Genomic DNA, 57671 nt, shown 5'->3' with positions numbered 1-57671 from the left:
TTTCGACTGCGCCGGAAGTGGGGCGAATTATAGGCCTCCAGAATCTGCCGTCAACCCCTAATTTCAACCTTACTCGGATTTCAGCGTAATCCGTGCAAAAGCCTTCTTGCCGGCCTGGCAAACATGAGTCGCACCCAGCACACATATAAAGGAACGATCGACAACCTCACCATCTACACGCACACCGCCAGAAGCCAGCAGGTCACGAGCAGCCGCCGAGTTCTTCACCAGGCCCGCCTTATTAAGGACGGCAGCAATCGGCATATCTTCGGCAGCAGTCAGTTCGACTTCCGGCAAGTCATCCGGCAACTCGCCATCCTTCATACGATTACCCGCACCACGGTGAGCATTGGCAGCAGCCTCTTCACCATGGAAACGCGCAACAATTTCTTCAGCCAGCTTGATCTTGATGTCGCGAGGATTGGCACCCGCCTCTACATCAGCATGGAAAGCATTGATCTCATCCATCGAACGGAAGCTGAGCAGTTCGAAGTAACGCCACATCAACGCATCCGGGATCGAAACCAGCTTGCTATACATGACGCCCGGCGCTTCCTGGATACCGACATAGTTGCCCAACGACTTGGACATCTTCTTAACGCCATCCAACCCCTCAAGCAGAGGCATCGTCAGAATGCACTGAGCTTCCTGACCATAACCACGCTGCAGCTCGCGCCCCATCAACAGGTTGAACTTCTGATCGGTACCGCCCAGCTCCACGTCCGCGCGCAATGCAACCGAGTCATACCCCTGTACCAGCGGATAGAGGAACTCATGAATGGCGATTGGCTGATTGGTGGTGTAGCGCTTGTCGAAGTCATCACGCTCAAGCATACGAGCCACGGTGTACTGCGAAGTCAGGCGAATAAAGTCCGCCGGCCCCATCTGATCCATCCAGGTGGAGTTGAACGCGACTTCGGTTTTCGCCGGATCGAGAATCTTGAAGACCTGAGTCTTGTAGGTCTCGGCATTTTCCAGAACCTGCTCACGGGTCAGCGGAGGACGAGTTGCACTCTTGCCACTCGGATCCCCGATCATTCCGGTGAAGTCACCTATAAGGAAGATCACCTGATGCCCCAGCTCCTGGAACTGGCGCAGCTTATTAATAAGCACGGTGTGACCAAGGTGCAGATCCGGCGCCGTTGGATCGAAGCCGGCCTTGATTCGCAGCGGCTGGCCACGCTTGAGCTTTTCGATCAGCTCGGACTCGACCAACAATTCTTCCGCACCACGTTTAATCAGCGCTAGCTGCTCTTCAACCGACTTCATAACAGACCCGCAAGGCTCAGATTCAAAGGGAACCAACCATACAAGATCGCGCACCAATTACAAGTTTTGCCCGGCGCACGGACACCAATCCACGGGCGAGATGCCTGCGGACTTGCCTCAGAGATGATTTGGTTATATTTTATACAGTTATTTCATCTTCATCATGTCATTCATCTTTTCCAATTCATCTTTTCAAAGTCAAAACTACTTATGACCACTGAACCGTCTAAAGCGCCACCGCTTTACCCGAAGACCCACCTGCTTGCCGCAAGTGGGATCGCCGCCCTTCTCAGCCTGGCGCTCCTGGTATTTCCTTCCAGTGATGTTGAAGCCAAAAAGACGACCCTGAGCCTTGAACTGGAAAGTCCTGCTGAACAACTGACACAAGATCAAGACGCTGCTGACGCGGTTCAAGCCACAAATGAGCCAGTAGCTTCGCCCTTCGCGCAGATCGAAAACAGCGCAGAAGACGCACCTCAAACCGCCCAGGCCGCGCCAGCGCCTGCTCCGGTCGCTCCTGAAAAGAAGGCTCCAGGCCACAGGGAAGTGATCGTTTCCAAGGGTGATACCCTTTCGACACTGTTCGAGAAGGTCGGCCTTCCCGCTGCAGCCGTGCATGACGTGCTGGCCAGCGACAAACAGGCCAAGCAGTTCAGCCAGCTCAAACACGGCCAGAAACTCGAATTCGAGCTCAACCCGCAAGGCCAATTGACCAACCTGCACAGCAAGGTCAGCGACGTCGAAACCATCACCCTGACCAAGAACGACAAGGGTTATGTATTCAACCGCGTAACCGCCAAACCTACCGTTCGTACTGCTTATGTCCACGGCGTGATCAACAGCTCGCTGTCCCAGTCCGCCGCCCGCGCCGGCCTGTCCCACAGCCTGACCATGGATATGGCCAGCGTTTTCGGCTACGACGTCGACTTCGCCCAGGATATCCGCCAGGGTGACGAGTTCGACGTGATCTACGAGCAGAAAGTGGTCAATGGCAAAGCCGTCGGCAACGGCCCGATCCTGTCCGCCCGCTTCACCAACCGCGGCAAGACCTACACCGCCGTGCGTTACACCAACAAGCAGGGCAACAGCAGCTACTACACCGCCGATGGCAACAGCATGCGCAAGGCGTTCATCCGCACGCCGGTGGACTTCGCCCGCATCAGCTCCAAGTTTTCCATGGGCCGCAAACACCCGATCCTCAACAAGATCCGCGCCCACAAAGGTGTCGATTACGCCGCCCCGCGCGGTACGCCAATCAAGGCTGCCGGTGACGGCAAAGTATTGCTGGCCGGTCGTCGTGGCGGTTACGGCAACACCGTGATCATTCAGCACGGCAATACCTACCGCACGCTGTACGGCCATATGCAGGGTTTCGCCAAAGGTGTGAAAACCGGCGGTACCGTCAAGCAGGGCCAGGTGATCGGCTACATCGGCACCACCGGCCTGTCCACCGGTCCGCACCTGCACTATGAGTTCCAGGTCAACGGTGTTCACGTCGATCCACTGGGCCAGAAGCTGCCAATGGCCGACCCGATTGCCAAAGCCGAACGCGCCCGCTTCCTGGCACAGAGCCAGCCGTTGATGGCTCGCATGGACCAAGAGAAGGCCACCATGCTGGCCTCGAGCAAGCGTTAAGCAATGGCTCTCTATATCGGCGTGATGTCCGGAACCAGCCTCGACGGTCTGGACTTCGCCCTGATCGAGCAGACCTCGGCGATCAACCTGATCGCCACGCACTACATTCCCATGCCTGACTCCCTGCGCGCCGAGCTGCTTGGCTTGTGCGCCAGCGGCCCCGACGAGATCGCCCGCTCGGCCATTGCCCAGCAGAACTGGGTGAGGCTTGCGGCCCAAGGGATCCACGCCCTGCTCGAGCAGCAACAGCTCAAACCCGAAGCCATTCGCGCGATCGGCAGCCACGGCCAGACCATTCGCCATGAGCCGGCACGCGGCTTCACTGTACAGATCGGCAACCCTTCCCTACTGACCGAGCTGACCGGCATTACGGTCGTCAGTGACTTCCGCAGCCGTGATGTGGCCGCAGGCGGTCAAGGCGCCCCTCTGGTTCCTGCCTTCCACGAAGCGTTGTTCGAAGAGCGTACCGGTAACCGCGCGGTCCTGAATGTCGGCGGTTTCAGCAATCTCAGCCTGATCGAGCCGAACAAGCCTGTAGCCGGATTCGACTGCGGCCCCGGGAATGTTCTGATGGATGCGTGGATTCACCAGCAACGCGGGGAAAACTATGATCGCAACGGTCAATGGGCAGCCAGCGGCAAGGTTGAGCCAGTCCTGCTCAAGGCATTGCTGAGCGATCCCTTCTTCTCGACCCAAGGCCCGAAGAGTACCGGCCGGGAAGTGTTCAACCTGCCTTGGCTGGAACAGCATCTGTCCCACCTTCCAGGTTTCGCACCCGAAAACGTACAGGCAACGCTGCTCGAGCTGACGGCGCTGACCATCGTCGAATCGCTGCAAAGCGCTCAAACAGATACCGAAGAACTCCTGGTCTGCGGCGGCGGCGCCCACAACGCCACGCTGATGAAGCGCCTCGCCGAACTATTGCCCAACGCGAAAGTCGCCAGCACTGCAACTCACGGTGTCGATCCAGACTGGGTTGAAGCCATGGCCTTCGCCTGGCTGGCCCATTGCTGCCTGGAGGGTATCACCGCCAATCGCCCCAGTGTCACCGGCGCAAAGGGCTTGCGCGTTCTCGGCGCCATCTACCCCAACTAAGATAAAACGCAGATAACAAAACGCCGCAGAACCGTGAAGTTCTGCGGCGTTTTATTGTGTACGTTGAAGCGAAATCAGATCGAGAACGAAGAGCCGCAACCACAAGTCGTGGTGGCGTTCGGGTTCTTGATCACGAACCGCGAACCTTCCAGACCTTCCTGGTAGTCCACCTCGGCACCTGCCAGGTATTGGAAGCTCATCGGATCAACCACCAGACTCACGCCTTCGCGCTCGACGATGGTGTCGTCCTCGGCCACATCCTCATCGAAGGTGAAGCCGTACTGAAACCCTGAACAACCGCCGCCCGTAACGAATACGCGCAGCTTCAAGCGATCATTCCCCTCTTCATCGACCAGGCTCTTCACCTTGTGCGCGGCACCCTGGGTGAATTGCAAAGCCGTGGGGGTGAAGGATTCGACGCTCATGCTGACTATCTCCCGGCGTTACGCCGCCATAATGCGTGATGACGCGCATTATCCGCTTGTCCTAGAAAATCGGTCAACTATTGTTACGGTATATCAATAAAGCTGATCAACCGACCAGAATGCAAAAAGGCCCGCTCAACGGGCCTTTTTACGAGTCCAACAAGCCGTTACGGCAGCATGCCCGCGTGGGACAGACCAAAGCGCTCATCCAGACCGAACAGGATGTTCATGTTCTGCACCGCCTGACCCGACGCGCCCTTGACCAGATTGTCGATCACCGACAGCACCACCACCAGATCACCATCCTGTGGACGGTGAACCGCAATTCGGCAGACGTTGGCACCGCGCACGCTACGGGTTTCCGGATGGCTGCCGGCCGGCATCACGTCGACGAACGGTTCATTGGCATAACGCTTTTCGAACAGTGCCTGCAGATCCACCGAGCGATCAACCACGGTCGCATAGAGCGTGGAATGAATGCCGCGAATCATCGGTGTCAGGTGTGGCACGAAGGTCAGACCGACATCCTTGCCCGCCGCACGACGCAGCCCCTGACGAATTTCCGGCAAATGACGGTGACCTTTCACCGCATAGGCCTTCATGCTTTCCGACGTCTCGGAATACAGCGAGCCCACGGAAGCACCACGGCCGGCACCGCTGACACCGGATTTGCAGTCGGCGATCAGCAGCGAAGTATCGGCCAGACCTGCCTCAAGCAACGGCAGGAAACCCAGCTGCGTTGCGGTCGGATAGCAACCCGGCACCGCGATCAGGCGTGCTTTCTTGATTTGCTCGCGGTTGACTTCCGGCAAGCCATAAACCGCTTCGTCCAGCAACTCCGGCGCACCGTGCGGCTGGCCGTACCACTTGGCCCATTCATCCGCGTCCTGCAGACGGAAATCCGCCGACAGGTCGATGACCTTGGTGCCCGCAGCCAGCAATTCGCCGGCCAGTGCGTGGGCAACCCCGTGTGGAGTGGCGAAAAACACCACGTCGCAGGCGCCCAGGGTCTTGATGTCCGGCACGCTGAATGCCAGACCGTCGTAGTGACCGCGCAGGTTCGGGTACATATCTGCCACGGCCAGACCGGCCTCGGATCGGGAAGTGATCACCACCACTTCTGCCTGCGGATGCTGTGCCAACAGACGCAGCAGTTCGACACCGGTGTAACCCGTGCCGCCGACGATACCGACCTTGACCATAAACCTGCCCTCAACGAACCCACTGGAAAGCCGTCGATAATAGGGGCCGCGCGCCCCTGCGACAACCGTCAAGGTGACGTGCGGACGCTCAAGCCTCTACTATCCGGCCTACCGTGAATGAGGGAATAAACAAAAATGCTCTATCTGTGGATCAAAGCGCTTCATATCGTCAGCATCGTGTGCTGGTTTGCCGGGCTGTTCTACCTGCCACGACTGTTCGTTTATCACGCACAAAGTGAAGACACGATCAGCAAGGAACGCTTCAGCGTCATGGAGCGCAAGCTGTATCGCGGCATCATGGGCCCGGCGATGATCGCCGCGTTGATCTTCGGCGGCTGGCTCATTTACCTGAACCCGAGCATCTTCAGCAGCGGTGGCTGGATCCACGCCAAACTGACCCTGGTCGTGTTGTTGATCGGTTATCACCACATGTGCGGCGCGCAGGTAAAACGTTTTGCCCGTGGCGAGAACACCCGCAGCCATGTCTTTTATCGCTGGTTCAATGAAGTGCCGGTTCTGATATTGCTGGCTATCGTAATTCTGGTCGTGGTCAAGCCGTTCTAACTTCAACTGGTTCAACTTTCCGGGGTACTTCCGATGTCGCTGCCCGCTCTGCTCGAACAACGTCTGCGCCTGCCCGTCGTGGCTGCGCCGATGTTCCTGATTTCCAATCCCGAACTGGTGCTCGCGTGCTGCCGCAATGGCGTGGTGGGCAGCTTTCCGGCGCTCAACCAACGCGAAAGCAGCGGATTCAAGGCCTGGCTGGAACAGATCGAAGCGGGACTGGCGACACTGGATAACCCGGCGCCTTATGCCGTGAATCTGATTGTTCACAAGAGCAATCCGCGTCTGCAGGCGGATCTGAACATCTGCGTCGAACACAAAGTACCCATCGTCATCACCAGCCTCGGTGCGGTGAAGGAGTTGGTGGACGCCGTGCACAGCTATGGTGGCCTGGTGTTCCACGACGTGACGACTCGCCGCCATGCGGAAAAAGCCGCTGAAGCCGGCGTCGATGGCTTGATCGCCGTTGCCGCCGGCGCCGGTGGCCATGCCGGCACCTGGAGCCCGTTCTCGCTGATTGCCGAGATTCGTCAGTTCTTCGACAAGACGCTGCTGCTTGCAGGATGTTTGAACCACGGCCATGAGATTCTCGCCGCACAGTTGCTTGGCGCGGATTTGGCCTACTTCGGAACACGATTCATCGGTACGACTGAAAGTCATGCGCCCGACGCCTACAAGGAGATGCTCCTGACAGCCAAGGCAGCGGACATCATTCATACTCCTGCCGTGTCTGGAGTACCGGCCAGCTTCATGCGTCAAAGCCTGGAGGCTGCCGGTTTCGATACGGCTGCGCTGCAAGGCAAAGGTGAAGTGAACTTCGGCGACAAGCTCAAACCGATCAACGATGAGGCCAAGGCCTGGAAAACCGTGTGGTCGGCCGGCCAGGGGGTAGGCGAAATCGACGATCTGCCGAGCGTGGACCAACTGGTGGCACGCCTCGATGCCGAGTATCGCCAGGCGCTGAAACACGCGGCGCAACTTCCGAAACGCTGGCCACGCTGAGAAAATTCCGGCCAGTCATTGCCCGACTGGCCTTACACTTGGCGACTGCAACACGCTTCAATTCAATTTCTTTCGCGACAAGGATGCCTCGGTCATGAGCGAACCGCGTTACAAGATCGTTTTCGACGGAGCCCTTCAGCCTGGCGTCGATATCACCACGGCCAAACTCAATCTGGCCGACCTGTTCAAGAGTGACGTGGCCGGCATCGAGCGCCTGTTCAATGGACGCGCCGTTGCCCTCAAGCGCGACCTGTCACACAGCGACGCCCAGGCTTATTTGCAAGCGCTGGGCAAGACCGGGATCGACGCCCGGATCGAGACAGAAACAGCCATCGAACTGAATCTGTCCGATGTCCAGGAACACTCCGCTGCCGTGACTGAGCCCGACTCACCCTATGCACCACCTCGGGCCAGTGTCGGTGAACACCTGCCGGAGTTCGCCGCGCTCAAGCCATTGAGCGTCGAAGGACGGATCGGACGCCTGCGCTACCTGGCATGGTCGATGGTACTGAGTCTGGTGACCCTGCCAATCATCGGTGTGTTTGCGCTGATCGGTCTGGGCCTGGTGAGCGCCGATTCGACTTCAGGGCTGATCATTGGCGGTATCTTCGCCTTCTTCCTGTTCCTGGCTTTCGCGATCGTCGGCGTCCTGTTCAGCATTCAGCGTCTGCACGATATCGGCTGGTCAGGCTGGCTCTGGCTACTGACCCTGGTACCGTTCGTGGGCAGCTTCTTCCCGCTGGTGATCATGGTCATGCCGGGCAATACCGGCGCCAATCGCTATGGCCCGCCACCGCCACCGAACAGCACAGCCGTCAAAGTGCTGTGCTCTCTGTGGATCGTCTTTATCGGATTGTTCTTCGTCGGCGGAATGCTGGGCGGGATCTCCGCGATCCAGCAGGAGTACGAAACCAGCCTCGAAAGCAGTTATGAGAGCGGTTCGGTGACCGCTGATGAAGTCGATGTCGAAGTCGAGCCCGCGCCGAATTCGGTGGACGATGCAGCCGAAGCCGCGCCGGCCCCTGTAGACTCTGCGAAAGAATGAACAGCGCTCCCCGCCGTGACACCTGCGTCCACGGCGCGGAGCTGTTGCGATGGAGAACTGCATGACCCGTTACGCTCTGATCACTGGCGCCTCCAGCGGCATCGGCCTGGCCATGGCCGAAGCCCTGGCCCGCCGTGGCCGCAGCCTGATTCTGGTGGCCCGACAGCGTGATCAGCTGGAAAGCATTGCGATTGAACTGACCCAGCGTTTCGGCGTGGAGGTACTGTTCCGGGCCTGCGATCTGGGCGAGCCGTTGCGACTGTCCGGGTTTCTGCTGGAGCTTGAAGAAGGTGACCGGCAGATCGATCTGCTGGTGAACTGCGCTGGCATCGGCACCTGCGGCCCTTTCCTGGCTCAGGACTGGATGACCGAGCAGGACCTGATCGAGGTGAACATCCTCGCCCTCACCCGCCTGTGCCACGCGATCGGCAACAGCATGGCCCTGCAGGGTGGCGGGCAGATTCTCAATGTGGCATCGGTCGCCGCGTTCAATCCCGGCCCGTGGATGAGCACTTACTACGCCAGCAAGGCCTACGTTCTGCACTTCTCCGAAGCGTTGCGGGTGGAATTGAAAAAGTGCGCCGTGAAAGTCTCGGTGCTCTGCCCAGGCCCGACGCGCACGGCGTTCTTTCGCACGGCGCAACTGAACAACGACAAACTCAACGCCAGCAAACTGCTGATGAGCCCCGAAGAGGTCGCGCTATACACCGTGCGCGCCCTGGAGAAAAACCGCGCGATCATCATTCCCGGGCGCAGAAACCGCTGGTTCGCCTTTCTGCCACGACTGGGTTCGCGCTGGCTCAACCGCACCATCGTCGGCATGGTCAACAAAGCTTACTGCCCGCGCTGAAGGGCCGGCAGGCAAATGGCTGGGCGCGGTGATCCCTCGTGGGTACACTCAGCCCAGCTCACACAACGGAGAAAACAGCTGTGGATACTCTGTTCACCAAGATCATCAACCGGGAAATCCCGGCGAAGATCATCTACGAGGACGACCAGGTTCTGGCGTTCCACGACATCGCCCCACAGGCACCGGTGCATTTTCTGGTGATCCCGAAGAAACCGGTGCGCACCCTCAACGACCTGACGGAAGACGACAAGGCACTGGCCGGGCATATCCTGTTCACCGCCCAGCGTCTGGCGCTGGAACTGGGTTGCGAGGAAGGCTTCCGGGTGGTGATGAACTGCAATGAAAAGGGTGGGCAAACGGTCTACCACATTCATATGCACGTACTCGGTCAACGCCAGATGAACTGGCCACCGGGCTGATCGACCTCGAAATCTGTGGGAGCGCCCTGCTCCCACATGACCCAGCGCAAACCTTCCCCGGCCGATTCGGTTAAACTGGCCGCCGAGATTCTTCCCGGAGGTCAGCATGACTACCCAACGTCACTATTCGCCAATTGACCGTCTTCTGCTGCAAGCCGATGCCGCAATGCGAACCCTGCTGCCCTTCAGCGGCCAGCCGTACCGTCCGTCGCCGGCCATCGTGCAGCCCGATGTGCAGATGAGCGACGAAGACACCCGCCACGTCGCCGGCCTGATGCGCATCAACCATACCGGTGAAGTCTGTGCCCAGGCGCTGTACCAAGGTCAGGCCCTGACCGCCAAGCTGCCGCAGGTTCGCGAAGCCATGGAGCATGCGGCCGAAGAAGAGATCGATCATCTGGTCTGGTGCGAACAGCGCATTCATCAGCTGGGCAGCCACACCAGCGTGCTCAATCCGCTGTTCTATGGCATGTCGTTCGGGATCGGCGCAGTCGCCGGGCTGATCAGCGACAAGGTCAGCCTCGGTTTTGTCGCCGCGACCGAGCATCAGGTGTGCAAGCACCTGAACGAGCATCTGGAACAATTGCCGGCCGAGGATGAGAAATCCCGGGCAATTCTGGAGCAGATGCGTATCGATGAAGAACATCACGCAGAAAGTGCGCTGGAGGCCGGCGGTTTTCGCTTCCCGGCGCCGGTGAAGTTCGGCATGAGCCTGTTGGCCAAAGTGATGACCAAAAGCACTTACCGAATCTGAAAAACACCCATAAAAAAGGCGACTGCCGCAAAGCAGTCGCCTTTTTTGTGCCTGGACGTCTTAGCTCGGCATATTGCGCGCGTAGAAGATTTCCAGCATTTCGTGCTTCACACGCTCGGTCACCTGGGCGCGTTGCTCAGACGACAGATTGCTGGTGGCATCGCCGAACAGGTAGTTATCCAGTTCGAAGTTCTTCAGCAGCATTTTGGTGTGGAACAGGTTTTCCTGGTACACGTTCACGTCGGTCATCTGGTACGCGTCGCGGGTGTCTTCGGAAAGGTAGTTCTGGATCGAGTTGATCTCGTGGTCGATGAAGTGCTTGTTGCCTTCAACGTCACGGGTGAAGCCGCGCACACGGTAATCCACGGTCACGATGTCCGAATCGAACTGGTGAATGAGGAAGTTGAGCGCTTTGAGCGGTGAAATGACTCCACAGGTCGACACGTCGATGTCCACACGGAACGTCGCAATACCGGCGTCCGGATGGATTTCCGGGTAGGTATGCACCGTGATATGACTCTTGTCGAGGTGGGCCAGGATGATTTCCGGCAGCGGACCCGGGGACTCTTCGATCTGGCTTTCGGTCGGGGTGACCGGTTCTTCCGAGATCAGAATCGTGACGCTGGCACCCTGAGGCTCATAGTTCTGACTGGCAATGTTCAGAATGTTGGCACCAATGATTTCGACAACTTCCGTGAGGATCTGCGTCAGGCGTTCCGCGTTGTACTCTTGATTGATGTACTCGACGTAAGCCTGCTGGTCTTGCGGGGTTTCCGCGTAGCAGATGTCATAGATGTTGAAGCTCAAGGTCTTTGTCAGGTTATTGAACCCGTGGAGCTTGAGTTTGCTTTTCACCGTTAAAAACTCTCTATGTATGCGGCCCGGCCGCGTGATCAAGCATGCCCGTCAAGTGCGAACGACGCACCTGCGTAGGACGGTTAACACCTCTTCGCGATGGCGATTTTGGTTATCTGTTCAGGCGGAAGACCCGTCGGCTGACCGATCACTGCCCTGAAAAAAGTGGCGCATTATGCAGACGTCAGCGGGGGATCGCCAGAGTCTGCACTGCTTTTATGATAGTTGAATGTCGGCTCAGCCGAGTTCGACGATTTCATAGTCGTGGGTGATTGCCACGCCGGCTGCGCCGAGCATGATCGAGGCCGAGCAATACTTCTCCGCCGACAACTCGATGGCGCGTTTGACCTGGGCTTCTTTCAGGCCACGACCCTTGACCACGAAGTGCATGTGGATCTTGGTGAACACTTTCGGATCTTCGGTCGCGCGTTCGGCTTCCAGGAAAGCTTCGCAGCTTTCAACCGCCTGACGGGACTTCTTCAGGATGCTGACCACGTCGAAATTGCTGCAACCGCCAACGCCCAGCAGGAGCATTTCCATCGGGCGAACACCCAGATTGCGACCACCGGCGTCCGGCGGACCGTCCATGACCACGACATGACCGCTGCCGGATTCGCCGAGGAACATGGCTTCGCCAGCCCATTGGATGCGTGCCTTCATCGCCAAGACTCCACTGTAGAAAAAAGGGTCGCCAGCTTAGCACAGGGTCCCGGTTTGACTGCGAGCGGTGATCCTAGGACGGATGCCTTTACCGCGTAGGTAATTTCTCGAATTTTCGACGAAGTGTCTGGTAAGCTGGCGCCAATTCACTGGCGCCTAGCCAGTATTTGTAGCGACCGCCTCAGCGCCTCATATAAAAACCAAATATAACCGTGCAGTCTTTTCGGGATACAACCATGGTTGGTATTACCCCCACACCTAAAATCAAGAACCTCGACAAACTGCTGATGCATTGCCAGCGCCGGCGCCATGCGGCCAAGAGCAACATCATCTGCGCCGGGGATCGCTCGGACACGCTGTACTTCATCATCCGCGGCTCGGTCACGATCCTGATCGAGGACGACGACGGCCGCGAGATGATCATCGCTTACCTGAATGCCGGGGATTTCTTCGGTGAGCTGGGCCTGTTCGAACAGGCCGGCCAGGAACAGGAGCGCAGTGCCTGGGTGCGGGCGAAGGTCGAGTGCGAGGTTGCGGAAATCAGCTACGCCAAATTCCGTGAGTTGTCGCAACAGGATCCAGACATTCTTTACGTGCTCAGCGGACAAATCGCACAACGCCTGCGCAACACCACGCGCAAGGTCGGCGATCTGGCGTTCTTCGATGTCACCGGCCGTGTGGCCCGCTGCCTGCTGGAGCTGTGCAAGCAACCCGATGCGATGACCCACCCGGACGGCATGCAGATCAAGGTGACCCGTCAGGAAATCGGGCGGATTGTCGGTTGTTCGCGGGAGATGGTCGGTCGCGTGCTCAAAGATCTTGAGGAACGCAACCTGGTGGATGTGAAAGGCAAGACCATGGTGGTCTTCGGCACTCGCTGAGCTCGAACGCTCAGGCGGCGTAGATCTGCGCCAGCATTAAACGAAAGAGTTCATCGAGTCGCGCCAACGCATGGGGCGCCGGGAATTTCTCATGCAACGCGATGTGGCTGGCGGCACGTACCCGTTGCTCCAGGCCACACGCTTCGTTGAAGCGATTGACCGCCGCGACCATCGATTCGCGCTCGTCATCCAGCAGCATTGCACCGTGCACCAATCCCACCGGGCGCTGACCACCCTGACTCTGGCGCCAGCGCTGAGCGGTGCCGACCATCTTACGGCCGTCTAGGTTGACGTTAAAACGACCGTCGCAGAACGCACCGTCAATTTCACCCAGCGAAGACGTGCCACCCAACTCATCCAGCAACTCACAGATCGGATCACACAGACGCCGGTAACCGGTTTCGATGCGGTTCAGATCGCCTTCGCTGCGAGGCGGCGCGTAGACCAGTGCAATGTTGATCGTCGAAGCGGATTGCGGAACAGGTTCACCGCCGGTTTCACGCAACAACACCGGCCAGCCGGCAGCGGCGGAGACTTCACAGGCGTGATCGAATCCAGGAAGGCGATTCAAGCGGCGCGGCATGACCAGAGCGCGATCACTGGGCTGCCAGAACAGCAGACCGAATTCGGCATCACCGGCGCAGACCGAGGCCAGCAGATCCTGCTCGGCTTGCAGGCCGGCTTCGATGGTCAGGGAAGTGGGGATCATAAGGTTTCCATAGGACGTTGAGCCTGAGGTGAATCTTATGCTGCCTTCGCGGGCAAGCCCGCTCCCACAGGGATACGGGCGCCTGCGAAGAGTCGATCAGTCGAGGGTCGAACCGCTCACCGGAACGCCGCGCTCAGGGAAGAACAGGCGTTGCAGTTCGATGCCCGGGCTTTCGGCGCGCATGAACGCTTCGCCGACCAGGAACGCATAAACGTCGCTGATTTCCATCAGTTCGACATCGGCACGGTTGAGGATCCCGCTCTCGGTGATCACCAGACGATCGCGCGGAATGCGCGGCAGCAGGTCGAGGGTGGTTTCCAGGCTCACGTCGAAGGTGTGCAGGTTGCGGTTGTTGACCCCGACCAGCGGGGTGTCGAGGGTCTTCAATGCGCGTTCCAGCTCATCGCCGTCGTGGACTTCCACCAGCACATCGAGACCGACGCCTTTGGCCACCGAAGCCAGCTCGGCCATTTTCACGTCATCCAGCGCGGAGACGATCAGCAGCACGCAGTCGGCGCCCAGCGCACGGGCTTCGACGATCTGGTACGGATCGATCATGAAGTCCTTGCGGATCACCGGCAGCGAACACGCGGCACGGGCCTGCTGCAGATAAGCATCAGCGCCCTGGAAGTAGTCGATATCAGTCAGTACCGACAGACAGGTCGCCCCGCCCTTCTCGTAGCTTTTGGCGATATCGGCAGGAACGAAGTTCTCGCGGATCACGCCTTTGCTCGGCGAAGCCTTCTTGATTTCGGCGATCACTGCCGGTTGTTTTTTCTTGGCCTGCGCCAGCAAGGCACGGGCAAAACCACGGGGTGCATCGGCCGCCTTGGCCAGACTTTCCAGCTCGCTCAGGCTCACACGGGCGCTACGCTCGGCGACTTCCTGAACCTTGCGGGCCAGAATGTTTTCCAGAACCGTCGGTACACTCATCCCTCATTCTCCACTTTGAATACCGCGGTAAAGGCACCCAACTCCTCGAGTTTTTCCCGAGCGAGACCGGTGTGCAGAGCGTCGTGGGCAAGTGCCACGCCTTCTTTCAGACTTGTTGCCAGATCGGCGGCGTACAGCGCCGCACCGGCATTGAGCACGATCATTTCCGCAGCCTTCTGGCCGTTCTCGGTCTTGCGCTTGCCCAGCGCATCGCGGATCAGCGCCAGCGAAGCCTCCGGACCCTCGACCGACAGGCCATGCAGGCTCTGGCTCTTCATGCCCAGATCTTCCGGCTCGACCCAATATTCGGTGATTTCGTTGTTCTTCAGCTCGGCCACAAAAGTCGGCGCAGCAAGGCTGAATTCGTCCAGACCGTCCTTCGAATGCACCACCAGCACATGTTTGCTGCCCAGACGCTGCAAGACTTCGGCCAATGGCCGGCACAGTGCCTGAGTGAAGACACCGACGACCTGATGTTTGACGCCGGCCGGATTCGTAAGCGGGCCGAGCATGTTGAACAGGGTACGCAGGCCAAGGTCGCGGCGCGGGCCGGCGGCGTATTTCATGGCCTTGTGGTGAGTCTGGGCAAACATGAAACCGATGCCGACGTTGTCGATGCAACGCGCCACTTGAACCGGGGTCAGGTTGAGGTAGATCCCGGCCGCTTCCAGCAGGTCGGCGCTGCCGCTCTTGCCCGACACCGCGCGGTTGCCATGTTTGGCCACTGTGCAGCCGGCAGCGGCAACGACAAAGGATGAAGCGGTGGAAACGTTGAAAATATTCGCGCCATCACCGCCGGTGCCAACCACATCGACCACGCCGTCGAGGGTCTTGAGTTCGACCTGGTCGGCCAGCTCGCGCATTACCGATACCGCGCCGACGATTTCGTCGATGCTTTCGCTCTTCATGCGCATGGCCATCATGAACGCGCCGATCTGCGCGTCCGTGCATTGGCCGGTCATGATTTCGCGCATCACGTCGCGCATTTCATCGGTGCTGAGGTCGAGGTGATCGACGATACGGCTCAGGGCTGTCTTGATATTCATGGAGAGTCCTTAGCGCGTGCCGCCGGTTTGTTTGAGGAAGTTGGCGAACAGTTCGTGGCCCTGCTCGGTGAGGATCGATTCCGGGTGGAACTGTACGCCCTCGATGTTCAGGGTCTTGTGACGCAGGCCCATGATTTCATCGACCGAGCCGTCATCGTGCTGAGTCCACGCGGTCAGCTCCAGGCAATCGGGCAAGGTCTCGTGCTTGACGATCAGGGAATGATAGCGGGTGACGGTCAGCGGACGATTCAGGCCGGCGAATACGCCCTTGTCCTCGTGGAATACCGGGCTAGTCTTACCGTGCATCACTTGCCGGGCACGCACCACGTCACCGCCAAAGGCCTGGCCGATGGACTGGTGGCCGAGGCAGACGCCGAGGATCGGCAGTTTACCGGCAAAGTGCTTGATGGCTTCGATGGAGATGCCGGCTTCGGTCGGTGTGCACGGACCGGGGGACACCACGATTCGCTCCGGGTTGAGCGCTTCGATTTCGGCGATGGTCAGCTCGTCGTTGCGCACGACCTTGACCTCGGCACCCAGCTCGCCGAGGTATTGCACAACGTTGTAAGTAAAGGAGTCGTAGTTGTCGATCATCAGCAACATGGCGTTTCGAACCTCTTGAATTCTGACTTGGAAACAGCCTTCGGATGACTTGCCAGGACGCTGCACGATGTCGGACGCACAAGTGGCGACGGCAAAGCGGCATTTCAAACGGGCAAGGAAGGCAAAGCGATACAGATCCGGCGGGGCCGGCAGAAAAGATTCAGGCGCGCCAACGCCAGCGGGCGTGTGCCTTGATGACTTGATCCAGGAGTTTGCTGGTGATCAACACGGGGAAGGTCTCGTTCATACGTTCCCGCACAGTAACTTAGCTGGGCAGAGCGTGCAATATGGCCGGGCCTGACGGGGGGAAAACTATGGGAGGGTTGACGACCGATGGCAAAACGCCGGAAGTTTTTGGTACTGTCGTTTCGTTCCATACAACAATAAATAAACGGACTTGCTCATGATCAAACAGACGTTGTTTGTACCGCTCGCCGGATGCCTGCTCGCGATGGCCTGCGCCCAGGCGAATGCCGCGCCCAATCCTTATTCGAATTTCATCGTCTTCGGCGACAGCCTCAGTGATGCCGGGACGTTCACCGACAGCGGCGGCCCCGCCGGTTCAGTCGAGCGATTCACCAACCGCACCGGCCCGAACTACCACAACGGCAGCGGTGAGTTGTACTCGCTCAATGCCACCCAATTGATCGGCGGTCGGCTGGGCTTCACGCCGGACCAGACCGCTTCCGCGGACTCGGCAGTACGCGCCGGCCAGGGTTTGCCGGACGGCAACAACTGGGCGGTGGGCGGATACCGCACTGACCAGATTCTTGATTCGATCACCAGCACGTCCGACACCGGCGAACGCACCCGCGCCGGCTACCTGCCGTCGAACGGCTTTCGTGCTGATCCGAATGCCCTGTACTACCTGACCGGGGGCGGTAACGACTTCCTGCAAGGTCGCGTCACCAGTCTCGATCAGGCCAGCGCTGCGGCTGATCGCCTGGCCAGCAGTGTTCGGACTCTGCAAGGCGCAGGCGCCCGCTACATCATGGTCTGGTTGCTTCCTGACATCGGCTTTACCCCGGCTTTCAATGGCACCGCACTGCAGACGTTCACATCCCAGCTCAGCGCCCAGTTCAACACCGAACTGGTGAGCCAACTGCAAACCATCAACGCCAACATCATCCCGCTGAACATTCCGGTATTGCTCAAAGAGACGTTTGCCAACCCGGCACAGTTCGGCCTCGCCACCGATCAGAATCTGGTCACGACCTGCTTCAGCGGCAACAGTTGCCTCGAAAACGCCCGGTACGGGATCAACAGCGCCACGCCGGATCCGACCAAGCTGATCTACAACGACTCGGTGCACCCGACCGAAGCCGGGCAACGCTTGATTGCCGATTACGCCTATTCGTTGCTGGCTGCTCCATGGGAACTGACCCTGCTGCCGGAAATGGCGCAGGGCACGTTGCGTGCGCATCAGGACGAACTGCGCAATCAATGGCTGGCCGACTGGGAAAACTGGCAAGGCGTTGGCCAATGGCGGGCGATTGTCGCCGGCGGCGGCCAGCACCAGGACTTCGATGACCAGCACGCCGGGGCAAGTGCCGATGGCAATGGCTACAACCTGAACATCGGCGGCAGCTACCGCCTCGACGACGCCTGGCGTGTCGGTGTGGCGGCAGGTTTCTATCACCAGAAAATCGAAGCCGGCGACAACGACTCCGAGTACAAACTCAACTCCTACATGGGCACCGCGTTCGCCCAGTACCAGCAAAACCGCTGGTGGGGTGACCTGGCCGTTACCGCCGGACATCTGGACTACGACAGCCTTAAGCGCAAGTTCCAGCTGGGGGTCAACGAACGTGGCGAGAAAGGCGACACCGACGGCTACGTACTGGCCATCGGCGGCCGTGTCGGCTACGACATCGCGCCAGAGGCCAGCAGCCCATGGCACCTGTCGCCCTTCGTCAGCGCCGATTTCGGCAAGGTGGAAGTCGACGGTTACTCGGAAAAAGGCGCGGACTCTACTGCGCTGACCTTCGATGACCAATCGCGCAACTCCCGCCGCCTCGGCCTCGGCATCCAGGGTAAATACCAGATCACCGCACAGACCCAGGTATTCGGCGAATTCGCCCACGAGCGCGAATACAACGACGACGCCCAGGATCTGACGATGAACCTCAACAGCCTGCCGAACAATCGCTACACCCTGGAAGGCTACACACCGCAAACCAACCTGAACCGCCTGAATCTGGGCGTCAGCCACAACCTCACCAAGGACGTGGCCCTTCGCGCCAGCTACAACATTCGCAAGGATGACGACTTTACCCAGCAAGGGGTCAATGTTGGCGTAAGTCTCGACTTCTGATCAGAAGGCCATAAAAAACGCGGCGCCCTCACAGGCGCCGCGTTTTTTTATGGCTGAATCACCCGTCACTCAGTCCGGGGTTTGCTCGGCCAACGCAACAGCTCGGAACATTGCCCGACGCTTGTTGATGGTTTCTTCCCATTCCAGCGCCGGCACCGAGTCGGCAACGATGCCGCCACCGGCCTGCACGTGCAGCTCGCCGTTCTTGATCACCGCGGTGCGAATTGCAATCGCGGTGTCCATGTTGCCGTTCCAGGCGAAGTAACCGACCGCCCCGCCATACACGCCACGCTTGACCGGCTCCAGTTCGTCGATGATTTCCATCGCGCGGATCTTCGGCGCGCCGGACAAGGTGCCCGCCGGCAGGATCGCCCGCAGTGCGTCCATCGCCGTCAACCCGGCCTTCAACTGGCCGGTGACGTTGGACACGATGTGCATCACGTTGGAATAGCGCTCGATGACCATCTTCTCGGTGAGCTTCACCGAGCCGATTTCCGATACACGTCCGGTGTCGTTGCGACCAAGGTCGATCAGCATCAGATGCTCGGCGATTTCCTTGTCGTCGGACAGCAGGTCCTCTTCCAGCGCCACGTCAGCCTCTTCGGTGGCCCCGCGAGGACGGGTGCCGGCAATCGGGCGCACGGTGATCAGGTTGTCTTCGACCCGCACCAGTACTTCCGGCGAACTGCCGACGACATGGAAATCACCGAAGTTGAAGAAATACATGTACGGCGTCGGGTTGAAGCAACGCAGCGCGCGGTACAGATCGATCGGCGCAGCCTTGAAGTCGATCGACATGCGCTGGGACGGCACGACCTGCATGCAGTCACCGGCGAGGATGTATTCCTTGATGGTGTCGACGGCTTTTTCGTAGTCGTCCTGGGTGAAGCTGGAGCGGAACACCGGCTCGGCGGCCTGCTGCTTGCTGAAATCCAGGCCTCGACGCGGGGTGATCGGCTGACGCAGTTTTTCCAGCAGTTCCTGCAATTGCGCCTGGCCCTGCTCGTAGGCATCGGCCTGCGCCGGGTCGGCCAGCACGATCGCGTGCATCTTGCCGGCGAGGTTGTCGAACACCACCACCGCATCGGAGACCATCAGCAGAATGTCCGGCACGCCGAGCGGATCCGGGTTCGGGCATTTGCCGAGGCGTTTCTCTACGTAGCGCACACAGTCGTAACCGAAGTAACCCACCAGGCCGCCGTTGAAGCGCGGCAGACCGGCGATGGTCGGCACGTTGTAGCGGGCCTTGAAGGTTTCGACGAAGGCCAGCGGGTCTTCGACGTCGTGACTTTCGGTCTCGACGCCATCGACGGTGATGCTGACGTGATGGTCATGAACCCGCAGCACGGTGCGGCACGGAAGGCCGATGATCGAGTAACGGCCCCATTTCTCGCCGCCCTGCACCGATTCGAGCAGGTAGGAGTTGGGCTGGTCGGCCAGTTTCAGGTAGATCGACAGCGGGGTGTCGAAGTCGGCCAGGGTTTCGCAGGCCAGCGGGATGCGGTTGTAGCCTTCAGCGGCCAGACGCAGGAATTCTTCGCGGATCATAGGGTGCCTCGTGGTGTGAGGTGCAAATCAGTCAGGTGTGCAAACGCGCCGGCAGGCCGGCCAGGAACAAGTCAGGCGCGCCAACGCCAGCGGGCCAGGGCCTTGATGACTTTCATCCAGAGTTTGCGGGTGACCACCACGATGGCGTTTCCAGAAGGGGATTGAGAAGCGTCGGGCAACGTTATCTCAGCGGCCGTATCCAGGCAACCGGGAATTAACTTGCGCAGATCGTCGATCACCAGCGCCGGGGATTCCTCGGCAATCGGCCGACCATGGTTGTAGCCATAACTGAGCGCGACACATTTGACCCCCGCCGCTTTCGCCGCCAGCACGTCGCTGCGCGAGTCGCCGACGAACAGCGATTGCGAGGCCGGAATGCCGGACATCTTCATGACAAAGAACAGCGCCGCCGGATCGGGTTTCTTCTGCGGCAGGGTATCGCCGCCGATGATCCACTTGAAGTAGCGGCCGATCTTCATCTGATCCAGCAGCGGTGCGACGAAGCGCTCCGGTTTGTTGGTGATCAGCGCCATGGCCACGCCCTGCTTGTGCAGCCATTTCAGGGTGTCGCGCACGCCGGGATAGACCACGGTCAGCTCATGGCTGGCGCCGTAGGCTTCCATGAACACCTCCAGCGCATGCTCGGCTTCGACGTCATCCACCGCGGAATGGTCGATGCCGCCGGCCAAAGCGCGGCGCACCAGCACCGGCGCGCCGTTGCCGACCCACTCGCGCACCGACTCGATACCGGCAGGCTTGCGCCCGAGGGAGAGCAGCATGTTATCCACCGCCGCCGCCAGGTCGGGTACCGAATCGATCAGCGTGCCATCCAGATCGAACATCACCAACCGCGGCAGTTGCCCCGGGAACAGCTGCTCAAATCCGCTCATGGGCGGGCCAGCGCCAGTTCGGAACGCATCTTGTCGATGACTTCCTGATAGTTCGGCGCATTGAAGATCGCCGAGCCGGCCACGAAGGTGTCGGCGCCGGCAGCGGCGATTTCACGGATGTTGTTGACGTTGACGCCGCCGTCGATTTCCAGGCGGATGTCACGGCCCGAGGCATCGATGATCGCGCGCGCTTCGCGCAGCTTGTCGAGGGTGCCAGGAATGAATTTCTGCCCGCCGAAGCCCGGGTTGACGCTCATCAGCAAGACCATGTCGACCTTGTCGATCACGTACTTGAGCACGTCCAGCGGGGTCGCCGGGTTGAACACCAGGCCGGATTTGCAGCCGCCTTCACGGATCAGTTGCAGCGAACGATCGACGTGCAGCGTGGCTTCCGGGTGGAAGGTGATGTAGGTGGCGCCGGCCTCGATGAAATCACCGACGATGCGATCCACCGGGCTGACCATCAGGTGCGCGTCGATCGGCGCGGTCACGCCGTACTTGCGCAGCGCGGCGCAGACCATCGGGCCGATGGTCAGGTTCGGTACGTAGTGGTTGTCCATGACATCGAAGTGAACGAAGTCGGCACCGGCGGCCAGAACGTTGTCCACTTCCTCGCCCAGGCGGGCGAAGTCGGCGGAGAGAATCGACGGAGCAATAACGAAGGGCTGCATGACGCACCTTTTCTGAGCTAAATCACGATGGCGCGCATTGTATACCTCAAGTTTCCGCGCGCGCACCGTGACCGCGATGATTGGGTTGTGCCATGACCGATGACCGGCGGATTCTCAGTACGCCGCCCGGTAGATCTTCTCGATGTCGGCAGCGCTGAGCTTGCGCGGGTTGTTGCGCATCAGGCGCTCGATGCCTGCAGCCTCTACCGCCATGGCCGGAATCGCCTCTTCGGGCACGCCGAAACTGCGCAGACCCTGCGGAATGTCCACCGCTGCGCACAGTTCGGTCATCGCCGTGACGGCACGGTCCGCCGCTTCATTGAGGCTCAGATGAGCGGTCTTCACCCCCATGGCTTCGGCGATATCCTGCATCCGTTCGACGCAGGCCATCTTGTTCCAGGTCATCACATACGGCAGCAACAGCGCATTGCTGACGCCGTGGGCAATGTTGAAACGCCCGCCCAGCGGATACGCCAGCGCATGCACCGCGCCAACCCCGGCATTGCCGAACGCCATGCCGGCCATCAGGCTGGCGGTGGCCATGTCTTCCCGCGCCTGCAGGTTGGATGGGTTGGCGTAGGCCTTGGGCAATGACCGGGCAATCAGCTTGATCGCGCCGATCGCCAGCGAATCGGTGATCGGCGAGGCATTCAGCGACAGATAGGACTCAATGGCATGCACCAGCGCATCGACACCACTGGCGGCAGTGACGCCGCGCGGACAGGTCAGGGTCATTTGCGGGCTGACCAGCGCCACGTCCGGCAACAGATAATCGCTGACAATGCCCTTCTTCAATTGCGCGACCTTGTCCGAAAGAATGGCGACGTTGGTCACTTCAGAACCCGTGCCGGCCGTGGTCGGGATGGCGATCAGCGGCGGGCCCTTGCGCGGCACCTGATCGACGCCGAACAGATCCTCCAGCGCACCGTGATAACCGGCATACGCCGCGACACTCTTGGCGATGTCGATGGCACTGCCGCCACCGAGGCCGATCAACCCGTCATGCCCGCCCTCGCGGTAGACGCGCATGCAGTCTTCGACGATGGCGATTTCCGGATCCGGCAACACGCGGTCGAAGATTTCGTACTCGCGCTCGCCGATCTGCGCCAGTGCCAACTGCACCGTGCCGGACTTGACCAGCGCGGCATCGGTGACAATCAGCGGGTTGTCGATGTCCAGCCGTGTGAGCTCGGCCGCCAGCTGCTCGATGGCCCCGGCGCCGGTGATCAGTTTGTGAGCAATCTTGAACGAGGAAAGACTCATCGTGCGCAGCCTCTTATAGATGTGGGAGCTGAGCACAAGCGTAGCTGGGGAATTCGGGTTGTCTGTCATTCAGCGCATGAATGGCAGACAACCCGGATCGTGCAGTCGTCAGACCTGAGCGGTGCGCAGTTTCTCGCTACGCCCACGCAGCCACTCAAGAGTCAGCAGCAGGATCACCGAGAAGGCAATCAACAGAGTCGCCGCCGCCGCAATCGTCGGACTCAGGTTCTCGCGAATCCCGCTGAACATCTGCCGAGGCAGCGTCGCTTGCTCAGGGCCGGCAAGGAACAGCGTCACCACCACTTCATCGAACGAGGTGGCGAAGGCGAAAAGCGCACCGGAAATCACCCCCGGCGCAATCAGCGGCAAGGTCACCCGGCGGAACGTGGTCAGTGGCGAAGCACCGAGGCTGGCCGCCGCCCGCACCAGGTTATGGTTGAACCCCTGCAATGTTGCCGACACCGTGATGATCACGAACGGCACACCGAGCACCGCGTGCACCACGATCAGTGAGAAGAAACTGTTGCCCAGGCCCAGCGGCGCGAAGAACAGGTAACTGGCCACACCGATGATCACCACCGGCACCACCATTGGCGAAATCACCAGCGCCATCACCAGCGCCTTGCCGGGGAAGTCGCCACGGGTCAGGCCGATGGCCGCCAGCGTGCCGAAGACCATTGCCAGCACGGTCGCGGCCGGGGCGACGATGATGCTGTTCTTCAGTGAGCGCATCCATTCCGCCGAAGCGAAGAAGTCCTGATACCAGTGCAGCGAAAAACCTTGCAGCGGGTACACCAGGAAACTGCCCGAGTTGAACGACAGCGGCACGATCACCAGCACCGGCAGGATCAGGAACAACAGGATCAAGCCGCAGAGGATCCGCAAGCTGTAGAACCACACCCGCTCGACGGGCGACATATAAGGACTCAGCATTTCAAACTCCCCTTAGCTCAGGCGCAGGCGACTGGCGCCCACCAGCCAGCTGTAGATCAGATAAAGCACCACGGTCGCCAGCAGCAACAGCCCGCCGAGCGCAGTGGCCATGCCCCAGTTGATGCTGGTGTTGGTGTAGAACGCGACGAAGTAGCTGACCATCTGATCGTTCGGGCTGCCCAGCAGCGCCGGGGTGATGTAGTAGCCGATGGCGAGAATGAACACCAACAGGCAACCGGCGCCAACACCGGCATAGGTCTGCGGGAAGTACACCCGCCAGAAACTGGCGAACGGATGGCAACCCAGGGAAATCGCGGCACGCATGTAGGTCGGCGAGATGCCTTTCATCACGCTGTAGATCGGCAGGATCATGAACGGCAGCAGGATGTGCACCATCGAGATGTAAACCCCGGTACGGTTGAACACCAGCTCCAGCGGTTTATCGATCACGCCCATTGCCATCAGCGCGCTGTTGATCAATCCACCGGATTGCAGCAACACGATCCACGCGGCGACTCGTACCAGGATCGAGGTCCAGAACGGCAGCAGCACCAGAATCATCAGCAGGTTGCTTTGACGCGACGGCAGGTTGGCCAACAGGTACGCCAATGGATAGGCCAGCACCAGGCAGATCACGGTGATGATCAGGCCCATCCAGAAGGTCCGGGCGAAGATGTCGAGGTAGATCGCCTGATCCGGGGTGGCCGGGGCCAGCTCGCCGAGATCGTCGATGCGATGATCCACCGCCGCCAACAGGTAGAACGGGGTGATGCTGCTGGTGTTGCGCTTCACCGCTTGCCAATAGGCCGGATCGCCCCAACGCTCGTCGAGGCCTTCCAGCGCTTCTTTATAAGAGGTCGGCTCGCTGGCGAATGGCAGCGAACGGGCGGTTTTGGTCAGCAGGCTGCGATAGCCGGCCAACTCCATGTTCAAGCGCTTGGACAGATCGCCCAAGGTCTGGTTTTTGCGAGCTTCGGCGAGGTCTTCGCCGGCGGCCTTGTAGACCGGTTCAGCAGGCAGTCCGCGACCGTCCCAACTGGCAATGGCTGCCACGGTGCGTGGCATGCCGCCCACCACTTCCGGATTGCCGACGCTTTTGTAGAGCAGCGCCACGATCGGCACCAGGAACACCAGCAACAGAAACAGCACCAGCGGCGCGATCAGCGCCTGGGCCTTCCAGCGGTTGACCCGCTCGGCGTGCTTGAGCCGCTGCTTCAAGGTGGGGCTGTTGCCCTCGTTCAGGGGAACGGCGATAGCCATGACGTACTCCGGAAATCTTTTGAATGACGGCGTCACCCTTGGGGTGACGCCGCGTAGGCATCACGCCTTACTTCGCAGCCCAGGAATTGAAGCGCTGCTCCAGTTGCTCGCCGTTGTCAGCCCAGAAGCTGACGTCGATCTGCACCTGGTTGGCGATGTTTTCCGGAGTGGTCGGCATGTCTTTCAGGACATCCTTGGCCAGCAGCGGTACAGCCTGGGTGTTGGCCGGGCCGTAGGCGATGTTTTCCGAATAGGTCTTCTGCTGTTGCGGTTGCACCGAATAGGCGATGAATTTCTTCGCCGCTTCCGCACGCTTGGCGTCCAGACCTTTCGGGATGGCCCATGCGTCGAAGTCGTAGATGCCGCCGTTCCACACCACTTTCAGGTTGGATTCTTTCTGCACCGCCGCGATCCGGCCGTTGTAGGCCGAGCTCATGACCACGTCACCGGAGGCGAGGTACTGCGGCGGCTGGGCGCCGGCTTCCCACCACTGGATGCTTGGCTTGAGTTCGTCCAGTTTCTTGAATGCGCGATCCTGACCATCTTTGCTGGCCAACACTTTGTAGACGTCTTTCGGCGCAACACCGTCGGCCATCAGTGCGAATTCGAGGGTGTACTTGGCGCCTTTGCGCAGGCCGCGCTTGCCCGGGAATTTCTTGGTGTCCCAGAAGTCCGCCCAGCTGCTCGGTGCGGTTTTCAGCTTGTCGGCGTTGTAGGCCAGCACGGTCGACCACACGAAGAAGCCCACGCCACACGGCTGGATCGCGCCCTTGACGTAGTCTTCGGTCTTGCCGAACAGCGCAGGATCGAGTTGCTCGAACATGTCTTCGTCGCAGCCACGGGACAGTTCCGGCGATTCAACCTCTACCAGATCCCAGGACACGCTCTTGGTGTCGACCATGGCTTTGACCTTGGCCATCTCACCGTTGTACTCGCCGGCGACGATCTTGCCGTTGCCTGCTGCTTCCCACGGTGCGTAGAAGGCTTTGACTTGCGCCGCCTTGTTCGCCCCGCCAAACGACACCACGGTCAGATCCGGGCCAGCGGCCATTGCGCTTGCCGCACCCATCAGGCCCAGGGTCAGGGCTGTGAACTTCAGGGATCTCAACATTTATTGTTCTCTCCACGTGCAGGGTTGGTGTTGGTATTGCCGGGGCGATTAATGCGCCTCTAGAAGTGGGTCGAGTGCACGAACGTGCTCGACCTGCCAGCCAAGCGGAACCACGTCGCCGACTGCGAGCGCTGGATCGAGCTCGGCAATCGGTTGTTTCACGAAGAAGTCGGTCTTGCCGCAGACTTCCAGGCGCACCCGGACGTGGTCGCCCAGATAGATGAATTCGGCCACCCGCCCGGAGAAGCGGTTGACGCATTGATCGCTCGAGCCGTTGAGGCTGACGCGCTCCGGACGGATCGACAGGGTGACCGGTTCACCGGTCTGGCCGATGTTGACCGCCAGCGCCTCGACCTTTTCCCCACGCCCCAACTCGACCACGCAGCGCTCGCCGCTCTGGCTGAGCAGGCGACCGTTGAGGCGGTTGTTTTCGCCGATGAAGTTGGCGACGAAGGTGTTTTTCGGTTCTTCGTAGAGGGTGCGCGGCGGGGCGATCTGTTGGATCTCACCTTGATGGAATACAGCAACGCGGTCGGACATGGTCAGGGCTTCGCCCTGGTCGTGGGTCACGTAGACCACGGTCACGCCGAGGCGCTGGTGCAGGTGTTTGATTTCCATCTGCATGTGTTCGCGCAGCTGTTTGTCGAGGGCGCCGAGGGGTTCGTCCATCAGCACTAGTTGTGGCTCGAACACCAGCGCACGGGCCAGCGCCACACGTTGTTGCTGGCCGCCGGACAACTGCGCCGGATAGCGCGAAGCGAAGGCATCGAGCTGCACCATGCTCAGGACTTTCTTGACCTTGTCACTGACGTCGCTCTTGTTCAGACCGCGCACGGTCAGCGGGAACGCCAGGTTCTCGGCCACGGTCATGTGCGGAAACAGCGCGTAGTTCTGGAACACCATGCCGATGTCGCGTTTGTGCGGCGGCACGTTGTTGATCGCTCGCCCGGCCAGGAGGATTTCACCGGCGGTCGGTGTTTCGAAACCGGCGAGCATCATCAGGCTGGTGGTCTTGCCGGAGCCGGACGGCCCGAGCAGGGTCAGGAACTCGCCCTTGCGGATGTCCAGGTTGAGGTCTTTGACGATCAGGTTCTCGCCGTCGTAGCTCTTCTGCACTCCACGAAAGCTGACCAGCACATCACTGGCCCCTGCGTTTGATTCGACCTGGCTCATACCCACACCTTTGTTATTGATGACTGCTGTGGGATTAAGCCTAGTGGCTGCTTGCAGTCACGCAAATCGGGGCGCAGGAGAGAATCGCCTCAGCCGGATGGAAGACCGGGGGTAGGGATTGCCCTACAAGGATGGCGCGTTTGGACACGTCAGGTGCGAGCCCTGAGGTTCAAGCCGCAGGAACCGGTAAAAGCACCTGTCGCTATTGGATATGCGGGTTAAAGGAGCTTGTGTTCCATCGCATACTTCACCAGCTCGGCGAGTGATGTGATGTTGAGTTTCTGCATCAGTCGCGCCTTGTGGGTGCTGATGGTCTTGCTGCTCAGGGCCAGTTGCTGGGCGATGTCGTTGACGTTGGCGCCCTGGGCCAGGCGCTCGAATACCGAGAATTCGCGTTCGGACAACAACGAATGCAGCGGTCGTGTATCGGTCAGGCCGACTTCGAAGACCATGCGGTCGGCCAGTTCCGGATCGATGTAGCGCCCGCCCGCCGCGACCTTGCGAATCGCCGTCAGCAACAGCGCCGGATCGCTGTCCTTGGTCGCATACCCGGCGGCGCCGACCTTCAGCGCCCGGGCGGCCATCTGCGCTTCGTCGTGCATCGACAGCACCAGAATCGCCGGCGGATTGTTCAGTGCGCGGATACGCGGAATCGCTTCCAGCCCGTTGACCCCGGGCATGGAAATATCCAGCAGCACCACCTCGCACGGCACACTGCGCAGGGTTTCAAGCAACTGCTCGCCATTGCTCGCCTCCCCCACCACTTGCAGATCCTTGGCCAGGCCGATCAATTGCTTGATGCCTTCGCGAACGATGGTGTGGTCTTCGGCTACCAGTACACGGATCACTTACTTCTCCTCATCCAATGGCACCCGCACGCTCAGTGTGGTGCCCTCGCCCGGTTCGCTGTCGAGTGACAACTGCCCGCCCATGATCAACACCCGCTCACGCATGCCCACCAGTCCAAAGGACGTCGGCCTGCCCGCAGCGGCGACAAATCCTACGCCATCATCGCTGACTGTCAGACACAAATCGGAGCCTTCGAGCGCCAGCGTCAGTTCCACAGTATGCGCCTGGGCATGGCGCATGACGTTGGTCAGCGCTTCCTGAAGGATGCGGAACAGGCCAATGGCCTTGGCATCGCTCAGCGGCGGCAGATTGTCCGGCACCTGCACCAGACACGGAATCTGCGTGCGCGCCTCAAATCGCCGGGCCTGCCACTCGATCGCCGAGGCTATCCCGGCATCGAGGATCGGCGGGCGCAATGCCGTCGCCACATCGCGCACCAACTGGAACAGCTGGGCGATCAGGCGTTTCATGCTGTTCAGGCGTTCGTTCAGACCCGGATCGAGTTGCGCGTAGGCCAGTTCGCACATCGATGTCTCCAGTTTCAGCACCGTCAACATCTGCCCCAGCTCATCGTGAACCTCGCGGGCAATGCGTGCTTTTTCCTCTTCCCGCACGCTTTCGAGATGCGCCGACAGCTCGCGCAGTTGTTCGCGCGATGCCGCCAGTTCCAGTTCGATGCGCTTGCTTTCGGTGATGTCCCAGACGATGCCGTCCCAGACGTAGGCGCCGTCCTCCAGTTGCCGGGTGATGGCCTTGATCTCGGCCCAGCGCTGTTCGCCCTGCCGCGTCAGGATCCGCCCCTGCCACGACCAGTCGCTGTCGGTGTCCAGCGCCCGGTCCTGAGTCTGGTGATAACCGGCCTTGTCGTCCGGGTGCACCAGGCTGCGCAGGCCCATGTCGCGATGAGCGATGGCGGCCGGCGCGTAGCCCACCAGACTTTCGCTGCCCTCACTGATGTAGGCAAAGTCGATCTGCCCGGTCACCGGCGCCCGCTCCAGGCGGAACACCAGCCCCGGCACGTTGGCGGCGATGCCCTGCAAGCGCGCCTCGCTTTCCTGCAACGCGGCCAGGGCCCGCCGGCGTTCGGTGACGTCAGTGAGATAAACCACCAGATATTCGCTGTCGCGAAAGCGCAGAAAACTCAACGACACATCCGCCGGCAGGATGCTGCCATCCGCCCGCACACAACTCGTTTCAAAGCTGAGCGGCCCTTCTTCACTGGCCCGGGCGCGTTTCCACAGGTTAAGCCAGCGGTCCATGTGCAAGCCGGGTTCGAAGTCGATCAGCGGTCGTTCGATCAGCGCGCCCTGTGGATAACCCAGCATGTGTTCCGCCGCGCGGTTGGCGTAGCGCACGTGGCTGTCCCAGTTGACCCAGAGGATGCCGACGGTGCTCTGATCGATGGAAAACTGGGTCAGGCGCAGGGCTTCTTCGCTGGCGGCACGCAGGGCGATGTCTTCCCGGGCGGCGAGCAGGCGTTGTTCAAGGCTGTGTTGCTGGCGCCGCTGCCAGAAGACGATTGCCGCACAACTGAGCAGCAACACGGCGAACAACAGGCTCAGGTTCTGCCAGAACCCCGGCGACTCCGAAAGCCGCGGGTACTTGGGTTGCAGCCATTGGGTGTGCAGGCGCTCCAGATCTTTTGCCGGGATCGCCCGCAAGGCACTTTCGACAATCCCGGCCAGCTCCGGCCAGTCACGACGGGTGGCGACCCGCAGCAGCTGCGGTAGACCAATGTCGCCGACCACGACCAGCCCGGCAAACTCCGGTTCTGTCGACAGCCGCCCCAATTGCGCTTCGTCCACCACCGCGTAAGACGCCTGCTGACTCAACAGCAACTGCAACGCCTGACGCTCCAGCGGCACGCCTTGCAGATTCAGATGGGGATAGTTGCCGCGCAAGTAATCGGCGGTGACGCTGGGCATGCGCACGGCTACCCGGGCCTGGCTGTCGAGTTTTTCCAGTTCGACCGAACTGCTCACTTTCTGGTCGCTGACCACCAGTTGCGGCACGCGCATGTAGGGATCGGAAAACTGCCAGAGACGCAGCGAGCCGGGCGTCTGGGTCAGGCCCGGCGCAATATCGATTTCGCCGTCCCGCGCGGCGGCTTCAAGTTGTTCCAGATCGGGGAAGTTGCGCCAGCTGAGTTCGATATCGAGGGCCTTGGCCATCCATTTCATCAATTCGACATTGGCCCCGGACAGCCGCTGCAAGCGCCGGTCGTATTGCGCGTACGGTGCCTGAAGAATCAGGCCGACGCGCAATTCATTGTGCTGGGTCAGCCACTGTTGCTGGCCCGCCGACAACTGCGCAACATGGCTCGGCGGCGCAGGCGCGGCCCACCCCATCAAGGGAAACGCCAGACAGCCGATAACCCACAGGCAGCAAAAACGCATCATTGAAATCCCATACACTGACAAATTCTGACCAACCCATTAGGCTGCCGGGATACTTTCTGGCCTGGAATAACCGATGCCCCCTGTCTCTCGCCTGGCAATGCCAGCATTGTGCCTGTCGCTGATCCTGCCTTGTGCGTTTTCCGTCGAAGCCGCCGATCCGGCACCCGCCGCAGCAGCGGAAAAACCCGCCGAAGAAAAACCGGTCGAACGCCAGCCATTGCTTGAGCGTAGTCAGGAAGAAGCCTCGGCACTCGAACGCAAAGTCCCGGCCCAGGAACAGCAACAGTTGCAGGCCGGCAGCGATACATTCCTCGCGCTGTGGAAACCGGCCAACACGGCCGATCCCAAAGGCGTGGTGATCCTCATCCCCGGCGCCGGTGAAACCGCTGACTGGCCCCAGGCGATCGGCCCGCTGCGGCGCAAATTGCCGGACGTCGAGTGGAACAGCCTGAGTATCACCCTGCCCGACCTGCAAAGCGATGCCATCGCACCGCGCGTGATCGAAGCACCCGCAGCGCCGAAAACCGCCGATGCAGGCAGCAAGGATTCGACCACTGCCGAACCGATCGAGCAAGCCGCTGGCGGTGAAGCGGATGTGGCGGACAAGGTCGTCGCCGAAACCACCGAAGAACAGGCCAAGGCCGACGCCGAACGAATCATCGCCCGCATCGACGCAGCGATTGCCTACGCCGAACAGCAAGGCGCGCACAGCATCGTGGTGCTCGGGCACGGCACCGGTGCCTATTGGGCCGCGCGTTTCCTGAACGAAAAGCAGACGGCACAAGTGGAAAAACTGGTGATGGTCGCCGCGCAAGTACCACCCAAGGCCAAGCCTGAACTGGCAGAACTGACGCCACTGCTGAAGCTGCCGACCGCCGATATCTTCTATACGGACAAGCTGCTGGATCGCAACGCCGCACTGGCGCGTTTGCAGGCCAGCAAGCGCTTGAAGACGTCGGCGTTCAGCCAGGTCGCGCTCAAGGCGTTGCCCGACAACAAGGCCGAGCAGGAACAATTGTTCCGCCGGGTTCGCGGCTGGTTGAATCCGCAAACCCCGGACTGACCGACCGCACAAAAAAAGATCGCAGCCTGGGCTGCGATCTTTTTTTTCGTCTAGCGGAAATCCCGCCGCTCGCGAATCAATGTGTAGGCATTGTGCAAGTCGCGAGTTCTTTCAGTTGCCTCGAGTACCTGGGCAGCCGTCGCACCGGTCCCGGCCACCTTGTCCGGATGATGGCGGCTGAGCAGGCGACGATAGGCGCGTTTGATCTGTGCCGGTTCGCTGGTCGCCGACACGCCGAGCAGGCGCATCGCATCCTGATAACTCACCGCTGCGCTGACGATCGGGCGCTTGTTCGGCTCGTAATCCGCTGCCAGCGCCTGAATCTGGTGAGTCGTCCAGCCCAGCCACTTGCCCCATTGCGCCAGCAGTTCGCGCTCGCTGCTGCCGGCCCGGCCATCGGCCCAGACCATCCGCCAACAAGCGCGCAACACGCCTTCGGCCGCATGGGGCTGAGCGCTGAGACGCCGCAGATAACCGCGCAGGCGATCCCCGCCGGACTTGCCGCGATTGAACGCGGCAATGGCCCGGCGCTGCGCCGGCTCGCTCATGTCCAGCGCGCGCATCTCCTGACGCGCCTGCTGGATATGACCGTCGGTGACCCGCCCGTCACTCTTGGCCAGACGCCCGAGCAAGACGAACAACAACTCGTCGTTGCGCAGCATCGGCTGGCCGCCGAGTTTTTCCCGCAAATGCCCCCAGCTCTGCAAATGCAGGCGCCGATCCAGCGCCTGCCCCAACAAAGCCCCAAGCATGGCCCCCGGAATGCTGGCGATAGCAAAACCCGCTCCGGCTCCAATCAGAGTCCCTGGCCACAACATATCAGCGACTCGCTTCTATCAAGGTTTCGGCTTCAGCCAGACGCTCGTGCGTACCGACATCGACCCAGTGGCCTTTCAGTCGCTCACCGCTCACCTGCCCGTCCGCCATGGCTTTGCGCAGCAACGGTGCCAGTTTGAAGGCGCCGTCCGTGCAGCCATCGAACAATTGCGGGTGCAGCACAGCGATGCCGCTGTAGGTCAGGGTCGCCGTCTCCGGTTGCCCGTCCTGCACCTGGTCGCCGACCAGACAGAAATCGCCCGTCGGGTGATGGGCCGGATTGTCCGCCAGCACCAGATGCGCCAGCCCGGTGATCGGCTGGTGCAGCACGCTGAAGTCGTAATCGGTCCAGATGTCACCGTTGACCACCAGGAACGCTTCGTCACCGAGCAACGGCAAGGCGCGGAAGATACCGCCACCGGTCTCCAGAGGTTCGCCTTCGGGCGAGTAACGGATGCTCAGGCCGAATTGCGAACCGTCGCCCAGGTAATCTTCGATCTGCTGACCGAGCCAGGCATGGTTGATCACGATGTCGCTGAAACCCGCCGCCGCCAGGGCACGCAGGTGGTACTCGATCAACGGTACGCCAGCGGCACGCACCAGCGGTTTGGGGGTGGTCAGGGTCAGCGGGCGCATGCGCTCGCCTTTGCCGGCCGCCAGAATCATTGCCTTCATGCAGTCACTCCGCCACGCAGGCTGACCAGCAATGCCTGCAGTTGCGCCAATTCCGGACGGCGTGCGATCACCGCTTCTATATAGGAGAAGAAGCGCGGCACATCGCCGAGGTAGCGCGGCTTGCCGTCGCGGTGACAGATGCGGGCGAAGATACCGATGACTTTGAGGTGACGTTGCACGCCCATCAGGTCGCTGGCGCGCAGGAAGTCTTCGAAGTCCGGCTGCACGGGGATGTTCAACGCTGTCGCCTGCTGCCAGTAGTTTTCCAGCCAGCCACGTACGCGTTCTTCAGGCCAACTGAGGAAGGCGTCCTTGAACAGACAGGTCACGTCGTAGGTCACCGGGCCGTACACCGCGTCCTGGAAATCCAGCACGCCGGGGTTCGGCTCGCTGAGCATCAGGTTGCGCGGCATGTAGTCGCGGTGCACCAGCACTTTGGGCTGTGCCAGCGCGCTGTCGATCAGCAGATCGCTGACCTGCTGCCACTGCTGCTGTTGCGTGGCGTCGAATTCCACACCCAGTTCGCGTTTCACGTACCACTCGGGGAACAGTTCCAGCTCGCGACGCAACAGTGCGACGTCATAACTCGGCAGCGGTGCCACCATCGGCAACTGCTGAAATGCCAGCAGCGACTGCAAGGCATCGCTGAACAATGCATCGGCATTTTCGCTGTCGATCACGTCGAGATAGGTCTTGTTGCCCAGGTCATTGAGCAAAAGAAATCCGCGCTCGAGGTCCTCGGCATAAATTTTCGGCACGTTAATTCCGGATTTCGCCAGCAAAAAGGCGATATCCACGAACGGTTTGCAGTTTTCCTGGGGCGGCGGTGCGTCCATCACGACGAAACTGCGACCGGCGCCTTCCCAACGGAAATAACGGCGGAAACTCGCGTCGCTGCTGGCCGCAGTCAACGTGGCCGGGGGTACGACACCCCAGCCCTGATCGGCAAAAAGGGTTGCCAACTGCTCATCGAGCCAAACTTTCAGGTGTTGCAAGCGTACATCTTGGTCAGGCATTGCAAGGGTCTCCGACGGCGCTAGCCGTCAAGCGGGTCATGCTTTATTATCCAGCATCTTTTTCAGACCATCGAGAGGCGTGCGGCCCACACCGCGGGCAGATGGCACGCAGGAAGCCCGGACTAATAAGATGGCATTGAAATCCCCCGCGTTTCGTAAAAAATTTCCGTTGTTGGTAACCGGCAGTCTGCTGGCTATGCAACCTCTGGCCAGTTCATTCGTTGTCGCCGCCGAGCAGTATGACTGCGCCGTCTCGGCTACGGGCGGTTGGGCCTGTTCGCCAAAGACGTCGGCGGCTGCATTGCCACCGCGTCCGGTGCATGACGGCAGTGCTGTCAGCGCCACCGGCGAAACCCCGGCCGAGAACGGCAGCGTTTCGGACTCCGGTCCCAAACCCGTGCTGGTCACCGAGTCCAAGGGCCGCGGCCTGAAATCCCGTAGCGAAGACTACAGTCACCTCGACTGGGTTCCGCGCGAGAAGCTCACCGCCGCCCAACTGGCCGAGACAGGTCCTTACTGCTCTGGTTCCTATATCGAACCAATTCGTCCTGGCATGAATGACAAGACGAATAAAAGTGACGCTCCGACCTTCATCGGCGCGAAAGCCTCGCGCTATAACACCGAAGATCAGGTCGGCACGCTGGCCGGTGACGTGGTTCTGCGTCAGGGCAGCATGCAGGTCGAGTCCCAGGAAGCGAGCCTCTACCAGGCCGAAAGCCGCGCCGAACTCAAGGGCGACGTGCGCATCCGCGACAATGGCGCGCTGATCGTCGGCGACCACGCCGATGTGCAGCTCGACACCGGTGAAGCGAAAGTCGACAACGCCGAATACGTGATGCACAAGTCGCGCATCCGCGGTAACGCGCTGTACGCCAAGCGCGCCGAGAACGCGATCATCCGCTTGAAGGACGGCACGTACACCACGTGCGAACCGAACAGCAACGCCTGGCAGCTCAAGGGCAACAACATCACCCTGAACCCTGCCACCGGCTTCGGTACCGCGACCAACGTGACACTGCGGGTCAAGGACATTCCGATCCTGTACACCCCGTACATCTATTTCCCGATCGACGACCGTCGTCAGTCGGGCTTCCTGCCGCCGACCATCGGCACCGGCAGCGACACCGGCTTCACGCTGGTCACCCCGTACTACTTCAACCTGGCGCCGAACTACGATGCCACGTTGTACCCGCGCTACATGAGCAAGCGCGGCATGTTGGTGGAAGGCGAATTCCGTTACCTGACCAAATCCAGCGAAGGTCAGTTCGGCGCCGCGTACCTCAACGACGAAGACACCGATCGCAGCAAGCAGACCGATTACGAAAAAAATCGCTACATGTACAACTGGCAACACAAGGGTGGCCTGGACTCCCGCGTGTACACCCAGGTTGACTACACCAAGATCAGCGATCCGTACTACTTCCAGGACCTGACCACCGACCAGATCGGTGTGAAGAGCCAGGACTTCGTGAATCAGCAGGGTCTGGTTGCCTACCGTGGTGATAACTACACCGCCATCCTGAATGCTCAGCAATATCAGCTGGCAACCGTTTCGAACATCACACCTTACGGGCGCCTGCCGCAGATCACCTTCAATGGCAAACTGCCGTACCACCCGGAAGGCCTGAACTTCGATTACGAGACCGAACTCGTTCGCTTTGACCGCGATCTGAAAACCGGTGACTTCGTCAACGAAGACGGCACCGTCTCGCCGCGCCTGGATACCAACGTGACCGGCCTGGCTCGTGCCAACGGCGATCGCCTGAATCTGAAGCCTGGCGTCAGCCTGCCGATGAACTGGACGTATGGTTTCCTCAAGCCATCGCTCAAGTACCAGTACACCCAGTACCAACTGGACCTGGACGGCCAGGGCAAAGACGACATCATTGTCCAGAAGGCATTCGCAGCAGCGAACGGCACCCGATACGTCAACGGTAATTTTGGCAGCAACCAGAGCCGTGGCGTGCCGATCGCCAGCATCGACAGCGGCCTGTACTTCGACCGCGACACGTCGTACTTTGGCAAAAACTACCGCCAGACCCTGGAACCGCGCCTGTTCTACCTCTATGTACCGGAGAAGGATCAGGAAGACATTCCAGTGTTCGACACCAGCGAATACACCTTCAACTATGCCTCGCTGTTCCGAGACAACCGCTTCTCCGGTTCCGACCGGGTCGGCGACGAGAACAAGCTTTCGTTGGGTGTGACCAGCCGCTGGATCGAAGACGACGGTTTCGAACGTCAACGCATCAGTGTCGGCCAGGCCTTGTACTTCAAGGATCGCGAAGTCCAACTGCCAGGTATCGATCCAAAGACCCGCGACGATGCGCATTCCAACGTTTCGCCTTATGCGCTGGAATACGAATACCGCTGGAACCGCGACTGGCGCACCACTGCCGACTACAACTGGGATCCGGACAGCCGCAGCCCACGTTCCGGCAGCGCGATGTTCCACTACCAGCCTGAAGACAACCCGAACAAGGTGGTCAACCTCGGTTATCGCTATCGCAACGACCAGGTTCGTTACGACCAGAACACCGGCAAATGGTCGGTGGGTGGTGGCGACTACGGCACCCCGGGCCAGCCTGGCTACGTGAAGGACTACTACAAGATCCAGCAGCATGACTTCTCGGTCATCTGGCCGATCGTTCCACAGTGGAGCGCAATCAGCCGCTGGCAGTACGACTACAACCGCAACCGTACACTGGAAGCCTTCGGTGGTTTCGAGTACGACAACTGCTGCTGGAAACTGCGCCTGATCAACCGTTACTGGGTTTCCTACGACGAGTTCAGTCAGGAAGCTCCGCAAAACGAAAAAGGCGACCACGGCGTCTTCCTACAAATTGTTCTGAAGGGACTCGGCGGCCTTACTGGCGCCAAGGTAGAGAGCTTCCTCGACAAAGGCATCCAAGGTTATCGTCAACGTGAAGACCAAGCTTTCTGATTGTCTGCGCCCGCTGATGCTGGGCGCGCTGTTCCTGGGTACCGCGGCCAACGCCGCGGTGCAGTCCATCGATAAAGTGGTGGCCATCGTCGACAACGACGTGGTCATGCAGAGCCAGCTGGATCAACGCGTCCACGAAGTTCAGCAAACCATCGCCAAGCGCGGTGGCGGCTTGCCGCCTCCGGGCGTACTGGATCAACAGGTGCTCGAGCGCCTGATCGTCGAAAACCTGCAACTGCAGATCGGCGAACGTTCCGGTATTCGCATCACCGATGAAGAACTGAACCAGGCTGTCGGCACTATTGCCCAGCGCAACAACATGACTGTCGATCAGTTCCGCGCAGCCCTGGCTCACGACGGCCTGAGTTACGAAGGCGCCCGTGAGCAGATCCGCAAGGAAATGGTCATCAGCCGCGTGCGTCAGCGCCGTGTTGCAGAACGCATTCAGGTATCGGAGCAGGAAGTGAAGAACTTCCTCGCCTCCGACCTGGGCAAGATGCAACTGTCCGAAGAGCTGCACCTGGCCAACATCCTGATCCCGACCCCGGAAAGCGCCAACTCTGAAGCAATTCAGAGCGCCGCACGTCAGGCGATGGAGGTTTACCAGCAACTCAAGCAAGGCGCTGATTTCGGTCAACTGGCCGTTGCCAAGTCCGGCAGCGACAACGCTCTGGAAGGCGGCGACATGGGCTGGCGTAAAGCTGCTCAACTGCCACCGCCGTTCGACCGCGAACTGAGCAGCATGTCGCCGGGTGAAATCACTCAGCCAGCACGCACTCCGGGTGGTTTCATCATCCTGAAACTGCTGGAAAAACGCGGCGGCGAAAGCCAGATGCGCGACGAAGTGCATGTGCGCCATATCCTGGTCAAGCCAAGTCCGGTCCGTGACGAAGCGAAAACCAAGGAACTGGTTCAATCGCTGTATAACCGCATCTCGGCCGGCGAAGATTTTGCTGAACTGGCCAAGAAATACTCGGAAGACCCAGGCTCTGCCCTCAACGGCGGCGACCTGAACTGGATCGACCCGAACGCACTGGTACCGGAATTCCGCGCCGTGATGGCCAAGTCCCCGCAGGGTCAGCTGTCCAAGCCATTCCAGACCCAGTACGGCTGGCACGTTCTGGAAGTCCTTGGCCGTCGCGCCACTGACAGCACCGAACAGGCCCGTGAGCAGCAAGCCATGACCGTACTGCGTAACCGCAAATACGATGAAGAGCTGCAAACCTGGCTGCGTCAGATCCGTGACGAAGCGTACGTAGAGATCAAACTCCCTGGTGCAGACCAGGCAGCGCAGTGAAACCCAAGCGTTTCGCGCTGACACCCGGCGAACCAGCCGGCATCGGTCCCGACCTGTGCCTGCTGCTCGCCTCGCAAGCCCAGCCACATCCCCTGATTGCCATCACCAGCCGCGACCTGCTCCAAGAGCGGGCCGCGCAGCTGGGGCTGGCCGTCAGTCTGCTGCCTGTGTCGCCCGGTCAATGGCCGGACCTTCCGGCGCCGGCCAACAGCCTTTATGTCTGGGACACCCCGCTCAGCGCCCCCGTGGTTGCCGGGCAACTGGACAAGGCCAACGCCGCATTCGTTCTTGAAACCCTGACCCGCGCCGGCAATGGCTGTCTGAACGGTGATTTCGCCGGGATGATCACCGCCCCGGTGCACAAGGGCGTGATCAACGAATCGGGCATCGCTTTTTCCGGCCACACCGAATTCCTCGCCGACCTGACCCACACCGCCCAGGTCGTGATGATGCTCGCTACCCGCGGTTTGCGCGTGGCGCTGGTCACCACTCACCTGCCCCTGCGCGACATCGCCGATGCGATCACGCCGGAGCGACTGGAACGGGTCACGCGAATTCTGCACGCCGACCTGCAAGACAAATTCGGCATCGCCCAACCGCGCATCCTGGTCTGCGGACTCAACCCGCACGCCGGTGAAGGTGGACACCTGGGCCATGAAGAAATCGACATCATCGAACCCACATTGGAGCGCCTGCGCGGCGAGGGCATGGACCTTCGTGGCCCGCTGCCTGCCGACACTCTGTTTACCCCCAAATATCTGGAGCACTGCGACGCAGTGCTGGCGATGTACCACGACCAGGGCCTGCCCGTGCTCAAGTACAAAGGCTTCGGCGCAGCGGTCAACGTGACCCTGGGCCTGCCGATCATCCGCACCTCCGTCGACCACGGCACCGCCCTGGATCTGGCCGGTAGCGGCAAGATCGACACCGGCAGCCTGCAGGTCGCCCTGGAAACCGCCTACCAGATGGCCGAGACCCGTTTATGACCGAGCAATACCAACACAAGGCGCGCAAACGCTTTGGCCAGAACTTCCTGCACGATGCCGGCGTCATCGACCGTATCCTGCGCTCCATCAGCGCCAAGCCTGACGACCGGATGCTGGAAATCGGCCCGGGCCAGGGTGCATTGACCGCAGGCCTGCTGAACAGCGGTGCACAACTCGACGTGGTGGAACTGGACAAGGACCTGATCCCGATCCTCAACCAGCAGTTCGCCGGCAAGAGCAACTTCAACCTGCATCAGGGCGATGCGCTGAAGTTCGACTTCAATACCCTGAACGCCGCACCGAACAGCCTGCGCGTGGTCGGCAACCTGCCGTACAACATCTCCACGCCGTTGATTTTCCACCTGCTGAACAACGCCGGCATCATCCGCGACATGCACTTCATGCTGCAGAAGGAAGTGGTTGAACGTCTCGCCGCAGGTCCGGGTGGTGGTGACTGGGGCCGTCTGTCGATCATGGTTCAGTACCATTGCCGGGTCGAGCACCTGTTCAACGTCGGCCCGGGTGCTTTCAACCCGCCGCCGAAGGTCGACTCGGCCATCGTCCGCCTGGTGCCGCACGCGGTACTGCCGCACCCGGCCAAGGACCATCGCCTGCTGGAGCGCGTCGTGCGCGAAGCCTTCAACCAGCGCCGCAAGACCTTGCGCAACACCCTCAAGCAATTGCTGAGCAACGCTGAAATCGAGGCCGCCGGCGTCGATGGCAGTTTGCGTCCCGAGCAGCTTGATCTGGCGGCATTCGTACGCCTGGCCGACAAGCTCGCCGAACAGCCCGCACCAACACCCGCTGCCGACTGACAGGCAAGCATTGCGCTCGGGCAGGACACCGCTCTGGTCTCCTGCCCGATACTTGCCTAGACTCAACCCATCGGCGACACCCCGCGTTCCGCTTTGTCCTTAAGGCCTTTTGCATGTCTGATCCTCGTTATCAGGTCGATGTCAGTGTCGTAACTCACTATCTGGCAGACCAATCGCAACCCGAGCACGACCGCTTTGCCTTCGCCTACACCATCACCGTGCAGAACAATGGCGAGCAGCCAGCCCGACTGATCTCCCGGCATTGGGTGATCACCGATGGCGACGGTCATGTCGAAGAGGTGCGCGGCGCCGGTGTGGTGGGCCAACAGCCACTGATCGACGCGGGAAAAAGCCACACCTACAGCAGCGGCACGGTCATGACCACCAAGGTCGGCACCATGCAGGGCAGCTATGAAATGGTCGCCAGCGACGGCAAGCATTTCGACGCAATCATCAAACCCTTCCGCCTCGCCGTTCCCGGAGCCCTGCACTAATGGCGACGTATGCCGTCGGCGACCTGCAAGGCTGCCTCGAACCGCTCAAGTGCCTGCTCAAGCAGGTCGCGTTCGACCCGGCAGTGGATCGGTTGTGGCTGGTGGGTGACTTGGTCAACCGTGGCCCGCAATCGCTGGAAACCCTGCGTTTCCTTTATGGCATGCGTGAATCGCTGGTCTGCGTACTGGGCAACCACGACCTGCACCTGCTGGCGGCGGCGAAAAACATCGAGCGGATGAAGAAGTCCGACACGCTGCGCGAGATTCTCGCAGCGCCGGACTGCGCCGAACTGATGGAATGGCTGCGCCAGCAGAAGCTCATGCACTACGACGAGCAACGTGAAGTCGCCATGGTGCACGCCGGCATTGCACCGCAATGGTCGCTGCGCAAGGCTTTGAAGTACGCCGAAGAAGTCGAGACCGCCCTGCGCGACGACAACCTGTTCCCGGCCTTCCTTGATGGCATGTATGGCAACGAGCCGGCGAAGTGGGACAGCGAGCTCAAAGGCGTCACCCGCCTTCGGGTCATCACCAACTATTTCACGCGCATGCGTTTCTGCACCGCCGAGGGCAAGCTCGACCTCAAGAGCAAGGAAGGCCTCGACACCGCGCCACCGGGCTACAAGCCCTGGTTCCAGCACAAGGAGCGCAAGACCCGTGGCCTGCGAATCATTTTCGGCCACTGGGCGGCGCTGGAAGGCAATGTCCATGAACCCGGCATTTCAGCCCTCGACACCGGTTGCGTGTGGGGCGGCAGCCTGACCCTGATGAACGTCGACAGCTTTGAACGGCTGTCATGCAAATGCGACGAACACGGCGGCGTCCTGCCCCCGGTCGCACCATTGATCACCGAATCCTCGCCAGTCAGCGCTGCGCGTTAGACTGCGTTTTCAGCCGAGCCACAGGAACCCGCCATGAGCGAATTCAAACGTATCCCCCCGGAACAGGCCCAGGCCCTGCGCGAGCAAGGTGCCGTGGTGGTCGACGTCCGTGACCCAGCCACATTCGCGGCGCTGCACATCAGCGGCTCGAAGCATCTGGACAATCATTCCCTGCACGCCTTCATCCAGGGGGCCGACCTCGATGCTCCGACTGTTGTGGTCTGCTATCACGGCAACTCGAGCCAGGGTGCCGCGGCGTATCTCGTGAGCCAGGGCTTCTCCGACGTCTACAGCATGGACGGTGGCTTCGAGCTGTGGCGTACGACTTTTCCTTCGGAAACCGCGCAAGGCACCTCCGAATAATTTTTTTGTAACGTGCAAGCCCCGGCTCCCGTGGGCTCGCGCGGTGGCAGACGAACGGTCTGCCACAACTAATTACGTATCTCGCCTTTACCTCCTGAATTCCCAACTATCCTTAAGCCCAGGCCATCCAAAACAGGGGAGAGCCGGTACACCGGCGCACGGGTCATCGGGAGTGACTTTCGCGGTTGTCGATCGCGGAGGGGTTCTGGGGGGTAAACAACAGCTGCCTTAGCGGCTGCTTGCCAGCATCGACTGAGTGATCCGGCGTCGGCTCCACGTATCGAGCGAGGTGACGTCATGAGTATCTTTAGCCACTTCCAACAACGCTTCGAGTCCACACGCCAGGAAGAACTCTCGCTGCAAGAGTACCTGGAGCTGTGCAAGAAAGACCGTAGCGCCTACGCTTCCGCTGCCGAACGTCTGTTAATGGCCATCGGCGAACCGGAGCTGCTCGACACCTCGACCAACTCGAGGCTGTCGCGAATCTTCTCGAACAAGGTGATCCGCCGCTATCCGGCCTTTGAAGACTTCCACGGGATGGAAGAATGCATCGACCAGATCGTGTCGTATTTCCGCCATGCCGCCCAGGGCCTCGAGGAGAAGAAACAGATCCTCTACCTGCTCGGTCCCGTCGGTGGTGGTAAATCCTCCCTGGCCGAGAAGCTGAAACAGCTCATGGAAAGAGTGCCTTTCTACGCCATCAAGGGTTCACCGGTATTCGAATCTCCCCTGGGTCTGTTCAACGCCACCGAAGATGGCGCGATCCTCGAAGAAGACTTCGGCATTCCCCGGCGCTACCTGAACACCATCATGTCGCCATGGGCGACCAAACGCCTGGCCGAATTCGGCGGCGATATCAGCCAGTTCCGCGTGGTCAAGCTCTACCCGTCGATCCTCAACCAGATCGCCGTGGCCAAGACCGAACCCGGTGACGAGAACAACCAGGACATCTCGGCGCTGGTCGGCAAGGTCGACATCCGCAAACTCGAGGAATATCCGCAGAACGACGCCGATGCCTACAGCTACTCGGGCGCGCTGTGCCGGGCCAACCAGGGTCTGATGGAATTCGTCGAAATGTTCAAGGCACCGATCAAGGTGCTTCACCCGTTGCTGACCGCCACTCAGGAAGGCAACTACAACAGTACCGAAGGCCTCGGCGCGATTCCGTTCACCGGGATCCTGCTGGCCCACTCCAACGAATCGGAGTGGCACACCTTCCGCAACAACAAGAACAACGAAGCCTTCATCGACCGGATCTACATCGTCAAAGTGCCGTACTGCCTGCGGGTCAGCGACGAAGTGAAGATCTACGACAAACTGCTGTTCAACAGTTCCCTGGCCAAGGCCCATTGCGCGCCGGACACCCTCAAGATGCTGGCGCAGTTCACCGTGCTGTCACGCTTGAAGGAGCCGGAAAACTCCAACATCTACTCCAAGATGCGGGTGTACGACGGCGAAAATCTCAAGGACACCGATCCAAAGGCCAAGTCGATCCAGGAATATCGCGACTCGGCGGGCGTCGACGAAGGCATGAACGGTCTGTCGACCCGGTTCGCGTTCAAGATCCTGTCCAAGGTCTTCAACTTCGACCCGCATGAAATCGCCGCCAACCCGGTGCACCTGCTCTATGTGCTGGAACAGCAGATCGAACAGGAACAGTTCCAGGCCGAAACCCGCGAGCGCTATCTGCGCTACCTGAAGGAATACCTGGCGCCGCGTTATATCGAATTCATCGGCAAGGAAATCCAGACCGCCTACCTCGAGTCTTACAGCGAGTACGGCCAGAACATCTTCGACCGCTACGTGCTGTATGCGGACTTCTGGATTCAGGATCAGGAATACCGCGATCCGGAAACCGGCGAGATCCTCAACCGCGTCGCCCTCAACGAGGAACTGGAAAAAATCGAGAAACCGGCCGGCATCAGCAATCCGAAGGATTTCCGCAACGAAATCGTCAACTTCGTACTGCGCGCCCGGGCCAACAACAACGGCAAGAACCCGACCTGGCTCAGCTACGAAAAACTGCGGGTGGTCATCGAGAAGAAAATGTTCTCGAACACCGAGGATCTGCTGCCGGTCATCAGCTTCAATGCCAAGGCCAGCAAAGAGGATCAGCAGAAACACAACGACTTCGTTACACGAATGGTCGAACGCGGCTACACCGACAAACAGGTACGACTGCTCTCCGAGTGGTATCTGCGGGTCAGAAAATCACAGTAAACCGCGGCCGGTCAGACCGGTTGTCGTCAGCCCGAGGCTTGTGTACGCATTTTCTGCTACACAAGCCTCTGGAAGGTGTTCGAAAGGCGGTAGCGAGGTTCAGGCAGCACCCAAAGCGCTTGGGGGAGCGTGTGCGTCCCTTGGCATTCGGTTCAACGCTGCATGACCGCTCGCCCCCTTTGCAGGACAGCTTCTAAGGAGCAGTCATGAGCTATGTGATCGACCGACGTCTCAATGGCAAGAACAAGAGCACGGTGAACCGTCAGCGCTTCCTGCGGCGTTACCGTGACCACATCAAGAAGGCTGTCGAAGAGGCGGTCAGCCGGCGCTCCATCACCGACATGGAGCACGGCGAGCAAATCAGTATTCCCGGTCGCGATATCGACGAACCGGTGCTTCACCACGGCCGTGGCGGCAAGCAGACCGTGGTTCACCCCGGCAACAAGGAATTCACCGCAGGCGAACACATCGCCCGCCCACCGGGCGGCGGTGGCGGTCGCGGACCGGGCAAAGCCGGCAACTCCGGCGAAGGCATGGATGAATTCGTCTTCCAGATCACCCAGGAAGAATTCCTCGAATTCATGTTCGAGGACCTCGAACTGCCGAACCTGGTCAAACGCAACCTGAGCGGCACCGATACCTTCAAGACGGTCCGCGCCGGGATCAGCAACGAGGGCAACCCGTCCCGGATCAACATCATTCGCACACTGCGCTCGGCCCACGCCCGGCGAATCGCGCTGTCCGGCAGCAGCCGCGCCAAACTGCGCGAAGCCAAGGAAGAACTGGCCCGCCTGAAACGCGAAGAACCGGACAACTTCGGCGATATCCAGAATCTCGAAGCCGAAATCGAAAAACTCAGCGCGCGTATCCACCGTGTGCCGTTCCTCGACACCTTCGACCTCAAGTACAACCTGCTGATCAAGCAGCCGAACCCTAGCTCCAAAGCTGTAATGTTCTGCCTGATGGACGTTTCCGGCTCCATGACCCAGGCGACCAAGGACATCGCCAAACGCTTTTTCATCCTGCTGTACCTGTTCCTGAAGCGGAACTACGACAAGATCGACGTCGTGTTCATCCGCCACCACACCAGCGCCCGGGAAGTGGACGAAGAAGAGTTTTTCTACTCGCGGGAAACCGGCGGCACCATCGTTTCCAGCGCACTGAAACTGATGCAGGAGATCATGGCCGAGCGCTACCCGAGCAACGAATGGAACATCTACGCCGCACAGGCTTCCGACGGCGACAACTGGAACGACGACTCGCCGATCTGCCGCGACATCCTGATCAATCAGATCATGCCGTTTGTGCAGTACTACACTTACGTAGAGATCACCCCGCGCGAACATCAGGCCCTGTGGTACGAGTACGAACGCATCGCCGAAGCCTTTTCTGACACTTTTGCCCAGCAGCAGCTGGTCTCGGCCGGAGATATCTATCCGGTCTTCCGTGAACTCTTCCAGCGCAGGTTAGTGACATGACCGCCAAAGAGCAGAAGCGCCAACCCATTTCCACCGGCTCCGAATGGACATTCGAGCTGATCCAGACCTACGACCGCGAAATTGCCCGGATCGCGGCCGGGTACGCCCTGGACACCTATCCCAACCAGATTGAAGTGATCACCGCCGAACAGATGATGGACGCCTACGCCTCGGTCGGCATGCCGCTGGGCTATCACCACTGGTCCTACGGCAAACACTTCCTCAGCACCGAGAAATCCTACAGCCGCGGGCAGATGGGGCTGGCCTACGAGATCGTGATCAACTCCGACCCGTGCATCGCCTACCTGATGGAGGAAAACACCATCTGCATGCAGGCGCTGGTGGTGGCCCATGCCTGCTACGGCCACAACAGCTTCTTCAAGGGCAACTACCTGTTCCGCACCTGGACCGATGCCAGCTCGATCATCGATTACCTGGTGTTCGCCAAGCAGTACATCATGCAATGCGAGGAGCGCCATGGCATCGATGCGGTCGAGGACCTGCTCGACTCCTGCCATGCCTTGATGAACTACGGCGTCGACCGCTACAAACGTCCGTACCCGATTTCCGCCGAGGAAGAGCGGCGCCGGCAGAAGGATCGCGAAGAACACCTGCAGAAACAGATCAACGACCTGTGGCGCACCATTCCCAAAGGCGCAGACAAATACAGCGACAAGGACAACGCACGCTTCCCGGCCGAGCCACAGGAAAACATCCTGTATTTCATCGAGAAACACGCGCCATTGCTGGAGCCCTGGCAGCGGGAGATCGTGCGGATCGTGCGCAAGATCGCCCAGTATTTCTATCCACAACGCCAGACCCAGGTGATGAACGAAGGCTGGGCGACCTTCTGGCACTACACGTTGATGAACGACCTGTACGACGAGGGTCTGGTCACCGACGGTTTCATGATGGAGTTCCTCACGTCTCACACCAGCGTGGTGTTCCAGCCAGGTTTCGACAGTCCCTACTACAACGGCATCAACCCTTACGCACTGGGTTTTGCCATGTACCGCGACATCCGGCGCATGTGCGAAGAACCAACGGAAGAGGACCGTCGCTGGTTCCCGGAAATCGCCGGCACCGACTGGCTGTCGACCATCAAGTTCGCCATGAGCAGCTTCAAGGACGAGAGTTTCATCCTGCAGTACCTGTCACCCAAGGTGATCCGCGACCTGAAACTGTTCAGCATCCTCGATGACGACCAGAAGGACGATCTGCTGGTGCCCGCCATTCATGACGAGGGCGGCTACCGGATCATCCGAGAGACCCTGGCCGCGCAGTACAACCTCGGCAACCGTGAACCGAACGTGCAGATCTACAGCATCGACCGGCGCGGCGACCGCTCACTGACCCTGCGTCACCAGCAGCACGACCGAAAACCGCTGGGCGACTCCACCGAAGAGGTACTCAAGCATCTGCACCGGTTGTGGGGTTTCGACATTCATCTGGAAACCCTGCAGGGCGACCAGATCATGAAAACCCACCATGTACCGCCACGCAGCGAACACGGCGAGGGGGATTACGGCCGGCTCGATCTGGCCGTCATTCATCTTTGATCCCGTTCTGGCCTCCGAAAGTCCGGCGCAAGGGTTATCCTGTCGGGCCAACGGAGGTTTTTTATGCAGATTTACAAGGTCGGCGGCGCAGTACGTGATCGCCTGCTGGGCAAACCGGTCACCGAGATCGATTGGGTGGTGGTCGGTGCCACCGCAGAAGAAATGCTCGCCCAAGGGTTTCGCCCGGTAGGCGCGGATTTCCCTGTGTTTATTCACCCGAAAAGCGGCGAGGAGTACGCCCTCGCCCGCACCGAGCGCAAGAGCGGTCGCGGTTATGGCGGATTCACCTTTCACGCCAGCCCCGAGGTCACGCTCGAAGAAGACCTGATCCGTCGCGACCTCACGATCAACGCCATGGCCGAGGACGATCAGCAAAACCTGACCGATCCCTATCACGGCCAGCGCGATCTCGACGATCGAATCCTGCGTCACGTTTCCCCCGCGTTCGCCGAAGATCCCCTGCGAGTCTTGCGTGTTGCCCGCTTTGCAGCTCGTTACGCGGAACTCGGCTTCAAGGTGGCGCCCGAGACGCTGGAACTGATGCGCGAGCTCAGCGAATCCGGCGAGCTGGAGGCTCTGACCGCCGAACGCAGCTGGAAAGAGATTTCCCGCGCACTGATGGAAAATCAGCCGCAGGTGTTCATTCAGGTATTGCGCGATTGTGGCGCTCTGAAAGTGCTGATGCCGGAAGTCGATGCATTGTTCGGCGTACCGCAACCGGAAGCCCATCACCCGGAAATCGACAGCGGCATTCATACGCTGAGCGTGCTTGAGCAAGCCGCCCTGCACCAGCAACCGCTGACGGTGCGCTGGGCTTGCCTGCTGCACGACCTCGGCAAAGGTCTGACGCCTGAAGAGGAATGGCCGCGGCATATCGCCCATGAGCACAAAGGCCTGAAGCTGATCAAAGCCGTCAACGAGCGCTTCAAGGCACCGAAGGATTGTCAGGAACTGGCCTTGCTGGTCGGCCAGTACCACACCCACGGTCATCGCGCCCTGGAGCTGAAGGCGTCGACCTTGCTGGAATTGCTGCAGAGCTTTGATGTTTATCGCCGACCGCAGCGTTTCGAAGAATTTATCGTCGCGTGCGAGATGGATGCACGAGGCCGCAAAGGACTTGAGCAACGCAGTTATCCACAGGCGAATTACCTGCGCGGCGCAGCCAGCGCTGCTCGGGGCGTTGCGGCTCAGCCGCTGCTGGAGAAGGGCTTCCAGGGCCCCGAACTGGGCGAAGCGCTCAAGCGCGAACGGCTCAAGGCGTTGAAGGCTTACAAGGAATCAGCGTCTTCCTGAGAACATCTGGAGCCATCGCGAGACTGCTCGCGATGGCTCCAGTCAGTTCAACAGATCTGAAGGCGTGAGCTGAATACCGCGCCATTCAAATCCGACCGGGGCCAACACCTGATCGATCTGCGCCTCGGCCCACAACGTGGCAAAACTTTTCCCCACGCCCGGATGTACCCGATCCGGCGCAATCAGCGAAAGCGGCCACAGCACAAAGGCATTTTTCAGAATCTCGGCCCGGGGCAGGATCAGCCCGTCGAAATTGCCTGCCAGCTCGCCGTACAGCAAGACGTCGATATCCAGCGGCAGCCCCTTGCGATCCGGGGCATAACGACCGTTATCCGCCTCGATGAATTTCAGCCGACGATCCAGCTCCATCAACGGCAGATCGGTAAACGCCGAGACCACGAAGTTGTAGAAAGGCCCGCTCTTGATCCCCACCGGCTGGCTTTCGAACACCGCCGAACAGCGGATATCCACCAGAAAACCGGCCAGGGCATCCAGACCTGCGCGCAAATGGGTTTCGCGCTCGATATTGCTACCGAGCCCGAGATAGACCTGAGTCAGCGACATCCGCGCTCGATCTCCACGCCCACACCACCCTTGGCAGCCGGGACCGCGCCAGGCTTGGTCAGCTTCAGACGCACCCAGGTAATCTTGAATTCGCTCATCAGCACTTCGACCAGACGCTCGGCGAAGGTCTCGACCAGTTGATACTGGGATTGCTCGGCAAAGGCCTGGATCCGCGTGGAAACACTGGCGTAATCGAGTGCCAGGGTCAGGTCGTCACCAGCTGCAGCCGGGCGATTGTCCCAGGCGAAGCTCAGATCAAGGCGCAGGCACTGTCGGATGCCGCGCTCCCAGTCGTAGGCACCGATCACGGTGTCGACTTCCAGGCCCTCGATAAACACTCTGTCCAAGCACTTTTCTCCGCTGCACGACAAGGGCGCAATGCGCCGTTAGAATCAGGGCGTCCTCGCCCGGAATAGTTAGCATGTTTTGGTTACTGGCGATCCTCGCCTACCTGCTCGGCTCGCTGTCCTTCGCCATTTTGCTCAGCCGCCTGACCGGAAATCCGGATCCGCGAATGAGTGGCTCGGGTAATGCCGGTGCCACCAACATGCTGCGCCTGGCCGGTCGCAAACTCGCGATCCTGACCCTGCTGGGTGATCTGTGCAAAGGCCTGCTGCCGGTGCTGATCGCTTCGGCAGCGAGCCTTCCACTACAGGATCAGGCCTGGATCGGCGTCTGCGCCGTGATCGGTCACCTGTTCCCGCTGTACTTCCGTTTCCGCGGCGGCAAGGGCGTTGCCACGGCGGCCGGCATGCTGCTGGGCCTGTACCCGCCTGCCGCGCTGCTGGCCGTGTGCGCCTGGCTGCTGACGTTCTATCTGACCCGCACCAGCTCGCTGGCAGCGCTGATCGCCACGCCCCTGACCCTGCCATTACTGGCCTGGCAGGAACCGGAGGCGCTGCTGCCGATGAGCACGCTGACGCTGCTGATCGTCTGGCGTCACCGGGGCAATCTACGCGACCTGTTTGCCGGGCGCGAACGGCATTTTTAAATACCGCACGTGAGCGCCGCTCATCACAGCGCCGACAACTGCTCCATCGGCCAGCGCGCCTGCACGCTGATCGCCAGGCTTTCCTGCTGGCCAGCCTGCAAACGCTGGCAACCGGCAAACGCAATCATTGCGCCATTGTCGGTGCAGAATTCTGGACGGGCATAGAACACATCGCCCTTCATGTCGCCGAGCATTTTCTCCAGCGATACACGCAACGCCTTGTTGGCGCTGACGCCGCCAGCGATCACCAGACGCTTCATGCCGGCCTGCTTCAACGCACGCTTGCACTTGATGGTCAAAGTCTCCACCACGGCCTGCTGGAACGCCAGCGCGATGTCGCAACGGGCTTGCTCGCTGTCGTCCCCGGCGCTGACGCACTGCTGCCAGGTATTGAGGGCAAAGGTCTTCAAGCCACTGAAGCTGAAATCAAGGCCTGGGCGATCGCACATCGGACGCGGGAAAGTGAAACGTCCTGCGACGCCCTTCTCCGCCAATTTGGCGATTTCCGGGCCGCCCGGGTAGTTGAGGCCCATCATCTTCGCGGTCTTGTCGAACGCTTCGCCTGCGGCGTCATCAAGGGTTTCGCCCAGCAGGCTGTATTGGCCGATGCCATCGACCTGAACCAGCTGCGTATGACCACCGGAGACCAACAAAGCGACGAACGGAAATTCCGGCGGCTTTGGCTCCAGCATCGGCGCCAGCAAGTGGCCCTCCATGTGGTGCACACCGAGGGCCGGAATGCCCCAGGCAAACGCCAGCGCCTGAGCGCACGAAGCACCGACCAGCAAAGCGCCCACCAGGCCAGGACCCGCGGTGTAGGCGATGGCGTCGATCTCGGTCGGCACGCAGTCGGCTTCGGCCAACACCTGACGGATCAAGGGCAGCATGCGCTTGACGTGATCGCGCGAGGCCAGCTCCGGCACCACACCGCCGTAGACGCGATGCAGGTCGATCTGACTGAACAATGCGTCGGCCAGCAGACCGCGTTCACTGTCGTATAAAGCGACGCCGGTTTCGTCGCAGGAAGTTTCTAATCCCAGTACTAGCATGGGTTTGCGCCTTGTTTAGGCTGAATTCGAAGGCGCGCATAATAGTCGCCACTGGATGCCCCGACCAGCGGTTTTCGATCAGAGGCTTTGCATTCCGAGCGTTGAGGGGTTAACATCCGCAACCCTTAAAAACCGACGTCTTCAAGTGCTCTTTTGCCGCGAGGATGTTGACCCCGGTAATGAATGAAGGTAGCTCTGGATGCCAGCCGTCAAAGTTAAAGAGAACGAACCCTTCGACGTAGCTCTGCGTCGTTTCAAGCGCTCCTGCGAAAAAGCCGGTGTACTGGCTGAAGTTCGTAGCCGCGAATTTTACGAGAAGCCAACTTCTGAGCGTAAGCGCAAGGCAGCAGCCGCTGTTAAGCGTCACGCCAAGAAAGTTCAGCGCGAACAGCGCCGCGCCGTTCGTCTGTACTAATACACAGACGATCGTAGCAAGCTTCTGCCAAGCCCGGCCCTCAGCCGGGCTTATGGCATTTGCGTAAAACGCTTGATGCTTCACCGTCGAAGCCGCACACGCGACCGAGACAAATCCGCTTCACCGCGTCAGGCCTGGCTCTTTTGCCAGCGGTGCACGTCTTTTCTGACGAGCCTTTCAAGGCTACTGACGAGCACACCCACTGATTCCTCTTACGACGATCAGCCCAAGGCACCTGCTTGCGTGCCCGTTTCATGAGCTATCCGAGGCCAGCATACCGGCCGTCAGCGGATTCAGCGCAACACTTTCAAATAGTCGAAGACTGATGAGTACTAACGTCAGTGAATTTTCGGCAGATACACTTCCCGACAGCGATTACGTCAACGACACTGGTCGAGCCGCACTTTATCTTGCGCGCCTCACACCATGATCGTCCGGCCGCCCTTCGCATCGGACCCATTACAGCGCAGACGAGAACGCCATGGCCGGGCTGATTCCCCAGAGCTTCATTGACGACCTGCTGAACCGCACCGACATCGTCGACGTGGTCAGCTCGCGCGTGCAACTGAAGAAGGCCGGCAAAAACTACACCGCCTGTTGCCCGTTTCATAAAGAGAAGACCCCGTCGTTCAGCGTGAGCCCCGACAAGCAGTTCTATTACTGCTTCGGCTGCGGCGCTGGCGGCAACGCGCTTGGTTTTCTCATGGATCACGACAACCTGGACTTTCCCCAGGCCGTCGAGGATCTGGCCAAGGCGGCGGGCATGGAAATCCCGCGCGAAGAAGGTGGCCGCTCGCACAAACCGCGACAGCCGACCGATTCGCCGCTTTATCCGCTGCTGACCGCCGCCGCCGATTTTTACCGGCAGGCGCTCAAGAGCCACCCGGCACGCAAGGCTGCCGTGGACTACCTAAAAGGTCGCGGCCTGACCGGCGAGATTGCCCGAGACTTCGGCCTCGGCTTTGCCCCGCCTGGCTGGGACAACCTGTTCAAGCACCTGAGCAGCGACACCCTGCAGCAGAAAGCCATGATCGACGCTGGCCTGCTGATCGAGAACGCCGAAACCGGCAAACGCTATGATCGCTTCCGTGATCGAGTGATGTTCCCGATCCGCGATACCCGTGGGCGCATCATTGCCTTCGGTGGCCGAGTTCTCGGCGACGACAAACCAAAATACCTGAACTCGCCGGAAACCCCGGTATTCCATAAAGGCCAGGAACTCTACGGCCTTTATGAAGCACGCAAGAACAACCGCAACCTCGACGAAATCATCGTCGTCGAGGGCTACATGGACGTCATCGCCCTGGCCCAGCAAGGCCTGCGCAATGCCGTCGCGACTCTGGGCACGGCCACCAGTGAAGAACACCTGAAACGTCTTTTTCGCGTCGTGCCGAACGTATTGTTCTGCTTTGACGGCGACCAGGCCGGCCGCAACGCCGCCTGGCGCGCACTGGAAGCTACGCTGAGCAGCCTGCAGGACGGTCGCCGCGCGCGCTTCCTGTTTCTGCCTGAAGGCGAAGACCCGGACACCTTGATCCGAGCCGAAGGCACCGACGCCTTCCGGGCGCGAATCAACCAGCACGCACAACCGCTGGCGGACTACTTCTTCCAGCAACTGACCGAAGAGGCCGACCCTCGCTCGCTCGAAGGCAAGGCGCACCTGGCCACCCTTGCCGCACCGCTGATCGACAAGGTGCCGGGGGCCAATCTGCGGATCCTGATGCGTCAGCGCCTGACCGAAATCACCGGCCTGAGCAGCGAGACCGTCAGTCAGTTGGCCCAGAGCGCACCACAGGAAGCGCCGCCCGCCTACGATCCAGGCATCGATTACGACGCAATACCGGACTACAGCGACTACCATCAGCCGCAGGCACAGGACATGTATGTGCCGCAGCAGGAATGGACGCCGAAGAAATCCGGCGCCGGCGGCAAGAAATGGGACAAGAAACCCTGGGACAAAAATGGCAAACGTGGTGGTGATCGCGATCAACCGCGTGCCCCACGGATACCGGCCGCCGTCGAAACACCGATCATGGCCGCCCTGCGAACCGTGATCCACCACCCGCAGCTGGCCCTGAAAGTCGAGACCGCCGGTCACTTCGCGGACGAAGACAATACCAACACCCAGCTTCTGGTGGCCTCGCTTGAGGCCGTACAAAAGAATCCTCAGCTAAACTCTTTTCAGTTGATCTCGCGATGGCACGGCACCGAGCAGGGTCGATTGCTGACCCGCCTGGCAGAAAAGGAATGGCTGATCAACGGAGAAAACCTTGAACAACAGTTTTTCGACACCATAACTAGCTTGTCCGCCCGCCAGCGCGAGCGAAAGCTGGAACAACTTTCCAGGAAATCACGTCAAAGCGATTTGAGCGCCGAAGAAAAATCTTTGCTGCTCGAGTTGCTTAAACGGGATGTTCCTGCATCAAACCCGACCTCAACTGGCGCGTGAGGTCATAGCTCAGGTATAATCCTCGGCTTGTTTTTTGCCCGCCAAGACCTTCAGTGGATAGGGTGTTATGTCCGGAAAAGCGCAACAGCAGTCTCGTATTATTGAGTTGATCAAACTGGGTCGTGAGCAGAAGTATCTGACTTACGCCGAGGTCAACGACCACCTGCCCGAGGATATTTCAGATCCTGAGCAGGTGGAAGACATCATCCGCATGATTAATGACATGGGGATCCCCGTACACGAGAGTGCTCCGGATGCGGACGCCCTTATGTTGGCCGACGCCGATACCGACGAGGCCGCTGCGGAAGAAGCAGCCGCTGCGTTGGCAGCGGTGGAGACCGATATCGGTCGCACCACTGACCCAGTGCGCATGTACATGCGTGAAATGGGTACGGTCGAGCTTCTGACTCGTGAAGGCGAAATCGAAATCGCCAAGCGTATCGAAGAGGGCATCCGTGAGGTGATGAGCGCAATCGCGCACTTCCCGGGCACGGTTGACCACATTCTCTCCGAATACACTCGGGTCACCACCGAAGGCGGTCGCCTGTCCGACGTTCTGAGCGGTTACATCGACCCGGACGACGGCATCACGCCGCCAGCCGCCGAAGTGCCGCCGCCGATCGATGCGAAAGCCGCGAAAGCGGACGACGATTCCGAGGACGATGACGCCGAAGCTTCCGATGACGAAGAAGAAGCCGAAAGCGGTCCGGATCCGGTCATTGCTGCCCAGCGTTTCGGCGCCGTGGCTGACCAGATGGAAATCACCCGCAAGGCGCTGAAAAAGCACGGTCGTCACAACAAGGCAGCCGTTGCCGAGTTGCTGGCCCTGGCCGAGCTGTTCATGCCGATCAAACTGGTGCCGAAGCAATTCGAAGCCCTGGTCGAGCGTGTTCGCAGTGCCCTGGATCGTCTGCGTCAGCAAGAGCGCGCGATCATGCAATTGTGCGTACGTGATGCACGTATGCCGCGTGCCGATTTCCTGCGCCAGTTCCCGGGCAACGAAGTCGACGAAAGCTGGTCCGACGCCCTGGCCAAAGGCAAGAGCAAGTACGCCGAAGCCATTGGCCGCGTGCAACCGGACATCATCCGTTGCCAGCAAAAGCTGACCGCGCTGGAAACCGAGACCGGTTTGACCATCGCCGAGATCAAGGACATCAACCGTCGCATGTCGATCGGTGAGGCGAAAGCCCGCCGCGCGAAGAAAGAGATGGTTGAAGCAAACTTGCGTCTGGTGATCTCCATCGCCAAGAAGTACACCAACCGCGGTCTGCAATTCCTCGATCTGATCCAGGAAGGCAACATCGGTCTGATGAAAGCGGTGGACAAGTTCGAATACCGTCGCGGTTACAAGTTCTCGACTTATGCCACCTGGTGGATCCGTCAGGCGATCACTCGCTCGATCGCCGACCAGGCCCGCACCATCCGTATTCCGGTGCACATGATCGAGACGATCAACAAGCTCAACCGTATTTCCCGGCAGATGCTGCAGGAAATGGGTCGCGAACCGACCCCGGAAGAGCTGGGTGAGCGCATGGAGATGCCTGAGGACAAGATCCGCAAGGTATTGAAGATCGCCAAAGAGCCGATCTCCATGGAAACCCCGATCGGTGATGACGAAGACTCCCATCTGGGTGACTTCATCGAAGACTCGACCATGCAGTCGCCAATCGATGTCGCCACTGTTGAGAGCCTGAAAGAAGCGACTCGCGAAGTACTGTCCGGCCTTACTGCCCGTGAAGCCAAGGTACTGCGCATGCGTTTCGGTATCGACATGAACACCGACCACACGCTCGAAGAAGTCGGCAAACAGTTTGACGTGACCCGCGAGCGGATCCGTCAGATCGAAGCCAAGGCGCTGCGCAAGCTGCGCCACCCGACGCGAAGCGAGCATCTGCGCTCCTTCCTCGACGAGTGACACCAGAACCCCCGGCCCAGGCCGGGGGTTTTGTTTATGGGGCAGATTAAATACCTCGCTCCGCCCTTCCCTCGCGCACAGCCCGTCTACACTCGAAACATTCCCCCGAGCCATAACGAGACCGTTATGCCCAGACTGGCGTCCGTGCTTTTTTTGCTGTCACTGATGATCTGGACCGCAACGGCTGACGCGCTGACTCTGACCGATGAAGAACGTAGCTGGCTGGCGGCTCACCCGGACTTGCGCCTGGGTGTCGATGCATCGTGGCCGCCATTTGAGTTCCGGGACGATCAGAACCGTTATCAGGGCCTGGCAGCGGACTATATCGATGTGATCCGTCAGCGCCTGGCGATCAAACTGACACCGATCGAACCCGTGAGCTGGACGGTGGTGCTCGAACAGGCCAAAAACGGCACCATCGATCTGCTGCCGGGCATCATGTCCACCCCGGAACGCCAGAATTACCTGGCTTTCACCCGACCCTACCTCGACTTTCCGATCGTCATCCTCGCCCACGTCGGCGGCCCGCAACCGCGCAAGATCGAGGATCTGTACGGGCTGAAAATCGCCGTTGTCGAAAACTATGCCCCTCACGAACTGCTGCGCACCCATCACCCCGACCTGAATCTGGTCGCCATGCCGAATGTCAGCTCGGCCCTGCAGGCCTTGGCCACAGATGAAGTAGACGCGGTGGTCGGCGATCTCGCCTCCAGCGTCTGGAGCCTGCGCCAGCTCAAGCTCGACGGGCTGTATGTCAGCGGCGAAACCCCCTATCGCTATCAACTGGCCATGGGGGTACCCCGGGACAAGAAAATGCTGGTGAGCATCCTGGATAAAGTCCTGGCCGACATGTCCCCGGAAGAAATCAGCAGCATTCAGGAACATTGGGTAGGCAACGTCCTCGATCATCGGACATTCTGGTCGGATCTGCTGGTCTACGGCTTGCCTGGCCTGTTGCTGCTGGTGATCATCCTGGCCGTGGTGATCCGCATCAACCGCCGCTTGAGCTCGGAAATTGCCCGACGCATAGACCTCGAGCAGGAACTGCGCAGCAGCGAATACCACTATCGCGGACTGGTGGAGAGCCTGTCGGCCATCGCCTGGGAAGCGCGAATCAGCGATTTCACCTACAGCTACGTTTCACCCCACGCCGAGGATCTGCTCGGTTATCCACTGTCGCACTGGCTGATACCGGGCTTCTGGCGCAACATCATCCACCCGGCAGACCTGACCCGCGCGCAGAGCTTCTGCGATCACGAAGTCCTTGCCGGGCGCGATCACAGCCTCGATTATCGGGTGATCACCGCTGACGGCCGTTGCTTGTGGGTGCGCGATATCGTCAGCCTGATCGAACACGGTCACGAGCCGGTGATGCGCGGTCTGATGATCGACATCAGCGAAACCAAGCGCACCGAAGAAGCATTGCGCCTGTCGGAGCAGAAATTCGCCTCGGTGTTCCAGCAATGCCCGGACATTCTGGTGATTGCACGGCTGTCCGACGGCTGCCTGCTGGAGGTCAACGAGGCCTTTGAAGAGCAGATCGGGCTGAGAGCTGAAGAAGTCATCGGCCAGACCGCTACCGAACTCAACATCTGGGGCATTCCCGGCGTCGGGCCGGGCCTGCTGCAGCGCCTGCAGGCTGGCAGCATCCGCAACCTGGAGATGCCCTTTCGTCGCAACAATGGCCAGGTGTTCACCGGGCTGATTTCTGCCGAACCGTTCGAACTCGACACCACACCGGCGCTGGTCGTGGTGGTGCGCGACATTTCTCCACTCAAGGAAACCCAGCAACAACTGCAAACCTCCGAAGAGAAGTTCGCCAAGGCCTTCCACGCCTCGCCGGACGGGCTGCTGCTGTCGCGCCAGAGCGATGGCCTGCTGCTGGAGGTCAACGAAGGTTTCAGCCGCATCACCGGTTTCAACAGCGCCATGTCGGTGGACCGCTCGGCGCTGGATCTGGGGATCTGGGTCAACCTCAACGAACGCAAACAGATGCTTGATCTGTTGCACCGCGACGGTTTCGTTCGCGA

The 57671-nt window shown here is 60.2% G+C and carries 52 protein-coding genes (1 of these 52 cut by a window edge); 27 read left to right on the top strand and 25 right to left on the bottom strand.

Annotated elements, in window-relative coordinates:
* Window positions 1-69 precede the first annotated feature (69 nt).
* Window positions 70-1269: a tyrosine--tRNA ligase gene (gene tyrS, locus AC1RR7_RS11365; protein ID WP_493157421.1), complete on the bottom strand. Its 1200-nt coding sequence runs from the start codon at window positions 1267-1269 to the stop codon at window positions 70-72.
* 210 nt (window positions 1270-1479) lie between these two features.
* Here tyrS and AC1RR7_RS11360 point away from each other — a divergent pair, with 210 nt between their 5' ends.
* Window positions 1480-2904, top strand: coding sequence for a peptidoglycan DD-metalloendopeptidase family protein (locus AC1RR7_RS11360; RefSeq protein WP_096817945.1), 1425 nt, complete (start codon window positions 1480-1482; stop codon window positions 2902-2904).
* Between the two features lie 3 nt (window positions 2905-2907).
* Window positions 2908-3999, top strand: coding sequence for an anhydro-N-acetylmuramic acid kinase (locus AC1RR7_RS11355; protein WP_493157419.1), 1092 nt, complete (start codon window positions 2908-2910; stop codon window positions 3997-3999).
* A gap of 74 nt (window positions 4000-4073) precedes the next feature.
* Here AC1RR7_RS11355 and erpA read toward each other — a convergent pair whose 3' ends face one another.
* Window positions 4074-4424 carry an iron-sulfur cluster insertion protein ErpA gene (erpA, locus tag AC1RR7_RS11350; RefSeq protein WP_003228776.1) on the bottom strand — a complete coding sequence of 117 codons (351 nt, stop codon included), beginning with the start codon at window positions 4422-4424 and terminating at the stop codon, window positions 4074-4076.
* A gap of 167 nt (window positions 4425-4591) precedes the next feature.
* Window positions 4592-5626 (bottom strand): N-acetyl-gamma-glutamyl-phosphate reductase, encoded by a 1035-nt coding sequence (argC, locus tag AC1RR7_RS11345; protein ID WP_096817941.1) that lies wholly within the window; start codon window positions 5624-5626, stop codon window positions 4592-4594.
* Between the two features lie 135 nt (window positions 5627-5761).
* On the opposite strand from argC, the gene hemJ reads away from it, so the two are divergent.
* The 6 genes from hemJ to coq7 all read left to right on the top strand — a co-directional run bounded on the left by hemJ (window position 5762) and on the right by coq7 (window position 10260).
* Window positions 5762-6190, top strand: a complete 429-nt coding sequence (gene hemJ / locus AC1RR7_RS11340) for a protoporphyrinogen oxidase HemJ (RefSeq protein WP_085709241.1) — start codon at window positions 5762-5764, stop codon at window positions 6188-6190.
* Window positions 6191-6223: 33 nt separating this feature from the next.
* Complete coding sequence (locus tag AC1RR7_RS11335) at window positions 6224-7192, top strand: NAD(P)H-dependent flavin oxidoreductase (RefSeq protein ID WP_493157417.1); 969 nt, start codon at window positions 6224-6226, stop codon at window positions 7190-7192.
* 94 nt (window positions 7193-7286) lie between these two features.
* Window positions 7287-8237, top strand: a complete 951-nt coding sequence (locus AC1RR7_RS11330; RefSeq protein ID WP_493157415.1) for a DUF805 domain-containing protein — start codon at window positions 7287-7289, stop codon at window positions 8235-8237.
* A gap of 61 nt (window positions 8238-8298) precedes the next feature.
* Complete coding sequence (locus AC1RR7_RS11325) at window positions 8299-9087, top strand: SDR family NAD(P)-dependent oxidoreductase (RefSeq protein WP_007956321.1); 789 nt, start codon at window positions 8299-8301, stop codon at window positions 9085-9087.
* A gap of 80 nt (window positions 9088-9167) precedes the next feature.
* On the top strand, window positions 9168-9506 hold the full coding sequence (locus AC1RR7_RS11320) for a histidine triad nucleotide-binding protein (protein ID WP_003228789.1): 339 nt from the start codon (window positions 9168-9170) through the stop codon (window positions 9504-9506).
* 106 nt (window positions 9507-9612) lie between these two features.
* Window positions 9613-10260, top strand: a complete 648-nt coding sequence (gene coq7, locus AC1RR7_RS11315) for a 2-polyprenyl-3-methyl-6-methoxy-1,4-benzoquinone monooxygenase (protein WP_007956317.1) — start codon at window positions 9613-9615, stop codon at window positions 10258-10260.
* A 60-nt stretch (window positions 10261-10320) separates the two neighbouring features.
* On the opposite strand, the gene speD is transcribed toward coq7, so the two are convergent.
* Entirely contained in the window at window positions 10321-11115 is a 795-nt protein-coding gene (gene speD / locus AC1RR7_RS11310) for an adenosylmethionine decarboxylase (RefSeq protein WP_007956315.1), read from the bottom strand.
* Window positions 11116-11352: 237 nt separating this feature from the next.
* The gene (locus tag AC1RR7_RS11305; RefSeq protein ID WP_003228794.1) at window positions 11353-11775 is read right to left on the bottom strand and encodes an OsmC family protein; all 423 of its coding nucleotides are present in this window, start codon (window positions 11773-11775) and stop codon (window positions 11353-11355) included.
* A gap of 236 nt (window positions 11776-12011) precedes the next feature.
* Here AC1RR7_RS11305 and crp point away from each other — a divergent pair, with 236 nt between their 5' ends.
* Window positions 12012-12656 (top strand): cAMP-activated global transcriptional regulator CRP, encoded by a 645-nt coding sequence (gene crp / locus AC1RR7_RS11300; protein WP_085709238.1) that lies wholly within the window; start codon window positions 12012-12014, stop codon window positions 12654-12656.
* Window positions 12657-12666: 10 nt separating this feature from the next.
* Here the strand turns inward: crp and AC1RR7_RS11295 are convergent, their stop codons facing one another.
* From AC1RR7_RS11295 to AC1RR7_RS11280, 4 genes are all read right to left on the bottom strand, one after another.
* On the bottom strand, window positions 12667-13365 hold the full coding sequence (locus AC1RR7_RS11295) for a lipoate--protein ligase family protein (RefSeq protein WP_493157413.1): 699 nt from the start codon (window positions 13363-13365) through the stop codon (window positions 12667-12669).
* A 96-nt stretch (window positions 13366-13461) separates the two neighbouring features.
* Complete coding sequence (gene trpC, locus AC1RR7_RS11290) at window positions 13462-14298, bottom strand: indole-3-glycerol phosphate synthase TrpC (RefSeq protein WP_096817929.1); 837 nt, start codon at window positions 14296-14298, stop codon at window positions 13462-13464.
* Window positions 14295-15344: an anthranilate phosphoribosyltransferase gene (gene trpD, locus AC1RR7_RS11285; protein WP_096817925.1), complete on the bottom strand. Its 1050-nt coding sequence runs from the start codon at window positions 15342-15344 to the stop codon at window positions 14295-14297. Before trpD ends, trpC begins: the two co-directional genes overlap by 4 nt.
* A 9-nt stretch (window positions 15345-15353) precedes the next feature.
* Window positions 15354-15947: an aminodeoxychorismate/anthranilate synthase component II gene (locus tag AC1RR7_RS11280; protein WP_007956309.1), complete on the bottom strand. Its 594-nt coding sequence runs from the start codon at window positions 15945-15947 to the stop codon at window positions 15354-15356.
* 403 nt (window positions 15948-16350) lie between these two features.
* Here AC1RR7_RS11280 and estP point away from each other — a divergent pair, with 403 nt between their 5' ends.
* Complete coding sequence (gene estP / locus AC1RR7_RS11275; RefSeq protein ID WP_102619798.1) at window positions 16351-18261, top strand: esterase EstP; 1911 nt, start codon at window positions 16351-16353, stop codon at window positions 18259-18261.
* 69 nt (window positions 18262-18330) lie between these two features.
* Here the strand turns inward: estP and trpE are convergent, their stop codons facing one another.
* The 10 genes from trpE to AC1RR7_RS11225 form a co-directional block, all read right to left on the bottom strand.
* Window positions 18331-19809 carry an anthranilate synthase component I gene (gene trpE, locus AC1RR7_RS11270; RefSeq protein WP_102619797.1) on the bottom strand — a complete coding sequence of 493 codons (1479 nt, stop codon included), beginning with the start codon at window positions 19807-19809 and terminating at the stop codon, window positions 18331-18333.
* A gap of 71 nt (window positions 19810-19880) precedes the next feature.
* Window positions 19881-20699: a phosphoglycolate phosphatase gene (locus tag AC1RR7_RS11265; RefSeq protein WP_085688443.1), complete on the bottom strand. Its 819-nt coding sequence runs from the start codon at window positions 20697-20699 to the stop codon at window positions 19881-19883.
* On the bottom strand, window positions 20696-21370 hold the full coding sequence (rpe, locus tag AC1RR7_RS11260; protein ID WP_007918813.1) for a ribulose-phosphate 3-epimerase: 675 nt from the start codon (window positions 21368-21370) through the stop codon (window positions 20696-20698). The genes AC1RR7_RS11265 and rpe overlap by 4 nt, the downstream gene beginning before the upstream one ends.
* Before the next feature lie 114 nt (window positions 21371-21484).
* Window positions 21485-22633 (bottom strand): iron-containing alcohol dehydrogenase, encoded by a 1149-nt coding sequence (locus AC1RR7_RS11255; RefSeq protein ID WP_493157410.1) that lies wholly within the window; start codon window positions 22631-22633, stop codon window positions 21485-21487.
* A 108-nt stretch (window positions 22634-22741) separates the two neighbouring features.
* Window positions 22742-23566 carry an ABC transporter permease gene (locus AC1RR7_RS11250; RefSeq protein WP_096817915.1) on the bottom strand — a complete coding sequence of 275 codons (825 nt, stop codon included), beginning with the start codon at window positions 23564-23566 and terminating at the stop codon, window positions 22742-22744.
* A 12-nt stretch (window positions 23567-23578) separates the two neighbouring features.
* Entirely contained in the window at window positions 23579-24826 is a 1248-nt protein-coding gene (locus tag AC1RR7_RS11245) for an ABC transporter permease (protein ID WP_096817913.1), read from the bottom strand.
* 67 nt (window positions 24827-24893) lie between these two features.
* Window positions 24894-25937 carry a polyamine ABC transporter substrate-binding protein gene (locus tag AC1RR7_RS11240; protein ID WP_096817911.1) on the bottom strand — a complete coding sequence of 348 codons (1044 nt, stop codon included), beginning with the start codon at window positions 25935-25937 and terminating at the stop codon, window positions 24894-24896.
* 48 nt (window positions 25938-25985) lie between these two features.
* The gene (locus tag AC1RR7_RS11235; RefSeq protein ID WP_085667439.1) at window positions 25986-27110 is read right to left on the bottom strand and encodes an ABC transporter ATP-binding protein; all 1125 of its coding nucleotides are present in this window, start codon (window positions 27108-27110) and stop codon (window positions 25986-25988) included.
* 218 nt (window positions 27111-27328) lie between these two features.
* On the bottom strand, window positions 27329-27958 hold the full coding sequence (locus AC1RR7_RS11230; protein ID WP_003228820.1) for a response regulator: 630 nt from the start codon (window positions 27956-27958) through the stop codon (window positions 27329-27331).
* Complete coding sequence (locus AC1RR7_RS11225; protein ID WP_493157408.1) at window positions 27959-30358, bottom strand: PAS domain-containing sensor histidine kinase; 2400 nt, start codon at window positions 30356-30358, stop codon at window positions 27959-27961. It abuts the gene before it with no gap.
* 73 nt (window positions 30359-30431) lie between these two features.
* On the opposite strand from AC1RR7_RS11225, the gene AC1RR7_RS11220 reads away from it, so the two are divergent.
* The gene (locus tag AC1RR7_RS11220; RefSeq protein ID WP_493157406.1) at window positions 30432-31421 is read left to right on the top strand and encodes an alpha/beta hydrolase family protein; all 990 of its coding nucleotides are present in this window, start codon (window positions 30432-30434) and stop codon (window positions 31419-31421) included.
* Between the two features lie 50 nt (window positions 31422-31471).
* On the opposite strand, the gene AC1RR7_RS11215 is transcribed toward AC1RR7_RS11220, so the two are convergent.
* The 3 genes from AC1RR7_RS11215 to AC1RR7_RS11205 are packed head-to-tail and all read right to left on the bottom strand — an operon-like array spanning window position 31472 to window position 33928.
* The gene (locus AC1RR7_RS11215; protein ID WP_102619793.1) at window positions 31472-32239 is read right to left on the bottom strand and encodes a TerB family tellurite resistance protein; all 768 of its coding nucleotides are present in this window, start codon (window positions 32237-32239) and stop codon (window positions 31472-31474) included.
* A 1-nt stretch (window position 32240) separates the two neighbouring features.
* Window positions 32241-32912 (bottom strand): N-acetylmuramate alpha-1-phosphate uridylyltransferase MurU, encoded by a 672-nt coding sequence (murU, locus tag AC1RR7_RS11210; protein WP_102619792.1) that lies wholly within the window; start codon window positions 32910-32912, stop codon window positions 32241-32243.
* Complete coding sequence (locus AC1RR7_RS11205) at window positions 32909-33928, bottom strand: phosphotransferase (protein ID WP_273538778.1); 1020 nt, start codon at window positions 33926-33928, stop codon at window positions 32909-32911. The genes murU and AC1RR7_RS11205 overlap by 4 nt, the downstream gene beginning before the upstream one ends.
* 130 nt (window positions 33929-34058) lie before the next feature.
* On the opposite strand from AC1RR7_RS11205, the gene AC1RR7_RS11200 reads away from it, so the two are divergent.
* The 11 genes from AC1RR7_RS11200 to AC1RR7_RS11150 all read left to right on the top strand — a co-directional run bounded on the left by AC1RR7_RS11200 (window position 34059) and on the right by AC1RR7_RS11150 (window position 48258).
* Complete coding sequence (locus AC1RR7_RS11200; protein WP_102619790.1) at window positions 34059-36872, top strand: LPS-assembly protein LptD; 2814 nt, start codon at window positions 34059-34061, stop codon at window positions 36870-36872.
* On the top strand, window positions 36853-38169 hold the full coding sequence (surA, locus tag AC1RR7_RS11195; RefSeq protein ID WP_146013067.1) for a peptidylprolyl isomerase SurA: 1317 nt from the start codon (window positions 36853-36855) through the stop codon (window positions 38167-38169). The genes AC1RR7_RS11200 and surA overlap by 20 nt, the downstream gene beginning before the upstream one ends.
* On the top strand, window positions 38166-39155 hold the full coding sequence (pdxA, locus tag AC1RR7_RS11190) for a 4-hydroxythreonine-4-phosphate dehydrogenase PdxA (protein ID WP_102619789.1): 990 nt from the start codon (window positions 38166-38168) through the stop codon (window positions 39153-39155). Before surA ends, pdxA begins: the two co-directional genes overlap by 4 nt.
* On the top strand, window positions 39152-39970 hold the full coding sequence (gene rsmA / locus AC1RR7_RS11185) for a 16S rRNA (adenine(1518)-N(6)/adenine(1519)-N(6))-dimethyltransferase RsmA (RefSeq protein WP_096817896.1): 819 nt from the start codon (window positions 39152-39154) through the stop codon (window positions 39968-39970). The genes pdxA and rsmA overlap by 4 nt, the downstream gene beginning before the upstream one ends.
* A 113-nt stretch (window positions 39971-40083) precedes the next feature.
* Window positions 40084-40464: a Co2+/Mg2+ efflux protein ApaG gene (apaG, locus tag AC1RR7_RS11180; protein ID WP_096817894.1), complete on the top strand. Its 381-nt coding sequence runs from the start codon at window positions 40084-40086 to the stop codon at window positions 40462-40464.
* Window positions 40464-41345, top strand: a complete 882-nt coding sequence (locus tag AC1RR7_RS11175) for a symmetrical bis(5'-nucleosyl)-tetraphosphatase (RefSeq protein WP_102619788.1) — start codon at window positions 40464-40466, stop codon at window positions 41343-41345. The genes apaG and AC1RR7_RS11175 overlap by 1 nt, the downstream gene beginning before the upstream one ends.
* 33 nt (window positions 41346-41378) lie before the next feature.
* Window positions 41379-41708 carry a thiosulfate sulfurtransferase GlpE gene (glpE, locus tag AC1RR7_RS11170; RefSeq protein WP_007959911.1) on the top strand — a complete coding sequence of 110 codons (330 nt, stop codon included), beginning with the start codon at window positions 41379-41381 and terminating at the stop codon, window positions 41706-41708.
* A gap of 297 nt (window positions 41709-42005) precedes the next feature.
* Window positions 42006-43928: a PrkA family serine protein kinase gene (locus AC1RR7_RS11165; RefSeq protein WP_096817891.1), complete on the top strand. Its 1923-nt coding sequence runs from the start codon at window positions 42006-42008 to the stop codon at window positions 43926-43928.
* Window positions 43929-44134: 206 nt separating this feature from the next.
* Complete coding sequence (locus AC1RR7_RS11160) at window positions 44135-45406, top strand: YeaH/YhbH family protein (RefSeq protein ID WP_096817889.1); 1272 nt, start codon at window positions 44135-44137, stop codon at window positions 45404-45406.
* Window positions 45403-46965, top strand: coding sequence for a SpoVR family protein (locus AC1RR7_RS11155; RefSeq protein WP_096817887.1), 1563 nt, complete (start codon window positions 45403-45405; stop codon window positions 46963-46965). The genes AC1RR7_RS11160 and AC1RR7_RS11155 overlap by 4 nt, the downstream gene beginning before the upstream one ends.
* Before the next feature lie 63 nt (window positions 46966-47028).
* Window positions 47029-48258: a multifunctional CCA addition/repair protein gene (locus AC1RR7_RS11150; RefSeq protein WP_493157404.1), complete on the top strand. Its 1230-nt coding sequence runs from the start codon at window positions 47029-47031 to the stop codon at window positions 48256-48258.
* Between the two features lie 42 nt (window positions 48259-48300).
* On the opposite strand, the gene folK is transcribed toward AC1RR7_RS11150, so the two are convergent.
* Together folK and folB are read right to left on the bottom strand one after the other, a co-directional pair.
* Window positions 48301-48822, bottom strand: coding sequence for a 2-amino-4-hydroxy-6-hydroxymethyldihydropteridine diphosphokinase (folK, locus tag AC1RR7_RS11145; RefSeq protein ID WP_096817884.1), 522 nt, complete (start codon window positions 48820-48822; stop codon window positions 48301-48303).
* Complete coding sequence (gene folB / locus AC1RR7_RS11140) at window positions 48813-49169, bottom strand: dihydroneopterin aldolase (RefSeq protein ID WP_064599849.1); 357 nt, start codon at window positions 49167-49169, stop codon at window positions 48813-48815. The genes folK and folB overlap by 10 nt, the downstream gene beginning before the upstream one ends.
* Window positions 49170-49243: 74 nt before the next feature.
* Here folB and plsY point away from each other — a divergent pair, with 74 nt between their 5' ends.
* Window positions 49244-49813 (top strand): glycerol-3-phosphate 1-O-acyltransferase PlsY, encoded by a 570-nt coding sequence (plsY, locus tag AC1RR7_RS11135; RefSeq protein WP_493157403.1) that lies wholly within the window; start codon window positions 49244-49246, stop codon window positions 49811-49813.
* 23 nt (window positions 49814-49836) lie between these two features.
* Here plsY and tsaD read toward each other — a convergent pair whose 3' ends face one another.
* Window positions 49837-50862 (bottom strand): tRNA (adenosine(37)-N6)-threonylcarbamoyltransferase complex transferase subunit TsaD, encoded by a 1026-nt coding sequence (gene tsaD / locus AC1RR7_RS11130; RefSeq protein ID WP_039768071.1) that lies wholly within the window; start codon window positions 50860-50862, stop codon window positions 49837-49839.
* A 199-nt stretch (window positions 50863-51061) separates the two neighbouring features.
* On the opposite strand from tsaD, the gene rpsU reads away from it, so the two are divergent.
* The 4 genes from rpsU to AC1RR7_RS11110 all read left to right on the top strand — a co-directional run.
* Window positions 51062-51277: a 30S ribosomal protein S21 gene (rpsU, locus tag AC1RR7_RS11125; protein ID WP_002551877.1), complete on the top strand. Its 216-nt coding sequence runs from the start codon at window positions 51062-51064 to the stop codon at window positions 51275-51277.
* A gap of 481 nt (window positions 51278-51758) precedes the next feature.
* Window positions 51759-53726 carry a DNA primase gene (gene dnaG / locus AC1RR7_RS11120; RefSeq protein WP_102619785.1) on the top strand — a complete coding sequence of 656 codons (1968 nt, stop codon included), beginning with the start codon at window positions 51759-51761 and terminating at the stop codon, window positions 53724-53726.
* Between the two features lie 67 nt (window positions 53727-53793).
* Window positions 53794-55641, top strand: a complete 1848-nt coding sequence (gene rpoD, locus AC1RR7_RS11115; protein WP_096817878.1) for an RNA polymerase sigma factor RpoD — start codon at window positions 53794-53796, stop codon at window positions 55639-55641.
* Between the two features lie 126 nt (window positions 55642-55767).
* On the top strand, window positions 55768-57671 hold the 5' portion of the coding sequence (locus AC1RR7_RS11110; RefSeq protein WP_102619783.1) for a bifunctional diguanylate cyclase/phosphodiesterase. The gene runs 1843 nt beyond the window's last position; 1904 of the gene's 3747 nt are visible here — the first part of the coding sequence; it begins with the start codon at window positions 55768-55770; its stop codon lies beyond the right edge, outside the window.

This window comes from Pseudomonas sp. GW821-FHT11G12, from assembly GCF_058808055.1.
The sequence above is the reverse complement of the archived record's forward strand: the minus strand, read 5'-3'. Positions and strand labels throughout refer to the sequence as shown.

Bases quoted from the DNA above. Each gene is read 5' to 3' on its own strand.
- AC1RR7_RS11325 (WP_007956321.1), top strand. From the start codon at position 8,299: ATGACCCGTTACGCTCTGATCACTGGCGCCTCCAGCGGCATCGGCCTG.
- AC1RR7_RS11335 (WP_493157417.1), top strand. From the start codon at position 6,224: ATGTCGCTGCCCGCTCTGCTCGAACAACGTCTGCGCCTGCCCGTCGTG.
- AC1RR7_RS11220 (WP_493157406.1), top strand. From the start codon at position 30,432: ATGCCCCCTGTCTCTCGCCTGGCAATGCCAGCATTGTGCCTGTCGCTG.
- AC1RR7_RS11160 (WP_096817889.1), top strand. From the start codon at position 44,135: ATGAGCTATGTGATCGACCGACGTCTCAATGGCAAGAACAAGAGCACG.
- rpoD (WP_096817878.1), top strand. From the start codon at position 53,794: ATGTCCGGAAAAGCGCAACAGCAGTCTCGTATTATTGAGTTGATCAAA.
- AC1RR7_RS11240 (WP_096817911.1), bottom strand. From the start codon at position 25,937: ATGTTGAGATCCCTGAAGTTCACAGCCCTGACCCTGGGCCTGATGGGT.
- AC1RR7_RS11235 (WP_085667439.1), bottom strand. From the start codon at position 27,110: ATGAGCCAGGTCGAATCAAACGCAGGGGCCAGTGATGTGCTGGTCAGC.
- estP (WP_102619798.1), top strand. From the start codon at position 16,351: ATGATCAAACAGACGTTGTTTGTACCGCTCGCCGGATGCCTGCTCGCG.
- glpE (WP_007959911.1), top strand. From the start codon at position 41,379: ATGAGCGAATTCAAACGTATCCCCCCGGAACAGGCCCAGGCCCTGCGC.
- rsmA (WP_096817896.1), top strand. From the start codon at position 39,152: ATGACCGAGCAATACCAACACAAGGCGCGCAAACGCTTTGGCCAGAAC.
- trpC (WP_096817929.1), bottom strand. From the start codon at position 14,298: ATGAGTGTACCGACGGTTCTGGAAAACATTCTGGCCCGCAAGGTTCAG.
- rpsU (WP_002551877.1), top strand. From the start codon at position 51,062: ATGCCAGCCGTCAAAGTTAAAGAGAACGAACCCTTCGACGTAGCTCTG.
- dnaG (WP_102619785.1), top strand. From the start codon at position 51,759: ATGGCCGGGCTGATTCCCCAGAGCTTCATTGACGACCTGCTGAACCGC.
- AC1RR7_RS11250 (WP_096817915.1), bottom strand. From the start codon at position 23,566: ATGCTGAGTCCTTATATGTCGCCCGTCGAGCGGGTGTGGTTCTACAGC.
- hemJ (WP_085709241.1), top strand. From the start codon at position 5,762: ATGCTCTATCTGTGGATCAAAGCGCTTCATATCGTCAGCATCGTGTGC.
- AC1RR7_RS11155 (WP_096817887.1), top strand. From the start codon at position 45,403: ATGACCGCCAAAGAGCAGAAGCGCCAACCCATTTCCACCGGCTCCGAA.
- AC1RR7_RS11280 (WP_007956309.1), bottom strand. From the start codon at position 15,947: ATGTTGCTGATGATCGACAACTACGACTCCTTTACTTACAACGTTGTG.
- AC1RR7_RS11265 (WP_085688443.1), bottom strand. From the start codon at position 20,699: ATGAGCGGATTTGAGCAGCTGTTCCCGGGGCAACTGCCGCGGTTGGTG.
- plsY (WP_493157403.1), top strand. From the start codon at position 49,244: ATGTTTTGGTTACTGGCGATCCTCGCCTACCTGCTCGGCTCGCTGTCC.
- AC1RR7_RS11225 (WP_493157408.1), bottom strand. From the start codon at position 30,358: ATGATGCGTTTTTGCTGCCTGTGGGTTATCGGCTGTCTGGCGTTTCCC.
- AC1RR7_RS11200 (WP_102619790.1), top strand. From the start codon at position 34,059: ATGGCATTGAAATCCCCCGCGTTTCGTAAAAAATTTCCGTTGTTGGTA.
- erpA (WP_003228776.1), bottom strand. From the start codon at position 4,424: ATGAGCGTCGAATCCTTCACCCCCACGGCTTTGCAATTCACCCAGGGT.
- AC1RR7_RS11165 (WP_096817891.1), top strand. From the start codon at position 42,006: ATGAGTATCTTTAGCCACTTCCAACAACGCTTCGAGTCCACACGCCAG.
- AC1RR7_RS11305 (WP_003228794.1), bottom strand. From the start codon at position 11,775: ATGAAGGCACGCATCCAATGGGCTGGCGAAGCCATGTTCCTCGGCGAA.
- AC1RR7_RS11295 (WP_493157413.1), bottom strand. From the start codon at position 13,365: ATGATCCCCACTTCCCTGACCATCGAAGCCGGCCTGCAAGCCGAGCAG.
- AC1RR7_RS11360 (WP_096817945.1), top strand. From the start codon at position 1,480: ATGACCACTGAACCGTCTAAAGCGCCACCGCTTTACCCGAAGACCCAC.
- folK (WP_096817884.1), bottom strand. From the start codon at position 48,822: ATGTCGCTGACTCAGGTCTATCTCGGGCTCGGTAGCAATATCGAGCGC.
- AC1RR7_RS11205 (WP_273538778.1), bottom strand. From the start codon at position 33,928: ATGCCTGACCAAGATGTACGCTTGCAACACCTGAAAGTTTGGCTCGAT.
- AC1RR7_RS11330 (WP_493157415.1), top strand. From the start codon at position 7,287: ATGAGCGAACCGCGTTACAAGATCGTTTTCGACGGAGCCCTTCAGCCT.
- murU (WP_102619792.1), bottom strand. From the start codon at position 32,912: ATGAAGGCAATGATTCTGGCGGCCGGCAAAGGCGAGCGCATGCGCCCG.
- apaG (WP_096817894.1), top strand. From the start codon at position 40,084: ATGTCTGATCCTCGTTATCAGGTCGATGTCAGTGTCGTAACTCACTAT.
- rpe (WP_007918813.1), bottom strand. From the start codon at position 21,370: ATGCAGCCCTTCGTTATTGCTCCGTCGATTCTCTCCGCCGACTTCGCC.
- AC1RR7_RS11355 (WP_493157419.1), top strand. From the start codon at position 2,908: ATGGCTCTCTATATCGGCGTGATGTCCGGAACCAGCCTCGACGGTCTG.
- coq7 (WP_007956317.1), top strand. From the start codon at position 9,613: ATGACTACCCAACGTCACTATTCGCCAATTGACCGTCTTCTGCTGCAA.
- AC1RR7_RS11215 (WP_102619793.1), bottom strand. From the start codon at position 32,239: ATGTTGTGGCCAGGGACTCTGATTGGAGCCGGAGCGGGTTTTGCTATC.
- AC1RR7_RS11150 (WP_493157404.1), top strand. From the start codon at position 47,029: ATGCAGATTTACAAGGTCGGCGGCGCAGTACGTGATCGCCTGCTGGGC.
- trpE (WP_102619797.1), bottom strand. From the start codon at position 19,809: ATGATCCGCGAAGAATTCCTGCGTCTGGCCGCTGAAGGCTACAACCGC.
- argC (WP_096817941.1), bottom strand. From the start codon at position 5,626: ATGGTCAAGGTCGGTATCGTCGGCGGCACGGGTTACACCGGTGTCGAA.
- AC1RR7_RS11255 (WP_493157410.1), bottom strand. From the start codon at position 22,633: ATGAGTCTTTCCTCGTTCAAGATTGCTCACAAACTGATCACCGGCGCC.
- tsaD (WP_039768071.1), bottom strand. From the start codon at position 50,862: ATGCTAGTACTGGGATTAGAAACTTCCTGCGACGAAACCGGCGTCGCT.
- trpD (WP_096817925.1), bottom strand. From the start codon at position 15,344: ATGAATATCAAGACAGCCCTGAGCCGTATCGTCGATCACCTCGACCTC.
- AC1RR7_RS11175 (WP_102619788.1), top strand. From the start codon at position 40,464: ATGGCGACGTATGCCGTCGGCGACCTGCAAGGCTGCCTCGAACCGCTC.
- AC1RR7_RS11245 (WP_096817913.1), bottom strand. From the start codon at position 24,826: ATGGCTATCGCCGTTCCCCTGAACGAGGGCAACAGCCCCACCTTGAAG.
- crp (WP_085709238.1), top strand. From the start codon at position 12,012: ATGGTTGGTATTACCCCCACACCTAAAATCAAGAACCTCGACAAACTG.
- tyrS (WP_493157421.1), bottom strand. From the start codon at position 1,269: ATGAAGTCGGTTGAAGAGCAGCTAGCGCTGATTAAACGTGGTGCGGAA.